Raw genomic sequence first — 42,198 nt, forward strand, 5'->3', positions numbered from 1 at the left:
GCACCGCGGGTCAGGCCGGCGGCCCGGACCAGCTCCTCGGCCGACAGGTCCGCGTATTCCCGCTCGGCGAACAGGCGCGCCGCGGTGTCGAGCAGCGCCTGACGGGTGTTCTCGACGTACTTGTCACGCAACGACTCCATGCGCTACGTTTACCACATACACTGTGTATCTCGGATACGCGATGCATGGAATTGGGAGCGAGATGGACAAGTCAGTGGATGTCGTCATCGTCGGCGCCGGGATCGCGGGGCTTGTCGCTGCCCGTGACCTGATGCGCCGCGGAACCGAGGTACTGGTTCTCGAGGCGCGCGATCGGGTCGGCGGGAGGCTGCTCAATGCCGAGTTGCCCGGCGGGGAGCCCATCGAGGTGGGCGGGCAATGGGTCGGCCCGGGCCAGCGCCAGGTGCTCGCACTGATCGAGGAACTAGGACTTGCCACCTATCCCACGCATACCTCTGGCCGTCACATCGCCGAGGTCGGCTCCTCGCGTTCGGAGTACACCGGCCGGATTCCCAAGGTGAACCCGCTGGCATTGGCCGATATCGCCCAGACGCAGTGGCGACTGGACCGGCTCGCCCGCCAGGTCGCCCAGACCGAGCCGTGGCTGGCCCCGCAGGCCGAGACACTCGATGCACAGACCTTCGCCACTTGGCTGCAGCGCACCGCGTTCACCGCAGAAGGCCGATCCTTCTTTCAGTTGATCACCGAAGCGGTGTTCTCGGCCGAACCGGCGGATATGTCCGCGCTGTGGGCGAGTTTCTACGTGGGCGCCGCGGGCGGGCTCGACGCCCTGATCAACGTCACCGGCGGCGCCCAGCAGGACCGCGTGGTCGGCGGCACGCAGACCATCGCACTGGCCATGGCGGAGGAACTCGGTGACCGAGTCGTCCGGAACAGCCCGGTCTCGGAAATCGACTGGGACGATGTGGGCGTGCGTGTCCACGCGAACGGCACGATGGTGCGGGCGCGCCGGGCGGTGATCGCGGTGCCCCCGCCGCTGGCCGCGCGGATCCGCTTCACCCCTGGCCTGCCCGGCGATCGGGACCAGCTCGTGCAGCGGATGCCGATGGGCAGGGTGATCAAGGTCAACGTCGTCTACGACGAACCGTTCTGGCGGACAGCGGGTTTGAGTGGTCAGGCGAACAGCGACCGGCGGCCTCTCGGCACCGTCTTCGACAACACCCCGCCCGGCGGTTCGCCCGGTGTTCTCGTCGGATTCCTCGAAGGCCGCCACGCCGACGTCGGCGCGCGTCTCGACCTCGCCGACCGCCGCGCCAAGGTCATCGAGGACCTCGCAGGCTACTTCGGGTCGCGGGCTCGCAATCCCATCGACTACATCGAACGCGACTGGGCCGAAGAGGAATACAGTCGCGGCTGCTACGGCGCGTTCACCGCGCCGGGCACCCTCACCCGCTTCGGACCTGCCCTGCGCCGCCCCGTCGGCCCGCTGTATTGGGCGGGCACCGAAACCGCCACCCGCTGGGCGGGTTACATCGACGGCGCCGCGGAATCCGGCCACCGCGTCGCCCGTGAGATCAGCGCTGCGCTAGTCCCTGTCGCGGCGAACGACTGACATCGATGACCGCCGTTCCGAACCGACCGGAGAGCACACGCGATACCGAGACCGGGACCAGCTCGCCGGTAGCGCGCTCTGTTCGACTGCGGGGATTGCCGCTGGCGAACAGCAGCATGGCGGTGAGTGCGGCCACGCCTGCCACGGTTCACGCGGCGATTGTGGCTCACGCCTGAGCCCCGGCCAGAGAGACCCTCATCGCTCGACCCACGGTTCCCCGGACTGCACCTCGTCGCTCGACCGACGCCGGCTCCATCCGAGCTGTAGTAGCGCACTACTCCAAATCCATCGCCGTCTGAACGGGTTGCACTGCATGCCAATAGGTGGTCGGCCCGTTGGTGCCTGTCCTGCGGCCGCGCTTCTCCGAAACGGTCGTTCTCGTGGGTGTCTCTCGTGCAATTGGCGTAGCCGACTACCCGTGTCAAACCCTGGATAGATCGTCATCCTTAGGAGTGCAAGACGAACTATCGGGCCTGAACGACAACGAGGTCGGTGCGGATGCCGGTGCAACGGCGCGGCGACATCCGCCTGAGTCCGAGAGCGAGCACACGAAAGAAGCGGTTGTCGCGCGAACGGATGAGGCAGGTGATCGACTCGCTCATCGACTTGACGGGTCCTCTGGTACCGGATCGGTGTCGCGGTCGGCAGCCGTGGGGTGCTTACCAGCGGTAGACCGAGACGAGCCCGCTCGACGAGTGTGCCGCAGCTGCGGCGGTCGGGCCCCGAGGCGCTGATGGTTTCCGATCGTCTCACCTAATGGGACGACTGCGTGTGTTCGCGGGGCTATCGGCTTCTCGCCGCCGACTCGGTCGAAGTTGACGGATGGTCACGGCCACGCTGCTCCCGAAACCAGTGCCGCTCGCCGTCGGAGCAGGTCAGCGACGGTTTCTGGTCGGATAGTCGATAGTTACCTCGAGTGCGGATTCGTCGCGCAACGAGCACAAATAGGTATACCCGCGGTCATTCGACCGTCGCGGTCCCGCCGGGATCAAGGGAGAGTGGTGGCATTGCTCCACCACGAATCCACCAAGGTGCCATGTACCGGTACGACACGAAGCACAGCATCGGGGCCGACCACCCGGTGTACGGGAACGCCACGTTGATGATTCCGCGTTGCGGGGACTGCGACAAGCTGCTCGCGCCGCCGAGCGACGCGTGCGGGTCCTGTCGATCCGTCGATCTCGAATGGATACCGTCGTCGGGCCGCGGCTCGATCGTGTCGTGGCGGGTGCTCGAGGGTACCGTGAAATCTTGCGCCGGTTCGGCGCCGTCGACGATCGCGATCGTCGAACTCGACGAGGGCCCGTGGATCTACACGACGATCGAGGGGCAAGTTCCGCCGTCCTCGCATCGACCGGTCCGTGTGCGATTCGAAGCGCCTCCGCGCGGCGATAGATTTCCGGTGTTCACGATCACCGGGTAGCCGGACGCCTCGACCGCCGTCGCTTCCTTTCACCTTTGTCGGCAATATGCCGAGCGTTGGCCGAAGGTAAGCGTATGTTTCCTGGTGTCCGGATACGTCCTGGTGGATCGCAGCCGGGCGATGACCGAGGACGATCTGCTGCGCACACGCCGTGAGGTTGCGATGGGGAGATGGCGCCCGCCGCTGACGGCGGTTGCCCAGGACGCCGGTGGCAATCTGCCACTCGAGCTCACCAGCTTCGTCGGACGGCGCACGGAGTTGTCCCAAGTGAAAAAGCTCCTGTCCGGTGCCAGGCTGGTGACGCTGACCGGGGTCGGGGGCGTCGGCAAGACGCGGCTGGCACTGCGGGCCGGGGCGCAAGCGCAGCGCGACTACGCCGACGGTGTGTGGTTGGTCGAACTGGCCGAGGTCTCCGATGCCGAGCTCCTGGTCGATGTCATGGCGGCCACCCTCGGCTTGCGGGAGGCGACGTCCGATCCGTTGCTCGAGATGCTGGTGAAATTCCTGCGCTCGCGCGAAACACTGCTCGTGCTGGACAACTGCGAGCACATGGTGGAAGCCGCGGCCAGGTTGGCCGAGGCATTGCTGCGGACCTGCCCTGAGCTGCGGATTCTCGCCACCAGCCGGGAACCGTTGAATATCGCGGGGGAGGCGGTGCTGCGGTTGTCGCCGCTGACGGTCCCGGATCGGCATCGGGAGCCGACGCTGGTCGGGCTACCCCACTTCGATGCGGTGACGTTGTTCGCCGACCGCGCCGCGGCAGCGGTGCCCGGCTTCCAACTCGACGAGGACAACAAGTCTTCCGTGGCCGGTATCTGTGCCCAGCTGGATGGATTGCCGCTGGCGATCGAACTGGCGGCGGCTCGGATGCGCACGATGTCACCGGAGCAGATTCTGCAGCGCCTCGATGATCGATACACGTTGCTCAACCGCGGTAGTCGTACCGCGCCGACCCGGCAGCAGGCGCTGCGCTGGTGTGTCGACTGGAGCTACGAGTTGTGCACCCCGGCCGAGCAGCGGCTGTGGGCCAGGCTGTCGGTGTTCGCCGGGAGTTGCGAACTCGACGCCGTCGAGCAGGTATGCGGTTCCGGCATGGCGCCGCACAGCCTGCTCGACGTGCTGCCCTCGCTGGTGGACAAGTCGATTCTGACCCGGGAGGCGTCGCGGTCCGCGGTGCGCTTCCGGATGCTCGAGACCATGCGGGAGTACGGTCGGCAAAAGCTGCGAGAGTCCGGTGAAGACGGGGAGCTACGCCGCCTGCACCGCGAGTGGTACCAACGGTTGGCGCAGGATGCCGAGGCCGGGTGGATCAGCCACCGGCAGCCCGATTGGATCGCCCGGCTCGAACGCGAGCTCCCCAACCTGCGCGAAGCGCTCGAGTACTGCCTCGCCGAGGACACCGACGAGGCGGCCGAGGCGGGGTTGCGCACCGTTGCCGCGCTGCACGAATTCTGGAGCTTTCGCGGCCTCTACAGGGAAGGCCGAACCTGGATCGACCGCGTTCTCGCCCACCCACGCGCGCAATCCATACCCGACCGCATCCGCGCGCTGCGCACCGCGTGCGAAGTCGCCGCGCCGCAGGGGGATTTCCGGGCCGCCGCAGCGTTTCTGGAGGAGGGACGAGCCCTCGCCGAACAGGCCCCGGATCCCATCAGTCAGGGACAGCTCGCCTACGCCGCCGGCATCCTCGCACTCGCCGGGGGTCGAACGACCGAGGGGTCCCGCTCCCTCGAACGAGCTGTCGAGCTGTTCAGCTCGGACCAGACTGGAGAGCTCTATGTCAGCGCTCTGACCATCCTCGCGTGGTCGTACGAGCTACGCGGCGACGTGACCCGAGCGACCGCGCTCTACCGCCGAGTACTGTCCATCACCGAAGCGCAAGGCGAACTGCTCTATCGCTCGGCTGCGTTGCGCGGCTTGGGCATTGCCGCGTGGCAGCGAGGCGACCGGCACCGTGCCCAACAGCTGCTCGAGGAGGCATTGCGAGTCAACCGGCTGAACAGTCCGGTGATCACCGCGTTCAGTCTGGAGGCGCTGGCCTGGACGGTCGCCGACCAGGGTGACGCCGAACGGGCGGCCGTCCTGCTCGGAGCGGCCCAGGGAAATTGGCTGGTGGGCAACAGCGTGCGGGCCGTCCTACGGACCATGTCGCGTTTTCACGAGGAATGTGAGCGGACGACGCGTCATATTCTCGGCGCTCGCAAATTCGACGCTGCCTTTCGGCGAGGCCGTGGGTTCGGTGTGGACGCCGCTGTCGCTTACGCGCTCGGCGGCGAATCCACCGATGAGGCGCCCGCGTCGGGCGCCTCATCGAAACTGACGAAGCGTGAGTGGCAGGTCGCCGACCTCATCGCCCGGGGGCTCAGCAACAAGCAGATCGCCGCGAAGTTGGTGATCTCACCGCGCACTGCCCAAGGTCACGTCGAGCACATCCTCACCAAGCTCGGATTCAACTCACGAGCTCAGATCGCCGCCTGGATCGTGGACGAAGTCAAACAAAACAGTTCCTGAGGCCCGGGGTGCCGAAAACGGCATATGCGGGCGTTCGTCGATCCTGTCGTGGTTCGGCGGCAGTTCGAGGGAGCTCGACGCGCGGGTCCGAGACGTAGTGGCCATCCGACAGCAATCTGGGTGACGATCCGCGTTGCCGGGGTTTACCTGTGGGTTCGGTGTCTGCCGTCGGCGGCCGCGGTCAGTCGGCGAGCCAGGGTGCGCACGGCGTCGTTGAGGATGTCGGGGTGTTCGATGACGAACGGGTGGTTCAGGCCGGCGAGGAGTGGGGGAATCCAGTCGAGTTGTTCGGCCCGGATTCGGACCCGGACCCATGGGTCGGTGTCAGAGGGTGGTGAGTCGATCTCCTGCACGGTCGCGATCGCGGCGGGCAGCAGCGGGCGGATCTCGGTGAGAGTTCCCTGAACTCGGACCGACACATCGTGCCGATAGGGCGCAGTGGCAAGTGCGGATAGCAGATGTGCGGCCGGCTCGAATCCGGCGGGCGGAGTGAATGTTCCGGGTCGTGTGGTCACCGCGGTGATGCGGTCGAGCCGGAACTGGCGTAGTTCGTCACTGCTGCTGTCCTTTCCCGTCAGGTACCACCGGCCGGAGTGCTCGACGAGCCCGTACGGGTGCACGGTGCGCTCGCTGGGCCGCCCGCTGCGGTCCGTGTAATCAATTGCGACCGGGCGGTGTTCGCGTGTGGCTTCGGCGACCAGGAGGAGGACGGAGCTCTCGACAGCGACGTCCGGGCGGGCGTCGGCGGTGAATTCGACGGTGTTGATCAGTGCGTCCAGCCGGGCCGTCAGACGTGCGGGCAGGACGCGGCGGAGTTTGGCCGTCGCGCTGTCGGCCGCGAAGGTGGCGGTTGTCGACCGGCTGGTGAGGAGCCCGAGTAGCACGGCCACCGCTTCGTCGTCGGTCAGCATCAGCGGTGGCATGCGGTATCCGGGGGCGAGCTGGTAGCCGCCGTAGCGGCCCCGCACCGATCGGACGGGGATATCCAGGTCGGTGAGATGGGTGACGTATCGCCTGACGGTGCGTTCATCGACGCCGAGCCGTCCGGCGAGTTCACCGACTGTTTGGGTACCGCCGGCCTGCAACAGCTCGAGCAGGGCCAGCACTCGGGCGGTGGGGCGCGTCATCGGGAAATTCTCGCATTTATACCGGGCGGAAGCTGTCCGGTATCGACTCTACTGTGGCGTTCGGCGGTGGAACCTCCGCCGCATCCGACAGCAGGAGTACGCGATGAAGCTCGTCTCGATCCGTCTGATCACCGATGACATCCAGCGGCTGGTCAGTTTCTATCAGCACGTGACCGGTGTCGAAGCAACCTGGGCTACACCGGATTTCGCCGAGATCGTCACACCGGCCGGCACCCTCGCGATCGGAAGCACCCGCACCGTGGCGCTGTTCGCTGCGGGCAGCGCGCGCCCAGCCGACAATCACACGGCGATCATCGAATTCCTGGTCCCCGACGTCGATGCCGATTACCGGCGGTTGCGGGAGGCGGTCGAGGATTTCGTCAACGAGCCCACGACGATGCCGTGGGGGAACCGCTCGTTGCTGTTTCGCGACCCCGACGGCAACCTGATCAATCTCTTCACCCCGGTCACCGCGCAGGCCGCCGCGAAGTTCGCCGGCTGACAGCCGCTCATCCGCTCGTCGACATTATGTTGCGTCAACTGCTGCGAGCTCGGATTCAGGTCAGCCACGCCTTAGCCGGGAATCCAGGCCGAACGAGAACGCAATGTTCGGATCCGTGACGGGTACGACGGAATCGAATATTGTTCGCGCATGTTCCCCACCTGGCGAATCGCCTCTGCCAAAGCGACCTTTCAGCGCTCGCCCCGGCATGCCAGCCTTGGGCTGGCGAAATCGATCGCACTCGCCGGGTTTCCCGCAGCACTCATCGGATATGCAGTGTGGCCCGGATTACCTTCCACCGCAACCGAACTCATCGTTGTAGTCTGGCTGCTGCTCATGGTGGCCACCGTCCTCGTCGCGGGCTGGCTCTGGGCGTGGCGCGTCAGCGAAGTCGCCAAGAAGGAAAGCAGTGCGCGCTACGACGTGCTGCGGGACATCGAAACCTCGCGGCTCACCCTGCGCCGACCGGCGCCGAAGGACGCAGTCTCGCTCGAAGCCACGATCGATGATGCGATGCTCGACGGCAACGGCTGGACAGTACGACATGGCCGGGCACTGATCAAGGCGATCGGCGGCGGCCACCCGACTCCAGGGCTTCTCGTGTTCGAGTCGCGGTCGGACGCAAGCGTGATCGGTGGCGCGACTGTGCACCCCACCGGCGACGAGACGTCGTCGCGTTCCATCGGTTGGTGGATCGGCCCCAGTTACCGTGGAGCCGGTTATGCGAGCGAAGCGGTGGCGGCACTCGTCGACGCGATCCACGACGCCGGATATACCAACGTCGAGATCGGCACGAAAGAGTCGAATCTCGCGGTACAGCGCATCTGCGACAAGATCGGCGCAACGGTAGTGGACCGGCGACCGCAGCCGTTGCCGAACGGATCGACCGTCCCTGGAATCTGGTATGAACATCAACGTGTGGTCACAGAACCAACGTGATCGGGTGCTCTCCCAGATGTTAATGGGCCCATGACAGCCCGCGGCAAAAGAGTACGTTGGCTACGAGCGGCTGGTGCCGTGTCAGGAAAGGTTGATGCTGTAACCGTCACCCGGGGTGGCGTGGAGCGGCGCAGACCGTCCGGTTCGTCGTCGTCGGGTCGTCGTCGGTGACGGACGCGAGGCTGCCGCCCCGGCCGTCGCGCCGCACGCATCAATGACAGTGACATCCGGCCGGGACATCGGCCCATATTCGACGCTCAACGAACCGGCAACCGGGAACGGCGATTCCGCCGATAGCAGGCCCTGGCCGCAACGGTCGGTGGAACGCGTCGCGGAGCGTGCCGTCCTGTCTCAGCTGGTGCCGTCCTGCACCGGATAGTCGATGACGACCACACCGCCGGTGGCGTAGTTGACGACATCGGCGGCCGCCCGCTGGCCGTACTGCGACGCCCGCGACGCGGCCAAGGCGGCGGCGTCAGCGAAGTCGGCTTCGAAGACCGCGAAATACGGCGCTTCTCCGTTGGTCGCCGCTACGTCGAAGCTGTATCGCCACGCAAGCAGGCCGGGCCAATTCATGACCAGCGGAAGGTGGTTGTTCACGTAGTAGTCGCGGAAGTGGTCAGGGTCGGCGGGCTTGGGATATAGGACGACCAATTTATGCATGACGACCTCCGTTCAGATCAGGGTCGGCGGTGTGTGTGAGTGCGGTGTCCAGTACCGCGGTCAGTTGAATCGTCATACGCGCAGGTTAGGGCTTGATGTGTGGTCGAGGGAAAGACCGGAACGAGATAGACTCAGAACGGATCGTTATCAATCGGCAGGGAGGGCACGTGGCACCGGATACGGTGAGCCTGCGGTACTTTCTGGTGCTGGCGCAGGAGTTGAACTTCACCCGCGCGGCCGCACGGATCGGTATCGCGCAGCCCGCACTCAGTGCCCGGATGCGCCGATTGGAGGCGGAACTCGGTACGAGCCTGCTGGTTCGCAACACGCGTAGCGTCGTATTGACCACGGCCGGTGCAGCTTTGGCGGAGTCCGCGCCGCCCGCGCTGGCGGCGCTGGACCGGGCATGGGACACCGCCCGGAATGCGGGGGCCGGTGAACTGGGCACGCTGCGCATCGGATACAGCCTCAGCACGGGGGCCGAGACGGCACCGGCCCTGGTGGACAGGCTCATTCGCAGCAGCCAGGGACTCGAGGTCGGCGCGGTCCCGATGGCGACACCAGAGATCTCTCCCGCGGTCGCCGACGGCCGCATCGATGCGGGGATCACCCGCGGCGAACAGCCGGGTCGTGGCGTGCGCCGGTTCCTGCTGCGGCGTGTGCGTGTCGGGGTCCAATTGGCACAGCATCATCCGCTGGCCGAACACCCGGAGATCGAGATCGCCGACGCGGCCAAGTATCCGCTGCGACTCCCCGACCGTACGGCCAACCCCGTGATCCACGATCAGCTGTCCGCACTGTTCCGCGACACCCAGCCGAGCCCCCGATTCCACACGCCCGCAGTCTCTTTCGACCTGTCTCAGAGCGACCTACGCGACGGGCTCACCCTCGCTCCGGCCGGTGAAGTCGCGGTCACGACACAACCGGCCGGTCTCACCTGGCGACCGCTGCAGGGCGCACCCGCCTTGACCATCCACCTGGTCCTCCCGCGCGTGCAGTCACCACTACACCGCCGAATCCGTACCGTCGCCAAAACCCTGGCGCACGAGCTGCACTGGCTGCCGGACTGACGCGCAGCAGGTCACCCGAGACGGACGTCGACGATGGCGAGGCCGACCCGCACCCCCAGGGCCAGGGCCTGCGCCGACAGCGCGGGCGTCGCCGCCTGGAACTGCTCAGCAGACCGAGCGTGACCGACCAGTTCGCGGTTCCGCCACTGCCTAACCGATCCATCAGGATTCGTGCTCTCGCCGCGCCGAATCACGGGGCTGATGTAGGGAGAGGTGACATCGTCGTCTCACTCCCGCAAGCGGGCATTCGAGGAGTGTGTAACGAACATCTCACCCCCGCCAGCATCGCGACCTCTTCTCTGCGCAGCCCCGGCGTGCGCCGCCCGGCCGCGGTGACAAGGCCGACGTCATCCGGGGTGAGCCGGGCGCGGCGGGTGCGCAGGAAGTTGTTCGCGGCGCAGAGTCGCCGCCGCAGGGGATTCGCCGGGCATATGCCACGGTAACAATCGGGCCCCGCGTGCTCACCCGACGGCGTGCTCCACGCCTACGGTGAGCAGTTCTTCGCACGCGGCAAGCAAGGTAGCGCGTAGCGTCGCGGCCCGCTCGGCGAGTTCGGCCTGTCGGCGGACGTATTCCGCTCGGCCGGAAGGGGTTTCGATGGGAATCGGGGTGTAGCCGTAGTCGCCGAGATCGTAGGGGCTGGCGCGCATATCGAGTTCGCGTGCGGCGCAGGCCAATTCGAAGCATTCCAGGACGAGCGTGGAAGAGACGAGCGGGACGAGCTTGAAACTCCACTTGTAGAGGTCCATATTGGCGTGCAGGCAACCGGGCTGTTCGGTGGCCACCTGGTCGGCGCGGGTGAGCGGTCTCGCGTTGCGGCCGACGGCGTCCGGGGTGAAGAAACGGAAAGCGTCGAAGTGGGTGCACCGCAACGACATCGCTTCGACCACGGCGTCGGTGTCCGCCGCTCCGAGCCGCAGCGGCACCTGGCGGTGGCGGACGTCGTCGGTGCGGTACACCATGGCCCACTCGTGCAGGCCGAAACAGGAGAGCTGCGCAGGGCGGGACGCCGTGGCACGCAAGAGGTTCGCGACGAACTCGAGGGTGTCGCGGCGGCGTGCAAGGTACGCGGGATCCGCCGCGAACACCGGTCCGTGATCGGTCGCGAGCGTGCCGGACCACTCGGGAGCGCCCGTCTGACCCGGCTGCACGCGCGTGTGGCCATTGCTGGGCGGCTCGAGCGTGTCCGTCTGGCCGAGCTGCGCGTGTGCGCCGACTCGGCTGGAGCGCTCGGGTGCAAATGCCTGACCGTGCGGCTCGTGTACGCCGACCTGGGTGAATCGCTCGGGTGTCTCCGCTTGACCGGGCCGCGCCTGTGCGCTGCCTCGGCTCGAGCGCTCGGGCGAGTTCGTCTGGCCGAGCCACGGGTGAGCGTCGACTTGGCTGGAGCGCTCGGGCGTGTCCGCCTGACCGAGCGGCTTGTGCGCGTCGCCTTGGTTGGCCTCCGGGACCCAGCCTGACAAGTCGGCCGAGAGCCGTCGATACCCCCGCGCACCCTCGTACTCGCGTGCACCGGCCAACCCGACGCCGAACCCGGGATGCCACCGGCGCAACTGAGCGGGTTTGTTGCCGTAGTAGGTGAACAGGAAGTCGATCACCGGATGCGTGGAACCGGCGGCCCGCCGCTCCAGGTACGGCCCGACGAGCTCGTCCAGCCGGGCCTGGTACGCGGCGGCGCGGGCACGCCAATCATCCTCCGCCAAAACGCTTTCGAGTATCATGCGGACTCCCGGGCGTCTGGCAATACCGCAGACTCTTCGGCCTGCACGTGCGCGAACCGGCCCGCGCCCCAGTGTCGCCCACACACGCCGAGCGGCCGCCGACCGCTGTCCGCTCGGTGGTCCGTGACGTGGGTATCTGCCGCGAACCCGGCCCGCGCCACCGCGCCGCACGGCGCGACACCGCGAGGGAATACGGTGGCGCGGAACATCATTCGGCGATCCGGTGGGTGGTGTCGCGGACCGTGCCGACGAACTCCTCGACCAGGTCCTCCAGCGCGACGATGCCCACGGTGTTGCCGCGGGTGTCGACGACGCGGCCCAGGTGGCTGCTGGTGCGGCGCAAGCGGGCCAGCGCCTCGAACAGCGTGGTGGCCGCGCCGACCGTCGGGAGCGGGCGGATATCGGTGCGCGGAATCGGCGTGCCCGGGCCCGCGGTGTCGTCGGCGACCTTGTCCAGCACGTCCTTGACGTGCAGGTAGCCGACGAGCGAACCGTCGCTCGCGCGCACCGGATAGCGGGAGAAGCCGGTCTCCGTGACCGCGGTCTCGACGTCGCCGAGCGTCGTCCCGTTGCCGCGCAACGGCACCGAGCGCGTGGTGGCCAGCGGCACCATCACGTCGGCGACGATCCGGTCGGAGGTGCCGAGCGCCTGCGTGAGGCGACGGTGCTCCTCCTCGTCGAGCAGACCCTCCGAACGGGATTCACCGATCATCTCGGCGAGTTCCACGCTGGAGACCGTGGCCTCCAGCTCGTCCTTGGGCTCGATGCGCAGCAGCCGCAGCGACAGGTTGGCCGCCAAGTTGTAGATCGCGATCAGCGGGCGGGCTATCCGCAACCACACCAGGTGCATCGGAACCAGCAGCAGCGCACTGCGTTCCGGCCCGGCGAGCGCGATGTTCTTCGGGATCATCTCGCCGAAGAGAATGTGCAGGATCACCACGATGGTCAGCGCGAGCGCGAAGGCAACCGGGTGCAGCAGCTGGTCGGGCAGGCCGAGCAGCTCGAACGGCCCCTCCAGCAGGTGCGCGACGGCGGGCTCGCCGACGCGACCGAGCAGGATCGAACAGATCGTGATACCCAGCTGCGCGGCGGCGAGCATCATCGACAGGTTCTCCCCGGCGCGGATGACCGTGGTGGCGTTGCGCTTCCCCTGGGCGGCCAGCGCCTCGAGGCGGTCGCGCCGCGCGGAGATCAGCGCGAACTCGGCGCCGACGAAGAAGGCATTGCCCGCCAGCAGCACCACCGTGAGCAGGACACCGAACAGATCACCCATGACTGTGCTCCTGCGACGTGTGGGCGATCAGCGCCTCCGGCGTGACGGGAATCAGCCGGACCCGGTCGATGCGGCGGCCATCCATGCGTTCGACCCTGGCGATCCAGCCGCCGTGATCGGTTTCGTACGCGCTTCGGTGGCCCGTGGTGGAATTGGGCAGCACTACTTCGTCGCCGACCACCGGAATGCGGCCGAGGCCGGTCAATACCAGACCCCCGAGAGTTTCGTATTCGCCCTCCGGCGCGTCGTAGCCGGTGGCGCGCGAGACCTCGTCGATGCGCAGCAGACCGGAGCAGTCCCAGCCGTCGGAGACCCGCCGCACCTCGCGCTCCTCCTCGTCGTGCTCGTCGCGCACGTCGCCGAGGATCTCCTCGATCAGGTCCTCCATGGTGACCAGGCCCGCGGTGCCGCCGTACTCGTCGACGACCAGCGCGACCTGCATGCCGTCGGCACGCACGCGTTCGAGCACCTCGTCGCCGTCCAGGCTGGCGGGCACTATCGGCACGGGGCGGGCCAGCAGTTGCAGTGGGATGGTGCGCCGCACGTTCGCGGGATGGGTGAACGCCTGCTTGACGTGCACCACGCCGAGGGTGTTGTCGAGGTCGCCGTCGATGACCGGGAACCTGGAGTAGCCGGTGCGGCTGGCGGCGGCGATCAGATCGGCGATGGTGTCGGACTTGTCCAGCGACTCGACCTTCACCCGCGGCGTCATGAGCTCTTCGGCGCTGCGCTCGCCGAACTGCAGCGACCGGTCCATCACCAGGGCGGTGCGCTGGTCGAGCGCGCCGCGCTGCGCGGAGGTGCGCACCAGCGAGCCGAGTTCCTGCGGCGAACGGGCCGAGCGCAGCTCCTCGGCGGGTTCGACGCCGAGGCGGCGAACCACCCAGTTCGCGGTGCCGTTCAGGAAGTGGATCATCCACTTGAACACCACCGAGAAGGCGATCATCGGGCCCGCGGTCATGCGCGCGGTCGCCATCGGCTTGGCGATGGCGATGTTCTTGGGCACCAGTTCGCCGTAGATCATCGACAGCGAGGTGGCCAGCACCAGGGCCAACGCCAGCGAGACGCCGCCGGCCGCGCTCGGGTTCATGCCGACCGCGGTGAACACCGGCGCCAGTAGTCGAGCGAGGACAGGCTCGGCGATGTAACCCGTGATCAGCGTGGTGATGGTGATGCCGAGCTGGGCGCCCGACAGCTGGAACGAGAGCGTGCGGTGCGCCTGACGCACCATCCGCGAGCGCACGTCACCGGTGCGGGCGTGCGCCTCGACGGTGCTGCGTTCCAGGGCGGTGAGCGAGAATTCGGCCGCGACGAACAGCGCGGTGCCTGCGGTGAGGGCGACGAACCCGACCAGGCTGAGAATCGTGAGGACGGTGGACACGATCAACACCGCCCGCGGAGCGCGGTACTACGGAACACGCGGGATGGAGCTGGTTCGGGCTGGCTTGCTGCGGGAAGGAGAGCGCCGGGTTTGTCACCCGGCTCGGTAGAGGAGCCCTCCTGTGCGGCGCCCTCGGACGCGGGTGACAACTTGTTCCTTTCGGCATACGGAAATCGTGGTGCCGGGCGACCCGGCAACCACCATGTTACCGGCCGACGCGGTGGATCGCGTCGGCCGGTCTTCGTCCTGTTCGCGTGTCGGTGTTCACCATCCGCTCGGCAGCGGACGCCCTTCCGCGAAGCCCGCCGCGGACTGCACGCCGAGCACGGCCTTGTCGTGGAACTCGGTGATCGTGCGCGCGCCCGCGTAGGTGCAGGCGCTGCGCACACCGGAGCAGATGTGGTCGATCAGGTCCTCGACGCCGGGGCGTTCCGGGTCGAGTCGCATGCGCGAGCTGGAGATCCCCTCCTCGAACAGCGCCTTGCGCGCCCGGTCGAAACCGCTGTCGGTGGCGGTGCGGGCGGCTACCGCGCGCTTGGAGGCCATGCCGAAGCTCTCCTTGTAGGCGTTGCCGTCGCGGTCCATCCGCAGGTCGCCGGGCGACTCGTAGGTGCCTGCGAACCAGGAGCCGATCATCACGTTGGACGCGCCCGCGGCCAGCGCGAGCGCCACGTCGCGGGGATGCCGGACGCCGCCGTCCGCCCAGATGTGCACACCGAGTTCCTTTGCGGCCGTGGAGCATTCGGCTACGGCGGAGAACTGCGGGCGACCGACGCCGGTCATCATCCTGGTGGTGCACATGGCGCCGGGGCCGACGCCGACCTTGATGATGTCGGCGCCCGCCGCGGCGAGGTCGCGGGTGCCAGCGGCGGAGACCACGTTGCCCGCCACCAGCGGCACACCGAGGCCGAGATCGGCTACGGCGCGCAGCGTTTCGAGCATCTTCTCCTGGTGGCCGTGCGCGGTGTCGATGACGAGCAGGTCGGCGCCCGAGTCGACCAGCGCCTTGGCCTTGGCGGCGACGTCGCCGTTGATGCCGACCGCCGCCGCCACGCGCAGCCGGCCGTTGCCGTCGACGTTCGGCTGGTAGATCCCGGCGCGGATCGCGCCGGTGCGGGTCATCACGCCGGCCAGCGAGCCGTCCTCGGCGGTGAGCACGGCCAGGTGCGCGTGCTCGGCCTCGAGCAGGTCGAACAGTTCACGAGGCGAGGTGCTGCCAGGAGCCTGGACGAAATCGGTGACCGCCACCTCGCGCAAGCGGGCGAAGCGGTCCACGTCGGTGCACGCGCCTTCGGTCACCACACCGACCGGCTTACCCGCGTCGACCACCACCAGTGCGCCGTGCGCGCGCTTGTGCATCAGCGCCACGGCCTCGGAGACCGACCGATCCGGGCCGAGCGTGACCGGGGTGTCCGCGGTGAGCGAGCGGCTCTTGACGAAGGCGATGGTGTCGGCGGCCGCGGTGATCGGCAGATCCTGCGGCAGGACCACGATGCCGCCGCGCCTGGCGACGGTCTCTGCCATGCGGCGGCCCGCGACGGCGGTCATGTTCGCCACGACGATGGGAATGGTGGTGCCGGAACCGTCGACGGTCGACAGGTCCACGTCGAATCGGGACGCGACGTCGGTCCGGTTCGGGACGAGGAAGATGTCGTCGTAGGTGAGGTCGTACGGCGGCTGGTGTCCAGGGAGAAACTGCACTTGACCCATACTAACCGGGAGTTACGAGTCGCGCGGCAATTCTCCGGCGCACCGGGGGCCGGTCTCATCGAGCGGGACCGGGCGTTTTGCGGCACGTAACAGTGCGTGCCCGAACACGATCGGCGTTGGGGGTTCGCTGGGAGCTGTTTCGTCGCGGGTGGCGGACCGCAATTCCGAAGGCGTGGTGGAAGTCGGCGCGGTGCCGGGGTGGTTTCAGCGTGGGGGATCGGACATCCGTTTGCGCCGCGTATCGATGGAACAGTATGTGCGTCAAGATATTCAGCCGCAGGGGTGCGGGTTCGTGGGGGGTGTGCTTCGTCGCGAGTCGATGGACGGCAATCTCGAAGGCGGCGGGTCTCCGGTGCGCGGTGCTCGTCGGGACCGAACGTCTGCGTGGGGCCTAATCGGGCGCGACGATTGCTCTCGCAGCTGTGTACCTGCCGGATTGCGCGGCCGGGCACGAGCCGAACCGAATGCCGCGTGCGGCGAACAGGAGGCGGTCGATCAAGCGGCGGCTTGTGCGCGCGACAGTTGAATCGCGGTAACGCACATGACGACCACGGCGAACGCGGTGATCACCACCCCGAAACCGTTGGTGCGCAACTGTTCGTCGAGAACCGTCAGACCGAGGAAGGCCGCCGCCAGCGGTTCGGCGATCGTGACGGCGGGTAGCGAGGCGGTGAGCGAACCGGCTTGGAAGGCGCGCTGCTGGAAGTAGACGCCGATCAAGCCGGCCGCGACCAGCGCCCACGTCTGCCAGCTGCCGACGACGTGGCCGAGCCCGTGCTCGAACAGATCCGTGACGTACGAGGTCAGCGCGGCGGCCAGCCCGAACAGCGCGCCGCCCGCGGCGCCGAACAGCAGGGCGCGGAGTCCGCCGTCGGCCGTGCCGAGCGCCAGCGCGACCGCGCCGCCGACCGCGCCGAGCAGAATCGCCAGCGGGACGATCCAATCGCCGAGCGGCGCGTTCGAATCGCCTTCGGAAGGATTGCCGACCACGAGAAAGCAGGCCAGCGCCGCGACGAGCGCCAGCGCCGCAGCCCAGTTGCGCGCCCCGACCCGTCGACCGGTGAGCCGCGCCGAAAGCGGCAGCGCGAACACCAGCGCACTCACCAGAATCGGCTGCACCAGCAGCACCGCCCCCAACGCGAGCGCCACGACCTGCATCGCGTACCCGCCCGCGTCACCGCCGACCCCCGCCCACCATCGCGGACTGCGCAGCAGCGTCCCCACCAGCGAGTGCTCCTCCGGCACCGCCGCCGCGGCCCGATGCTGCGCCACCGCGGCCACCGCGAACAGCAGCGCGGCCACGAGCGCGCAAACCACGGCCCAGAACGGATGATGCACCACCCCAGTTTGCCCCGCATCAGCCAACCTGCGGATCCGCCGACCCCACCCGGCGCGTCGCCGCTGCACCCCGGGCGTGTCGCGCCACGTCTCCTGCCTTGCCCCGTCCACCCTTCGCAGACTTCGGACCCGTAGAGGCGTGCGGCAATCCGCGAGCAGTCGGCGCTGTGGTGGACGCCGTTGCTGGCGAGTCCCCGATGCGACATGCCTCTCGTACGCCTCACAGTGTCGGTGTCCATGTAGGCGCATCCCCGTCGCCACGCACCTTTGCACGCCTCGCAGATCTACGAGCATGCGCGAGGCGTGCGAGGGCCGTTCTCGGCGGGTGGAACCAGCTGGTGGGGTGGATCAGTTGGCGCGGCGGCGGCGTCCGCCGGTGGTGCGGTGGCCCGTGGTGTCTCGGGCTTCGGTGGTGCGGCGTCCGGTGCGGGTGTGGGGGACGGGAGCGGAGCCGTCGGCGCGGGGTGCGATGCGGTCAGGCGCGTCGCTGCGGCGGCGGTTCGGGGTGGTATGGGCGGTCGATGCGCCGTCTGTGGTCGATCGGCGCGCGGGTTCGGTTGTGACGCGGCGGTTTTCGATCGAGCGCGGCCCGGCCGCGCGATTCGTGTGACTGGCCGCGGGAGTGGCCGAGCGGTTGCCGCGTGACCGCCGTCCGGTGCCGAAGGAAGTCGGAGTTTCGCCAGAAGACGTCGTCTCGACGGCGGCACGACGCCCGCTCGACTTCGGCTCGGTCGCGCCGCGGCCCGCCGTCGACCGCGTTTCGGAGCCCGCACGGCGCCCGGTGGACCTCGCCGCGGTCCGAGGCTCGTCGCTCACCGACTGCTTCACCGCAGCCCCGGGCGGAGTGACCGGCACTCCCGACGGCCGCCTCGCGCCGGTGATCGCAGCGAGGCGCTTGTCGCCCGGCCTGACCTCGATGCCTTCGATGTCGACCCCGGCCTTGCGGGTCATCTTCTCCACGTCGGTGCGCTCGGTCTCGGTGACCAAAGTGACGACGACGCCGTCCTCGCCCGCGCGCGCTGTCCGGCCCGCGCGGTGGAGGTAGGCCTTGGGTTCGGCGGGTGGGTCGACGTGCACCACGAGGGAGATGCCGTCCACGTGGATGCCTCGGGCGGCGACATCGGTGGTGACCAGCACGGGCACGCTGCCGTCGGCGAACGCCGCCAGCGTCCTCGTCCGGTTGTTCTGCGCCTTGCCGCCGTGTAGCGCGCCCGACGCGACGCCGGAAGCGCGTAGTTGTTTGGCGAGCCGGTCCGCGCCGTGCTTGGTGCGCACGAACAGGATGGTGAGCCCGTCGCGGGCGGCGATCTCGGCGATCACCGCGCGCTTGTCGGCCTTGCGCACGTACAGCAGGTGGTGCGACATGGTGGCGACCGCGGCCGACGGCGGCGCGGTGGAATGCGTGACGGGAGAGCGCAGGTAGCGCTTGACCAGCTTGTCGACCTCGCCGTCCAAGGTGGCCGAGAACAGCAGGCGCTGGCCGTCTCTCGGTGTCCGGTCGAGCAGCTTGGTGACCTGCGGGAGGAAGCCCATGTCGGCCATGTGGTCGGCTTCGTCCAACGCGGTGATCAGTACGTCGGACAGGTCGGCCGAGCCTTGCAGGATCAGGTCCTGCAACCGGCCGGGGGTGGCGATGAGCAGGTCGACTCCGCGCGCCAGGCGGTCGGCCTGCCGCTTGATCGGCGAGCCGCCCACCACCGAGGCGATGCGCAGGCCGAGGGCCAGCGCGGGCTCGTCGAGCGCGCGTTCGATCTGGGCGGCCAGCTCCCTGGTCGGCACCAGCACCAATCCGCGCGGTCTGCCCGGCTTCGCGGCGCCGCCGGCGAGGCGCGCCAGCATGGGCAGTCCGAATGCCAGCGTCTTGCCTGAGCCGGTCGGGCCGCGGCCGAGTACGTCCTTGCCCGCGAGGGTGTCGGGAACCGTCGCGGCCTGGATCGGGAAGGGCGCCTCGATGCCGTCGCGGCGCAGGGCCTGGACGAGCGGAACGGGCAGTCCCAGGTCAGCGAAGGTGAAGCTGGGCGCCGCGGCGGCGGGCGAGGGAGTCAAAGGGTTGACGGCCTTTCGTGTTGCGACGTGCGCGCGCGTGATCGGCGCTCGAACGGGCGTGGCGGTGGACGGCGACGTCCGGAAAGCGAGGTGCGGCGAAGGCGACCGGCGCGACGCCGGATCGGCGCTATCAGTGGTTGAACAACCGGCTGAGTTCGACCAGCCAGGGTACCGCGACGGCCAATGTGGGAACCACGAGGATGGCGACCGAGCCAAGATAGGCGGCCGACGCCACTCGGAAATCACCGATCCGTCCGCTCAGCCGCTGGATGCGGATCAGCGTGGTCGGTCCCCCCGCGGCCAGCGCGCCCTGCGGAGCGGTGGACTTCGCGCACGCCACCAGGGCCCGCGCGAGTGGCTTCGGTCCGGTGACCTTGACCGCGGAATCGTCGGCGAGCAACTCGATGAGCAGCTTCACCGAGCCGAGCGCGGCCTTGCTGCGCACCACGCGGGGAAACGCCTCGTGCACCGCCGTGAACGCTTCGAGCACCAAGTCGTGCCTGGCCCTCAAGTGCGAGCGCTCGTGGCTGACGATGGCGGTGACCTCGGAATGGTCCAGATTGGTGAGCGTGCCCGCGCTGAGCACCACCCGCTGACGCAGACCGGGCAGGCAGTAGGCGATCGGCTCGGTGGCGCCGAGCACGCGGATGTCGTGCGCGCGCCGGTGCGGGCCGCTCTGGTCGAGCAGGTCGACCAGCATGCGGTGCTTCGCCCGGCGCCTGCGGGTGTGCACGCCGACTCGAATCACCGAGAAGATCAGTCGCGCGCCGATTAACAGGGTCAACGCGAAGACGGTGACGTAGGCCAGCCACAAGGGCAGCCCGAGGGCGTCGATCTCCCGAGTGGGGGAGGTGGTCGGACGTCCATCGGGTCCGGGCACCAGCAGCTCGGCGGCGATGGCGAGCCCGGAACCGAAGGCGCTGAGTACGGCGGCGAGCGCGATGGCCTGCCACAGCACGAGCGCGGCGCGCGGTGTCCGGTACGGCCACGTGGCACGGCTGAGCAGCGCAGGGGCGGGCCCCGCGAGAAGCAAGGCGAGACCGGCGAAGACCGGCGCGGTTGCGTTCATCGACTCAGCTCACTGCGTTGTGGGGACCGGTGCGCTCACGGCATTGTGAGGCCCGGGGGCCGAGAGGCCATCCCCGATACTACTTGGGCGGTTGTTGATTGCCTTCGGATGCTTCGAGCTTAGCGAGTGCCTCGCGCAGCGCATCCGCTTCGTCGCGTCCGACCTGTTCCACGAAATGCACCAGGGCGGCGGCGCGGCTGCCCGCCGCGTCGGCCTGTTGTAGTGCGTCGACCATCAGCGAGGCGACCAACTCGTCCCGGGTGTGCACGGGCGCGTACCGATGCGCGCGATCGTCGCGCCGCTGGACCACCAGATTCTTCTTGGCGAGTCGCTGCAACACGGTCATCACCGTGGTGTACGCGAGTTCGCGGCGTGCGGCGAGTGCTTCGTGCACTTGCCGGACGGTCTGCGGTTCGTCGCTCGACCACAACTGGTCCATGACCGCTTTCTCGAGTTCACCGAGTCCTGCCATCCCCCAAGTTTACGGACCCAACGACAAAGATGCGTACTACACCCCGTCGTAACTCTCCGGTTGCTGTGTGGTATTGGTCATACCTCGCGAACCGGATGAATCATTTCGCGGACGCGCCGGGCAGCACGTGCCGTGTACCGATCGGCACGATCATCGGCCTGCCGGATACCGGGTCGTCGAGCACCGACGCATCCAGCCCGAAGACTTCTTTCAGCAGCGCGGCGGTGACGATGTCGGCCGGGCTGCCTTGGGCGACGATCCGTCCGGCGTGCATGACGATGAGCTGATCGCTGTAGCGAATCGCCAGGTTGAGATCGTGCAGCACCATCACCACGGTGCGTCCGAGCTCGTCGTGCAGCCGGTCGACCAGATCGAGGACCTCGAGCGAATGCGCGAGGTCCAGGTAGGTCGTCGGCTCGTCGAGCAGCAGGATGTCGGTGCCTTGCGCCAGCGCCATGGAGATCCAGGCGCGCTGACGCTGACCGCCCGAGAGTTCGTCGAGCGCGCGGTCGGCGAGATCGGCGATGCCGGTTTGCTCCAGCGCGGTCATCACCTCGGTCTCGTCGGCCGCTGACCACTGCCGGATCCAGGACTGGTGCGGATGACGGCCGCGCGCGACCAGGTCGGCGACGGTCAGTCCCTCCGGCGCGACCGGCGTCTGTGGCAGCATGCCGACCACGCGCGCGACGTCCTTGGTCTTCATCGACGAGATGGCCTTGCCGTCCAACAGGATGCGACCCGTCCGCGGCCGGAGCAGCCGCCCGAGCGAGCGCAGCAGGGTGGACTTGCCGCAGCCGTTGGGACCGATGACCGTGGTGATCACGCCGGGCGTGATATCCAGGGTGAGCCCGTCGACGATGACGCGGTCGCCGTAGCCGAGGCTGATGCCGTCGGCGGCCAGCTGGTGCGCGGCGGCGGTGGTGGTGACGGTCATGACAGGGTCGCCTTCCGATTCATACGCACGAGCAGGTACAGCAGGAACGGTCCGCCGAATCCGGCGGTCACGATGCCGACGGGCAGGTCCACCGGGAACAGCGTCCGCGCGGCCGCGTCAGCTCCGACCACCAGGATGGCACCGATCAAGGCCGAGCCGATCAGTGGTTCCCCTGGCGTGCGCAGCAGTCGCCGCGCGATCTGCGGCCCGGCCAGCGCGACGAACGCGACCGGACCGGCGGCGGCGGTCGCCACGGACGCGGCCACCACCGAGGCGCCGATCAAGATGGCCTGCTGGGTCTGGATTCGCACGCCGAGCACCCGGGTGGTCTCGGTGCCCAACCGCAGCGCGGCCAGGGTCCGCGCCGAACCGATCGCGACGATCGCGACGGTCGCCAGCGCCAGCGCCGCCGGCACGAGCTGGTTGCGCTGCGCGCCGTTGAGCGATCCGGTCAGCCACAGCTGCGCGCGGGCGGCGTCCTGCCAGGTCCCGCGGGTGAGCACCCAGTTGATGCCCGCCATGAGCAACGCGTTGACGCCGATGCCGATGAGCACGAGCCGCAGGCCGGTCGCGCCGAATTCGCCGGTGGCGGTACGGCCGAGCGCGAGGACGTAGATCGCCGCGGCGGTGAGCAGTCCGCCGAGCAGCGCGGCCAGCGGCGCGCCGAAGGTGGCCGCGAAGCCCGTGGTCGCGCCGCCGCTGGCGACGAGCACCGACACCGCGCCGAGGCTCGCACCGGTGGTGATGCCGAGCATGTCCGGGCTGGCCAGCGGGTTGTGCAGGATCGACTGGGTGATCGCGCCCGCCAGTCCGAGCGCGGCGCCGACGACGAGCGCGGTGAGCGCGCGCGGCAGCCGCGAGTCCAGCACGATGTAGCGCTGCGAGCGGGTTCCGCCGCCGGAAAGCACGTCGAGCACCCGCCCGATCGGAATGTGCGTGTCGCCGACGGCGATGTCCACGCAGAACAGCGCGAACGCGAGCGCGGCGAGCGCGAGCACGATCGCGACCATGGCCGGTCGCAACACCAGTGACACCGGGCCGAGTCGCAGGGCGGGCCGCACCCGGCGCAGTTCCGCCGAATCAGGTTGCCGGACAGCGGCTTTCACGTCGACGTTCACCGCGTCCTCCCGGCGGGCACGGAGGTGGAGCAGCCGAGTCTCACAGGTTCACCAGCTTTCGACGGCGCACGAGCGCGATGAAGAAGGGAGCGCCGACGGCGGCCAGCATCACGCCGGCCTGGAGTTCGCCCGGCCGCGCGACGAGCCTGCCCGCGGTGTCGGTGACGAGCAACAGCAGCGCGCCGATCATCCCCGAATACGGCACGAGCCAACGGAAGTCGGGCCCGGTGATCATCCGTGCCAGATGCGGGACGATGAGCCCGAGGAAGGCGATCGGTCCCACGGCGGCGGTCGCGGCGCCGCACAGCAGCACCACCGCGGTGAGTCCGAGGGCGCGGCTGCGGCCGATGTGCACGCCGAGCCCGCGCGCCACCTCGTCGCCGAGGGTGAGCAGGTTGAGCCCGGGTGCGGCCGCGATGGCGAGCGCGAGGCCGGCCGCCAGGAACGGCAGCACCTGCCAGAACACCTGGGCGTCCCGACCGGCGACCGCGCCGACGACCCAGAACCGGTAGGTGTCCAGCGCCGCCGGGTCGAGCAACACGATGGCATTCGTCATCGCCTGGAGCAACGCGGTGAGCGCCGCGCCCGCGAGCACCAGGCTGAGCGGACTGGCCTTGCCGCCGCCGATCGAGGAGAACCCGAAGACGGCGACTCCGGTCAGCAGAGCTCCGGCGAAGGCGAACCAGACGTACTGCTCGGGGAGGGTGAAGCCGAACAGGTACATGCTCAGCGCGGCGAGAAACGCGGCGCCGGAATTGAGTCCGAGCAGACCCGCGTCGGCGAGCGGGTTGCGGGTGTAGCCCTGGATGAGCGCTCCGGTGATGCCGAGCGCCATCCCGGTGACCACCGCGAGCGCCGTGCGGGGGAGTCGCAGCGACCGCACGATTTGCTCCTCGACGGTCTGCGCCGGGCAGCTGAACGGGCCGCCCTGGCAGATCAGCGCGTCGTGCACGGCGTCGTAGACGGTGCCGGGCGCGAGCGAGCGGGAACCGAGCGCGACGCTGGCCACCGCGGCCAGCGCCAGCAGCGCGAACAGGAGGACGAGACCGGTCAGGCGACGCCGCCTCACGGTGCCAAGGGGTGTCACGGCGACGAACTGCTCCTGACTCGATGTGCTGCCGACTTCACGTAGCCCTGGGCTTGCCAGGTTGGGTAAGCCTAACCTATCTTCCGAACTCGACTTCTATGAGGAGCCGACCCCGAGGAGGTTCGATGCTCGAGCCAATGACAACCCGCCAGGCCCGCGACGCCGAGGCGGCGTTCGGTCGCGCCTGCGCCCGGCTGCGGGCATTGCAGCCGGAGCATCCGCGAGTGTATGCCGTTGCCGCCATGGCAGATCAGGGCAAACGCCGGTGGTGGAAGCTGTCGGAAGGCTTGCGCGAGGGCCGGATCGAGCTGATGTACCGCCGCCACGCCGCCGAGATGATCAGCGCCGACACCGCCGCCGAGGTGGTCGCGACCGCGCTCATCCACGCGGTGATCGGCCGGGTGGCCGCCCTGCTCGTCGCCGAGGGCAGGGCGTGGGATCCCGGCCTGGAGAACCTGTGGGTGCACCACGACAACGACGGCGGCATCGACTGGGCCGGGTTGGAGGACACCACGATTCGAGTGATCGACGGCGAAAGCCGCGACGGCCGTTCCGGTGTCGTGACGCTGCCCTGTGAGCGCGCCATGTACGTCTGGCTGGCCCACCGCTGCGAGCCGTCGCTGACGTTGATCCAGCAGGGCCTCGCCAGGTGCTCCGGGCTGAGTGCGCGGCGATTCTGGTCGCTGGTGGGCGAATCCCTCGTGGGGGCGGCGACCTACGTGCCCGCCCTGGCCCGCACCGACGCCGAGGACGGCGCCCGCCGTGGCCAGGGACTGCTGCTCGCGCTGGAGGAGCGCGGCCTGCCGGTCCGGCGCACCGCCTGCCTGGTCCGCTGAGTCCATCGTTCGCCGCGCGTCCGTTTCGTCGTCACCTACGCCGGGTATGTTGCGCCCTGGTGAACCGCGGCCGATGCTGACGCCGCGGCGCGGCGGTGTCCGGGAAAGGCCTCGATCGTCAGCGCGAGGAGTGGCGATGAGTACGCAGCTGATGATCGTGGAGGACGACGACCGGGTGCGGACCGCCTTGCGGCTGGCGATGGAGGACGAGGGTTACGACGTCGCCGAGGCGGAAGCCGCGGAATCCGCGCTGGATCACCTGCGCGACAACGGCGCACCGGACGTGATGATCATCGACCTGATGCTCGACGGCATGGACGGCTTCACCTGCATCAGGGAGATCCGGCGCGACCACCAGGTGCCCATCATCGTGGTGAGCGCCCGCGACGACACCCACGACGTGGTGGCCGCCCTCGAGGCGGGAGCGGACGATTTCGTGACCAAGCCGTTCGAGGTCAAGGAGATCGCCGCCCGGATGCGGGCGCTGCGGCGGCGCGCGGGCCTGACCGCCGAACGCGATGCGCCGCAAGACATTCTGCTGGACGCCGCCCGCCGGATAGTGCTTTCACCGCAGCGCGGCGTCGCCCGCTGCGGCGGGGACGAGCCGCACCTCACGCTGACCGAGTTCCGGCTGCTCTGCGAGCTGGCCGAGAACCCGGGTTTCGTGCTGAGCCGCGCCGTGCTGCTCGACCGGGTCTGGGATCGCGGCTTCTTCGGCGACGAGCGGATCGTCGACGTGCACATGCGGCGGCTGCGCACCAAGACGGATTTCGATGCCGACCCGGCGGTGGTGCTGCTGCAGGGGCACGGCAGGCGCGGCCCCGGCCCCACCGAACGCGTCACGCTGGACGGGCGCTCGTACCTGCGCACCGGGGTCGCACTCGGCGAAAAGGATGGTGTGCTCTACGAATTCGCGCCGCTGGCCGAACTCGAGGCCACCCTGCGCATGCTGCGCAGGCTTCTTCTGGTCTGCGGGCTCGGCGCGGTCGCACTCGGCGCGGCGCTGGGCGTGTGGGCCAGCAGGCACGCGCTGAAGCCGCTGCGCCAGGTCGCAGGGACCGCGGCGCGCATCGCAGCGGGCGAGCACGAGATCCGGCTGCCGCGCTCGCGCGACCGCGACCTGTCGACCACGGTGGACGCGTTCAACGCCATGGTCGACGCACTCCAGCAGCGCATCGAACGGGAACGCAGGCTGGTCTCGGATATCGGCCACGAACTACGCACACCGCTGACCACGCTGACCACCGGTGTCGCCGTGTTGACCAGGAACACCGACGAGCTGCCCGAGCGGTCGCGCCAGGCCTTGGGCCTGGTGAACGCCGAACTCGACCACCTGCGGCGGCTGCTGGAGGACCTGCTCGCGCTGGCCAGGGCGGAGGCCGGTATCCACCGCTCGGACCTGGAGCCGCTCTCGCTCGCGGACTTGCTGACCAACACCCTGGCGGCGCGCGCTTACGACACCGCGCTGCTGCACGTCGAGGACGACGTCGTCGTGCAGGGCCGCAAGATCGAGCTGGAGCGCGCGGTGGCGAATCTGCTGGAGAACGCGGACCGGCACGGCGAGGGCGTCGTCGCGGTGCGCGTCGGCAAGGAAGGCATGCGCGCGGTGCTCACCGTGGACGACGCGGGACCCGGTGTGCCGCAAGCGGATCGCGCGCGCATCTTCGAGCGCTTCGCGACCGTCCGCACCGGCCGCCGGCCCGGCGTCGACAACGCCGGGCCCCGGCGATGCCAGTCGCGGAATCAGCCGATGCTGAAAGGCCGGCCCCACAGCGTGACCACCGACATGACGTTGGTGGTCTCGACCTTCACCTTAACGAACGAGCGCGCCTGCGCGTACCCGCCGCAGCCAGTCAGGCCGATGGTCTCGTCCGCCCAGGTGACGCTGCCGCCGGCGCCCTTGAACTTGTTGCGCCGCTCGTGCGACTCGTTGCCGAAGTCGTCGGCCTCCTCGATGTCGAGGACGTAGAACGACCTGGCCTGACCGGGGCCGAGCGAGAGCTCGCCGCCGCTTTCGGCGCCGACGTTTCCTTCGACCTGGTCGCCGCTCCAGTCGAGCTCGCCGGTGACGCCGCCCTCGACGCCGCCGCCGTCGATGTTGACCTGGCAGCCGACGACGTAGCCCGGATAGATCTTGCCGCCGCCCTTGGCATTCGAGCCGGACAGCTCGACCTGCGCGCTGGCCGACACCCACGCGTTGCGGTGCACCGGGGTCGAGCCGAGGGACGGGCTGATGGTGGCGGATTCGCCGACCAGGCGCACCGTGACGACGGTGCCGTCGGACAGTGTCTTGGTGATCGTGCCGCCCGGCAGCGGCACGAAGGTGTCCGCGTCGGCGGCGCCGGTGGAGAACAGGCCCATGGCAACGGCCGCGGCGGCGCCGGCGCAGGCGATCCGGCCCCCGCCGCGCAAACCGCTGGAGCGATTCATGCTCATACTTCCCCTCATCAGATCTCGAACGGTGCGCCTCGGCGTTCATGGCGTCACCGCCTCCGCGAGGTGCACTCGAGCTTGTCGAGTCGCGTTGACCGGCCGATGAACCGGCGTCGCCCGCACCGATGAACGCTCCCCGACGGTCGCATGTCCGGTTCTTTGCGATCGTGTGTCGAAGGCCGACATGAAGTCGACATGTGCTGCGGCAGAAGGAAAATCGAGTGGACAGCGGCGGCGCGGGGAAAGTAAAGAGCGACGGGCTCCACGGTTGGGACGTGGAGCCCGTCGCGGCAGTGGATCGGGGTCACCGCAGCCCTCGGGACTCGCTCGATCCTGACGCCGGAATGATTATAGGTCAGGCTTACCTAACTTGGCAACACGGGCTCTCGTGCCGCCGTGCGTCATGTGACATTTTTCGCCCTCGACTGCCCTGGCGTGTCGAATTGGCGCGGTCCTACGCTGTCGCTCCGACACGAGTCGCGAGATCCCCTGACCCGAAGGGATATTCGTCGCAAACCGTACAGACCGGCGCGTCGACCACCGCCGAGTACCGATCCGTCCGGACGCGTGTCGGGATCTGTGTGCCGATGTCCGAGGAGCTGTACCCGCCTTGTCCGTTCACCGTTCGTTCCGGTCACGCTCGCTGGCCGCGTTGTTCACCGCGACCGCCTTGCTGGCCGCGCTCTCCTGTAGCACCGAACAGCCCGGATTGCGCAGTCATGTCGAGAATCCGTCCCCGCACGTGCCCGCGCACTGGGACTACGACGCGGAGGGGCCCGATCACTGGGCCGACCTGGATCACGACTTCCTGACCTGCCGGAGCGGCCACGAGCAGTCGCCGGTCGATCTGTCCGGTTCCGCCCGGATCGATCCCGCCGACCACATCGACGTCGACTACCGGCCGATCTCCGGTGTCCGGCTGATCAACAACGGTCATACCGTCCAGGCCGAGCTGCCTGCGGACAGCGGCAACCGCATCCTCGTCGCGGGCGAGCCCTACAACCTGGTCCAGTTCCACTTCCATCTACCCAGCGAGCACACCGTCGACGGCCACGGCGCGGCGATGGAGCTGCACCTGGTGCACAAGAACGCCGCGGGCCGGATCGCCGTGCTCGGCGTGCTGATGGAGACGGGTGCGGGCGCCTCGGTGTTCGGGCCGATCCTGGCCGCCGCCCCCAAGACTTCGGACGCCGCCGTCGACTTCGGTGGCCCGCTGGATCCGTCGGCGTTCCTGCCCGCCGTTCGGGATCAATTCCGCTACAACGGTTCCCTCACCACGCCGCCGTGCAGTGAGGGCGTCTCCTGGACGGTGCTGAGCACGCCGATGACGGTCGCGCCTGCCGAGGTCGAGCTCTATCACGGGCTGTTCGCGCACAGCAACCGGCCGACCCAGCCGCTGAACGGCCGCACCATCACCATGGCCGGGAACTGAACCCGCTGAGCCGGGCGGTTTCGTCGGGTGTAAAGCTGGGGTCATGACGCAACAGGAGACCGGGGCCGTGCGTTCGCTGGCCGATGTCACGCCGGAGATGATGAACGACCTCAGCGAGGGCACCTTCGCGGACCTGATCGGCCTGCGCTACACCGAGCTCAGCGGGGAGCGGGTGCGCGGCGAGTGGGTCGTCAAGCCGCACCTCTACCAGCCTGCCGGCATCCAGAACGGCGGCGTGTACTGCACCGTCATCGAGACGCTCGCCAGCCTCGGCGGCGGCTACTGGTACGGCGAGCGCGGCACCGTCGTCGGCGTGAACAACAACACCGACTTCCTGCGCGCGGTGCGCGAGGGCATCCTCTACGGCGAGGCGACCCCGGTCCACCAGGGACGCACCCAGCAGTTGTGGCAGGTCGTGATCACCGACGAGCAGCAGCGGGTGGTGGCCCGCGGCCAGGTGCGTCTGCAGAACCTGCCCAAGCGCGACTGAGCCCGCGCCGTCGAGCGGCGACGCCGGATCCGGCGTGCCAGAATGGCCCTCACCCGTCCACCGACCGGTGAGGAGCCCCGATGCGACTGTCGCCGCACGAGCAGGAGCGCCTGTTGCTGAGCTACGCCGCCGAGCTGGCCAGGCGAAGGCAGGCCCGCGGGCTCAAACTCAACCATCCCGAGGCGGTCGCCCTCATCACCGATCATGTGCTGGAAGGTGCGCGCGACGGCAGGACCGTCGCCGAGCTGATGTCGTCCGGACGCACGGTGCTGCGCCGTGACGACGTGATGGCCGGCGTGCCGGAGATGATCCACGACGTGCAGGTGGAGGCGACCTTCCCGGACGGCACCAAGCTCGTCACCGTCCACCACCCGATCGCCTAGGCGGCCGACGTGATTCCTGGCGAATACTTCTGCGCCGAGGGCGAGATCGAACTGAACGCGGGCCGCGACCGCGTCGAGCTCGACGTGGTGAACACCGGCGACCGGCCCGTTCAGGTCGGCAGTCACGTGCACTTCCCGCAGGCCAACGCCGCGCTCGACTTCGACCGCGCCGCCGCGCACGGGCGGCGGCTCGACATCCCCGCCGGCACCGCGGTGCGCTTCGAACCGGGTCTCGGCCAACGGGTTTCGCTGGTGCCGCTGGGCGGGACCCGCGAGGTGCACGGCATCGGCCTGACGCCGCCCGGATTGCTGGACGAGCCGTCGACCATCGAGGGGGAGCGGTGACCGCACTCAGCAGAGCCCGCTACGCCGAACTGTTCGGGCCGACCGTGGGCGACCGAATCCGCTTGGCGGACACCGACCTCATCGTCGAGATCACCGAAGACCGCTGCGGCGGACCGGGTCTGGCGGGCGACGAGGCCGTCTTCGGCGGTGGCAAGGTGTTGCGTGAATCCATGGGCCAGTCCCGCGCGACCCGCGCCCAGGGCGCGCCGGACACCGTCGTCACCGGCGCGGTGATCATCGATTACTGGGGAATCATCAAAGCGGACATAGGCATTCGCGACGGACGCATCTGCGGCATCGGCAAGGCGGGCAACCCCGACACCATGCCGGGCGTGCACCCCGATCTGGTGGTCGGCCCCTCCACCGAGATCATCGCGGGCAACGGCCGGATCGTCACTGCGGGCGCCATCGACTGCCACGTGCACTTCATCTGCCCGCAGCTGATGGACGAGGCGCTCGGCGGCGGCATCACCACCCTCGTCGGCGGCGGCACCGGGCCCGCCGAGGGTTCCAAGGCCACCACCGTCACCCCCGGCGCCTGGCATCTGGCCCGCATGCTGGAGGCCACCGATCACTGGCCGCTGAACATCGCGCTGCTCGGCAAGGGCAACACCGTCAGCGAAGAAGCGATGTGGGAGCAATTGCGCGCGGGCGCATCGGGTTTCAAGCTGCATGAGGACTGGGGTTCGACACCGGCGGCGATCGACGCCTGCCTGCGGGTCGCGGACGCTTCCGGCGTGCAGGTGGCGTTGCATTCGGACACCCTGAACGAAGCCGGATTCGTCGAGGACACCCTCGCCGCCATCGCGGGACGCGGTATCCACGCCTATCACACCGAGGGCGCCGGCGGCGGGCACGCACCGGACATCATCACCGTCGCCTCGCATCCCAACGTTCTGCCTAGTTCGACCAACCCGACCCGTCCGCACACCGTCAATACCCTCGACGAGCACCTGGACATGCTCATGGTGTGTCACCACCTGAGCCCGTCCATTCCGGAGGATCTGGCGTTCGCGGAGAGCCGGATTCGGCCGTCCACCATCGCCGCCGAGGACCTGCTGCACGATCTCGGAGCCATCTCCATGATCGGCAGCGATTCGCAGGCGATGGGACGGATCGGCGAGGTGGTGCTGCGCACCTGGCAGACCGCGCACGTCATGAAGCGCCGTCGCGGATCGCTGCCCGGCGACGGCGCCGCCGACAACGCAAGGGTGCGCCGCTACGTCGCCAAGTACACGATCTGTCCCGCGATCGCGCACGGGATGGACCACGAGATCGGCTCGGTCGGAGTCGGCAAACTCGCCGACCTGGTGCTGTGGGATCCGGCGTTCTTCGGGGTGCGCCCGCACGCCGTGCTGAAGGGCGGCGCGATCGCCTGGGCGGCGATGGGCGACGCCAACGCCTCCATCCCCACACCGCAACCGGTGTTGCCGCGCCCGATGTTCGGTGCGGCCGCACCGGTCGCCGCCGCCACCTCGGTGCACTTCGTGTCCGAGCAGGCCGTCGAATCCGGTCTGGCGGATCGCCTTGCGGTGCGCCGAAATCTGGTGGCGGTCAAAAACGTTCGGCGGCTCACCAAGTCGGACATGCCGCTCAACGACGCGATGCCGCGCATCGAGGTGGACCCGGACACCTTCACCGTCCGGGTCGACGGCGAGGTGTGGGCCGAGCGGCCCGAGACGGAACTGCCCATGGCCCAGCGGTATTTCCTCTTCTGACCAGAAACTGACGGACGCTCGTCGACGGCCCGTGCGCAGATGTGCGCCTGACCGTTCTCAGGCGCCGAACGACATGATCGCGAAAGCCGCCCCGGCCGGATCGGCGAGCGCGGCGACGCGCGAGGGACCCGGCATGTCCTGCGGCTCGGCGAGCAGCTTGCCGCCCAGTTCCGCGGCGCGAGCGACCACGGCGTCCACGTCGGCGACGCGGATGGTCATCGACCAGAAGGGCGCCGGCTCGCCGGGCTGAGCGTGATGCGCTCCGCCGAACTCGTGGCCGCCCGAGCCGGGAGATACTGCCTGGTAAGGGTTTTCGGCCGCCGTCTCCCACGCGGCGTTGGTGTACTTCCAGCCGAGGACCTCGGCGTAATGCGCCATCGCGTCGGCGGGCGCGCACTCGGCGGAGTACTCGACCCAGCAGGGACCGTTGATCGCGCCCCAGTTCTGGGTGCCGGGATGCGTGATAAGCCGCGCGATCGCATAGGTCGCGCCCGCCGGATCCGAGAGCACCGAGAAGGTCAACTGACCGAAGACGTCCATCGGTTCGCAGAAGACGGCCGCTCCCGCGTCCCGTGCGGCGGCGACCGTGGCGTTTGCGTCGGACACCGCGAAATAGGGCGTCCAAGCCGACGGAACGGTGCTGCCGTCCGGCGTCGTCGCGGGTGCGATGCCCGCCACCTGCGCGTCACCCTGGCGCAGCAGCGTGTAGTTGGCCGCCTCGGGGCCCAGATCCTCGGCGGTCCAGTCGAACAGGGCGGTGTAGAACTCGGCCGCGGCCGCGATGTCAGGGGTCGTGACATCGAACCAGCAGGGGGCGCCCGTGGCGAATGCAGCGTGCATCGTGGTCTCCTCGACGTGTCGTTGTCGTACACCGATACCGACGGAGTTCGGCCGGGAAAATCATCGCGCCCCCTGCCGGCCGCGTCGTGCCGGCTGGGTAAGGTGCTGCGAACGAACTCCCGGGCGATCTCGCCGATGCCCGGGCGACCGAGTTGTCACTGCGTAGAAGGGGACGCGAGTGCTGGGCAACGACCCGAACCAGGCCGCCGACGAATTGGCCCGGTGGGCCGAGAATCTGGAACGTACGGCGCAGAAGTATCAAGACCTGCACGGCAGGATGGAGGCATTGTCGGTCACCGAGAGCTCGGCCGACAACCGGATCAGCGTGACCGTCGACGCCAACGGCGTCACCACCGGCATCACCCTCGCCGGGTCCACCCGCGGCATGGACCCCGCCGCCGTCGCCGCCGAGCTCATGGCCTGCACCCGCCGCGCCCAGGCCCGCCTGCGCAACCAGGTCACCGATCTCGTGCACGACATGGTGGGCGACGACGGCGCTGGGCAGGCCATCGTCGGCCAGTACGCCGCGCGCTTCCCCGATCCCGAACCCGTCGCGCCGCCCGCCCCCGCGCAGCCGGTGTACACGCCGCCCGCCGCCTACACCCCGCCGCCGCCCGCCCAACCGTCGCAGCCATCCCATGGCACCCGAAAGCCCGACCGCGATCAGACCTTCACGCCGGACGAACCGGACGAGGACGACCTGTATTACCGCCGCAAGTCCTGGCTGGAGTGAGCCCGCCGGAATTCCGGTTGGAACCGAATGCGCCATGACCGCGTCATAGTCAGTGGGCCGCCGCCTGCGGCAGGCGCGGAAACGGCAAGTGGAGGGACGTAGATGGGCAATCCCGGTGATATCGCGATCGATCCCGGCGGGATGCGTGACCACGCGGCGAAGGTGGACGCGGTGCTCGAAGGGCTTTCGATGGCGCGGGAGGCGGCCGAGTATCTCGCGCACGCCGACGACGGGTACGGCACGCTGGTCGGCCCCTACGCGCGGTCGATCCTGAATCCGTTGCACGACCGGATCACCGAGCGCCTGCGCGTCGTGACCGAGGACGCCGAAGAACTGCCGCCGAAGTTGCGGTTCGCCGCCGACTCGTTCCAGAACCTGGACGAGGGCCGCAAGAACGAGACGGACCGGCAGCGCGAGCAGATCGAACAGAAGGTGTAGGGGATGGGTTTCGACGACAGCAAGGCGCCGGAAGGAAACGAGCTGCTCGCCGAGGGGGTCGACCACCGCAACGAGTACTACCAGGAGGATGTTCCGTTCCTGCGCAACGTCGGCCTGCCCACCGGGCAGGGGGAGGGCAAGGATCCGAACGCGGGCGTCTTCGCGGGCACGCCGGTCGGTGATCTCTTCGAGGGCGGTCACAAGGTCTTCGCCGGTTCCAGCGGCGAGAACGGCAACGCCTTCGCCGGCGTCATGCAGGTCTGGGCGGGCGCGAGCGCGGTGGCGGACGCGACGAAGATCGGGCAGGACATCGCCAAGGGCATCACCCTGGCGAAGTTCGATCCGTTCGACTACGTCGGCTCGATGTTGATGGGCTGGATGCTCGAACACGTCGAACCGGCGCGTAAGACGCTGGATTCGCTGGCGGGCAATCCGGGGATGGTCACCGCCTACTCCGAATCCTGGTCCGCCACATCGAAGAAACTCGCCTCGGTCGCCACCGAGTGGAAGCAGCAGGTCACTGCGGACACGGCCGGATGGGTCGGCGCCGTCGCAGACGCCTACCGGACCAAGGCCGACGCGGTGATCGCCCAGATCGCCGTGCAGGCCGCACTCGCCGACCTGCTGAGCCGGGTGAACGACAAGATGTCGAAGGTGGTGGAGGGCGTGCGCGGCATCATCACCGAGATCCTCAACTCCCTCGCGGGCATGCTGGTCGAGATCGCCGCCATCCTGATCGCTTCCGCGGGCACGGCATCACCGGCGCTGATCGCCCGCGCCGTGTTCGGCATCTCCACCGCCACCATGACGGTCTCCCAGATGGTGTCGAAGATGGCCCAATCCCTCATCAGTCTCGGCGCGCTGCTGCGCAACCTGGCGCAGATGGTCGTGGGCGTCGTCGGGATCGAGAACGAGCTGGCCGAGGCGGGGGTGTAGCGACTCTACTGTGGCGTGGACCTCGGGCGACCGGTTTTCGGCGACTTCCAGTGGCAGACTTCAGGCATGACGACTTCTGGCTGGGCCGACGTGGACACCTACCTCGTGGACAATCTGGTGCGGGATCCGGACACCGAAGCGGCGTTGGCGGCGAACGCCGAGGCGGGGTTGCCCGCGATCGATGTGTCGGCGGCGCAAGGGAAATTCCTGTCGCTGCTCGCCCGCTCGACGGGAGCCCGCCGGGTGCTCGAGATCGGCACGCTGGGCGGGTTCAGCACGATCTGGCTGGCTCGGGCGGTGGGTAAGGCGGGCAGCGTGATCACCCTCGAATACGAGCCGAGGCACGCGGAGGTCGCGCGCGCGAACCTCGACGCGGCGGGCGTGGGCGACCGGGTGGACGTCCGGGTGGGCGCCGCGCTGGACAGCCTGCCGGTACTCGAGGCCGAGAACCCCGAGCCGTTCGACCTGGTGTTCATCGACGCCGACAAGGTGAACAACTCGAACTACGTGCGCTGGGCGCTGCGGTTGACCCGGCCCGGCTCGGTGATCATCGTCGACAACGTGGTGCGCGGGGGTGCGCTGGCGGACGGCGCGTCGGACGATCCAGCGGTGCGGGCGAGCCGCGAGCTGGTCGAATTGCTCTCGGCCGAACCGCGATTGGATGCGACGGTGCTGCAAACGGTCGGCGCGAAGGGATGGGACGGTTTCGCCTACGCGGTCGTGAACGACTAGCCGCTCAGTAGTCCGTGGACGTGAGGCGCCATGCCCCACGTCCGACGATGTCGAGCACCAGCGCGGCGATGTTCCACGCGTCGTCCTCGCCGCGATGGTGCCTGCCCTCCAGCGGCAGGCCGGCGATCCGCAACGCTCCCGCCATGCCCTGGCGCCGCACGAGCTCGTAGGCCTCCGAGAACACCAGCTTGGCGTTGGTATGCCGTTGCCCGAAGGGGTACGCGACACCGGTCATGGCGCACTGGCTGGCGAACTGCTTGCGGTCGTAATCGCCCCAGCTCGCCCAGGCCCGCGATCCGGCATGGTGCTCGGCGGCGAGTCTTCGACACGCCTCGGCGAACGAGACGCCGGTGTCGACCTCGGCCTGGGTGAGTCCGGTGAGTTCGGTGCAGAACTCGCTGACCGACGAGCGCTCGGGACGAACCAGGATGCGGTGCTTGCCGATTCGCTCGCCGGCCGCCAGATCGACGACGGTCGAACCGATCTCGATGATCTCGCTCACCGCACCCGCGGGAGGGCGACCCGACCAGCACGTCGCCTCGACGTCGACGACGTTCAGCAATCCCGCCTTTTCGCTCATTCCGCGACAGTAGGCCGCTCAGGGGGAGTGACTCCACCGAATTACGGGCGTTTCCGCAGTCGGTGCGGACGCGCATCCATGGGAATTCTGGTGTCGCAAAATGAATTTCGAGTTCACCCGGACTAGGCGACGAACCGTTCCAGTCCGTCGAGCAGGCGGTGCAACCCGAATTCGAACGCGCGGTCGGGATCGTAGGCGGCGTCGTACTCGGCGCCCGCCGTGCCGCCGACGCGGACCGCGGTGGGGAATCGGGCGGGATCGATGACCTCGGCGAGCGCGGGCCCGTACGCGTCCCACCACTGCCGGTCGGTGCGGCCCGTCTCGGACTCGGCCCGCGCGGCGTCGACGGCGGTGCGGGCCGCGCCGCGCACGTAGTCGTTGACCATGGTGACGACCAGATCCATCTCGATGTCGGACAGGCCGAGGTCATCGATGGAACGGAGTTCGTAGTCGTATTTCGCGGTGAGGTGCGGCCCGAGGATCGGCCTGCTCGCCGCGATCTGCAACAGCCAGGGGTGGGTCAGGTACATCGTCCGATTCGCGCGGGCGATGGTCTCGAGCCGCGGCCGCCAGCCGGAGGGCGCGTCATCGGGCATCGGGTAGTCGCGGTAGACGCGATCGGCGATGAGGTCGAGCAGTTCTGCCTTGCCCGGGACGTACCCGTACAGCGACATCGCGGTGACACCGAGGTCGTCGGCGACCCGACGCAGCGTGACCGCGGCGAGCCCCTCCAGATCGGCGAGCCGGATCGCCGCCTCCGCGATGTCGTCGACGGTCAGCTTGGGTTTCGGGCCACGTTTCGGGCGCGGCGTGTGCCCCCAGAGCAACTCGATCATGCGCTGCGGATCGCCGCTTCCGCTGTAATCCATGCCGCCATCATCTCCGATCGGCCCCGGCGATCACGCCTTCGGCCCTGGAGAATTCTCTACAACGTATCTCGATTTCGATGACCGTCGTCTGGCCGCCGGTGTCGATCGCGGTCGTGCCGCCCCTGTCCGTCCACCGTTGTCGGCGCCGGCGCAGGTGAGCGCCCCGATCAGGGAATCAGTACGACTTTGCCCATGGTGGCGCGGGTTTCGATGGCGCGGTGCGCGCCGGCGGCGTCGGCCAGGTCGAAGCGGTGCACCGCGGGGCGCAGCCGTCCGGCGGCTGCCTCCGTCATCGCGCGGTCCTCGAGGACGCGGACATCGCCGCCGACCAGCCGGAGCATCGGCGGCCCGAGCACGACCTGCGACGTGATGCCCCGTTCGGCGAGTTCGTCGTCGGTGAGGGTCGGCGTCGCAGCGTCGTTCGGCCCCGTCCCGGCGAAACCGTAGATCAGGTGGCTGCCGCCCTTGGCGAGCAGATCGACCGCGGCCCTGGCGGTTTCACCGCCGACGGCGTCGAAGACCAGGGTCGCGCCGCGATCGCCGAGACGGGCGCGCACCCGGTCGGGCCAGTCCGGCAGCAGGTAGTCGACGGCGATGTCGGCGCCGTTCTCCGCCACCCGCGCCACCTTCCGCGGTCCGCCCGCGAGTCCGATCACCGTGGCGTCGTTGGCTTTCAGGTACTGCACCAGCAGGGTGCCGATGCCGCCCGCGGCGGCGGTCACCACCGCGACGCTCTCCGGCCCGACCTCGGCGAACTGCAGGATGCCCATCGTGGTGCGCCCGGTGCCGATCATCGCGACCGCCTCGGCCGGATCAAGATTCTCCGGAATCTCGTGCAGCCGAGCGACATCCGCGACGACGAGTTCGGCATAGCCGCCGGGCGCCGCGCCGAAATGGGCGACCACCCGCTTCCCGGCCCAACCCGGGTCGACATCCGCGCCGACGAGATCGACCACGCCCGCGACCTCCCTGCCGGGCACGGTCGGCAACTCCGGCAGTGGGTACGGTCCCGGCATGCCACGGCGCAGCGCGGTGTCGACGACGTGCACCCCGGCCGCCGCGACCGCGATGCGGACCTGTCCCGGACCCGGCTCGGGATCGGAAACGGTGTCGTAGCTGAGGTTTTCGGCGGGCCCGAAGGCGCGCAGTCGAATCGCGTGCATGGTGACCACCCTGCAACCTCGAGCAGGGTTGGGGTCAAGTCGCGCGGCGGCGAACCCGGGCGGCGAACCCATCGCACAACGCCTCGAGGCCGAGGAACAGCAGGTCCTCGGATGTCAGATCGCTCACGCCCGCGCCCTGCAATTCGGCGAGCCCGTCGGGCACCGGCCCGCTCGGGGCGCCCTCCAGTAGTGCGCGTAATCCGTTGTCGCCGTGGGTGTCTATGCCCTTGCGCGTCATCAGCGCCGAGCTGATCTGCGGCAGCGTCGCGCCCGAGATGTAGTTCCACACCGAGAACGCCATCTGCAGCGCCTCGCGCGCGGAGACGTCCAGTTCGCGGAAGCCCTCGACCAGCCAGCCCAGGCACGCCATGCTGTGCGGGCCGAAGCTGTAGCGGGGCATGGCGAAGGTGAGGATGACCCACGGGTGCCGCTGATAGAGATCCCAGTCGATCTCGGCGGCGATGCGGACCCGGTCGCGCCAGGTCCAGCCCTGCCCCTCCGGGTTCGGATAGGGATGCCGGCGGGTCACCTCGTCGGTCATCGCCGCGAGGAGCTCGTCCTTGTTCGCGATGTGGCGGTACAGCGACATCGCGCCGACGCCCATCCGGTCGGCGATGCGGCGCATGGACAGCGCGTCCAGGCCCTCCTCGTCGGCGAGCGTGATCGCGGTGTCGACGATGGCGGCGCGGTGCAACTTCGGCTCGGTCATCCCATGACTCACTTTCGGTTCCGGGCCCGGGTGCGTACACTGTACCCGGACTCATGCGTACGGCGTACGCGACACGGGAGAGGAAATCGGGATGACAGACGTGGAGACAGTGCGGCCTGCTGAAGGCGCGGGGTCCGTCGCTGTCGGCTCACGGCGCGCCTGGCTCGGGCTCGGGGTGCTGTTGCTGCCGGTGCTTCTGGTGTCGATGGATATCTCGGTGCTGTTCCTGGCCATGCCGACGCTCACCGTCGACCTCGACCCGTCCGCGGCCCAGCAGCTCTGGATTCTCGACATCTACGGCTTCCTCATCGCGGGCCTGCTGATCACCATGGGCAACCTCGGCGACCGGATCGGCCGGCGCAACATCCTGCTGGCAGGCGCCACCGTATTCGGCATCGCCTCCGTGCTGGCCGCCTTCGCGCCCACCGCGGGCGTGCTGATCGCGGCGCGGGCGCTGATGGGCATCGGCGGCGCGACGCTGCTGCCGTCCAGCCTCGCGCTGATCTCCAGTCTCTTCCCCGACGCACGCGAGCGGGCCGCCGCGATCGGCGTGTGGACGGCGTTCTTCGCGGGCGGGTCGGCGGTCGGGCCGATCATCGGCGGGCTGCTGCTGCACCACTTCTGGTGGGGCTCGGTCTTCCTCATCAACCTGCCGGTGCTGCTGATCCTGTTGGCGTTCGGGCCGTTCCTGCTGCCCGAGCACCGCGCCGGGGTGCTCGGCCCGCTGGATCTCCCGAGCGTGGCGCTGTCGATCGGCGGCATCCTGCCGGTGGTCTACGCCATCAAGCACGCCGCCTCGGAGGGGATCGACGCGGCTTCCGTCGTGATCGGACTGATCGGCGTCGCGGTGCTGTTCGTCTTCGTGCGCAGGCAGCGCGGGCTGGCCGAGCCACTGCTCGACCTGCGGCTGTTCGGCCGCGCGCAGTTCTCCGTCGCCATCGGCTCGAGCCTGGTCGGCATGATGTCGCTGGCCGCGTTGAGCTATCTGACCAGCATCTACCTGCAATCGGTCACCGGTCGCGATCCGCTCGCGGCGGCGCTGCTCGGCATCCCGATGGCCGTCGCGGTGTTCATCTGCTCGATGAGCGGCGCGCGCGTCGGGCGGTGGATCGGCGTACGCGCCACTTTCGTGCTGGCCCTGCTCGCCTCCGCGGTGGGCAACGTGATGCTGCTCGGGGTCGGCGTCGACGGCGGGATCGGCTGGTACCTGGCGGGCTCCACCATCGCGGGCATCGGCTACGGCCTGGCGTTCACTCTGGTGTCGGATGTCGCGGTGTCGTCGGTGCCGCCGGAGCGCGCGGGCTCGGCGGTCGGGATCTCGGAGACCAGCTTCGAACTCGGCAACGCCCTCGGGCTGGCGTTGCTCGGCTCGCTCGCCGCGCTGGTGTTCCGTTCCGGCGGCGACTACGCCTCGACGCTGGGCGAGACCATCCAGGGCGCCGACGACGCCCGCACGCACAGCGCCCGGGCGTCGTTCGTGGACGGCATGCACGTCGCGACGACCGTCGGCGCCGGCCTGCTCGTGCTGATGGCGATCGTGGCCTGGGTGGCGACCCGGCGGCCCGCCCGCGCCGGATAGGTCAGCGGCCGAACACGCCGGTCAGTACCTCCGCGGCGAACCGGTTGACCGGCGTGACGACGTTGTCGTGCATCCAGCGCAGCGGGCGCACGACAATCGCGGCCCACACGGCGGCTGCCACGTGCAGCATCGGGCGAAGCAGGGTGCGATAGACGAAGCGGCACGGCATGACGACCAGTACCGCGACGAGCACGGTAGCCACCCGCCAGGCGTAGATCAGCACCGCGCGCAGCAGTCGCCACAGCGGATGCAGCACCCAGCGCCACAGTTGCACCAGCGGCCAGACCACGAACCACTTGCCGAACCAGTAGACGGCAGCGAGCAGCAGGCCGAGCAGCGGTTCCAGCACCGCGCGCCACAACCAGGCCAGCGCGGGCCGCAGCACGGTGCGCCAGAGCCAGCGCTCGACGGCCTGGCGCAGCGGTCGCAGGACGTAGTCGAGCAGCAGCGCGACGAACGGCGTCAGCACCAAGCCCCACAGCACGTGCTGGAGCACCCAGCCCCACAGAAAGTCCTTGACGAACAACCAGATCGGGCGAATCACCCAAAACCAGACGAACCGGGCGACGGGCGCGAGCAGCCGGGTGACGAAGTACCAGAGTGCGGCGGCGAGCACGCGTCCGAGCAGACGCACGCCCTCCCAGATCAGGCGAACGGGGACGAGCACCACGATGGCGATGACCCGGGCGATCCAGGCCCCGAGACCCACCGGTTGGGAAGGTTGCGACGACATCGTCGAATCCTCCCGCACCGGCGGCCCGCCGCGCCGCCGTGTTTCTACGCCGGGCACCGGGTAGAAACCCCCAGCGCGCCATACATTGGTGGGGTGTCCGAGACTCAGCCCACAACCGGGCGTCCGCTCGTCGAGCGAGTCGCCGCCAAGCTCCTGTACCCGACCTCGCGTCCCTCCGCGAAAGACCTGCACGCCGCGGTATCCGGACGGAACGTGCTGGTGACCGGCGCGTCGCACGGGATAGGCAAGGCCAGCGCGCGCAAACTCGCCGCGGCGGGCGCGACCGTGTTGCTGGTCGCCCGGTCGGCGGGCGAGCTCGAGCGGCTGACCGCCGCGATCACCGCCGCGGGCGGCGTCGCCCACGCCTATCCGGCCGATATGACCGACATGGAGGCGGTGGACCGCCTCGCGAGCGAGCTGCTCGCCGCACACGGCCACATCGATATGCTGATCAACAACGCGGGCAAGTCGATTCGCCGCCCGATCGACGAATCCTACGACCGCTTCCACGATTTCACCCGCACCATCGACGTGAACTATCTCGGTCCGGTTCGCCTGCTGCTGACCTTGCTGCCTGCCATGCGATCTCGCGGCAGCGGTCATATCGTCAACGTGTCCACCTGGGGCGTGCTCATGCCGCCCGCCCCGAGGTGGGCCGCCTACGGCGCGTCGAAGGCGGCCTTCGACGTATGGCTGCGCAGCGTCGCCACCGAGATCGCCGCCGACGGCGTGACCGCCACGTCGATCTACATGCCGCTCGTGCACACCAGGATGAGCGCGCCCACCGACTTCAGCCGGGTGCCCGGCCTCACCGTCGACGAGGCCTCCGACCTGGTCTGTCACGCCGTCACCGCCAAACCGGTCGAGATCGCCCCTTGGTGGGCGACGCCCATCCAGGTATGGACCGGCCTCACCAGGAGCCGTGCCCAGCACTTCCTGGCCCGCGCCTTCCAGCGCGGCGCGGCCTGACGCGAGGCCGGCCGTAGCCGGCCGGTCGGAAATCCCGCGCACAGCGGGAGGGAAAGCGACCGTGCGCCTAGGATCGAGCGATGCGGGAAACGGGTGCGACGAGTCCGGCGACGCTGTTCGCGCTGGCGGACTCGCGGCTGCCGATCGGCGGGCACGTGCACTCCGGCGGTGTCGAGGAGGCCGTCGCCTCGGGGCTGGTGCGCGATATCGCCTCTGTCGAGGCCTACCTGCGCCGCCGCGTGCGTACCTCGGGTCTGGTAGCGGCCTCGCTCGCCGCGGCCGTGTGCGCCGGGGAACTCGGCCCGCACCGCGCCGACGCCGAG

General features: G+C 69.1%; 37 protein-coding genes and 6 pseudogenes (1 of these 43 running past the window's edge). 21 read left to right on the top strand and 22 right to left on the bottom strand.

What is annotated here, in order from left to right; genetic code table 11:
* Positions 1 to 140, bottom strand: partial view of a TetR/AcrR family transcriptional regulator gene (locus tag NX1_RS06140; RefSeq protein ID WP_068055091.1) — the beginning only. It extends 493 nt beyond the left edge of the window; 140 of the gene's 633 nt are visible here — the first part of the coding sequence; its start codon is at positions 138 to 140; its stop codon lies beyond the left edge, outside the window.
* Between the two features lie 62 nt (positions 141 to 202).
* Here NX1_RS06140 and NX1_RS06145 point away from each other — a divergent pair, with 62 nt between their 5' ends.
* The 3 genes from NX1_RS06145 (at position 203) to NX1_RS06155 (ending at position 5,507) form a co-directional block, all read left to right on the top strand.
* On the top strand, positions 203 to 1,573 hold the full coding sequence (locus tag NX1_RS06145; RefSeq protein WP_068055094.1) for a flavin monoamine oxidase family protein: 1,371 nt from the start codon (positions 203 to 205) through the stop codon (positions 1,571 to 1,573).
* Positions 1,574 to 2,675: 1,102 nt separating this feature from the next.
* Entirely contained in the window at positions 2,676 to 2,996 is a 321-nt protein-coding gene (locus tag NX1_RS06150; protein WP_068055283.1) for a Zn-ribbon domain-containing OB-fold protein, read from the top strand.
* Positions 2,997 to 3,080: 84 nt separating this feature from the next.
* Complete coding sequence (locus NX1_RS06155) at positions 3,081 to 5,507, top strand: ATP-binding protein (RefSeq protein ID WP_068055097.1); 2,427 nt, start codon at positions 3,081 to 3,083, stop codon at positions 5,505 to 5,507.
* 143 nt (positions 5,508 to 5,650) lie between these two features.
* On the opposite strand, the gene NX1_RS06160 is transcribed toward NX1_RS06155, so the two are convergent.
* The gene (locus tag NX1_RS06160) at positions 5,651 to 6,634 is read right to left on the bottom strand and encodes a helix-turn-helix transcriptional regulator (RefSeq protein ID WP_157119564.1); all 984 of its coding nucleotides are present in this window, start codon (positions 6,632 to 6,634) and stop codon (positions 5,651 to 5,653) included.
* A gap of 103 nt (positions 6,635 to 6,737) precedes the next feature.
* Between NX1_RS06160 and NX1_RS06165 the strand changes: the two genes are divergently transcribed.
* Both NX1_RS06165 and NX1_RS06170 read left to right on the top strand, forming a co-directional pair.
* Complete coding sequence (locus NX1_RS06165; protein WP_068055101.1) at positions 6,738 to 7,136, top strand: VOC family protein; 399 nt, start codon at positions 6,738 to 6,740, stop codon at positions 7,134 to 7,136.
* A gap of 150 nt (positions 7,137 to 7,286) precedes the next feature.
* Positions 7,287 to 8,075 carry a GNAT family N-acetyltransferase gene (locus NX1_RS06170; protein ID WP_068055104.1) on the top strand — a complete coding sequence of 263 codons (789 nt, stop codon included), beginning with the start codon at positions 7,287 to 7,289 and terminating at the stop codon, positions 8,073 to 8,075.
* A gap of 351 nt (positions 8,076 to 8,426) precedes the next feature.
* On the opposite strand, the gene NX1_RS06175 is transcribed toward NX1_RS06170, so the two are convergent.
* Positions 8,427 to 8,738 (bottom strand): EthD family reductase, encoded by a 312-nt coding sequence (locus tag NX1_RS06175; protein ID WP_068055107.1) that lies wholly within the window; start codon positions 8,736 to 8,738, stop codon positions 8,427 to 8,429.
* A 167-nt stretch (positions 8,739 to 8,905) separates the two neighbouring features.
* Between NX1_RS06175 and NX1_RS06180 the strand changes: the two genes are divergently transcribed.
* Positions 8,906 to 9,808 (top strand): LysR family transcriptional regulator, encoded by a 903-nt coding sequence (locus NX1_RS06180; protein WP_068055110.1) that lies wholly within the window; start codon positions 8,906 to 8,908, stop codon positions 9,806 to 9,808.
* Between the two features lie 270 nt (positions 9,809 to 10,078).
* On the opposite strand, the pseudogene NX1_RS37745 reads toward NX1_RS06180, so the two are convergent.
* From NX1_RS37745 to NX1_RS06240, 12 genes and pseudogenes are all read right to left on the bottom strand, one after another.
* Positions 10,079 to 10,223: pseudogene (locus NX1_RS37745) on the bottom strand (helix-turn-helix transcriptional regulator); the annotation flags it as partial.
* Positions 10,224 to 10,269: 46 nt separating this feature from the next.
* Positions 10,270 to 10,932 (bottom strand): annotated as a pseudogene (locus tag NX1_RS06190) (3-methyladenine DNA glycosylase); the annotation flags it as partial.
* An 805-nt stretch (positions 10,933 to 11,737) separates the two neighbouring features.
* Complete coding sequence (locus tag NX1_RS06195; RefSeq protein ID WP_068055116.1) at positions 11,738 to 12,802, bottom strand: hemolysin family protein; 1,065 nt, start codon at positions 12,800 to 12,802, stop codon at positions 11,738 to 11,740.
* The gene (locus tag NX1_RS06200; RefSeq protein ID WP_068055288.1) at positions 12,795 to 14,183 is read right to left on the bottom strand and encodes a hemolysin family protein; all 1,389 of its coding nucleotides are present in this window, start codon (positions 14,181 to 14,183) and stop codon (positions 12,795 to 12,797) included. Before NX1_RS06200 ends, NX1_RS06195 begins: the two co-directional genes overlap by 8 nt.
* Positions 14,184 to 14,447: 264 nt before the next feature.
* Positions 14,448 to 15,884, bottom strand: a complete 1,437-nt coding sequence (locus NX1_RS06205; RefSeq protein ID WP_068055291.1) for a GuaB1 family IMP dehydrogenase-related protein — start codon at positions 15,882 to 15,884, stop codon at positions 14,448 to 14,450.
* Positions 15,885 to 16,388: 504 nt separating this feature from the next.
* Positions 16,389 to 17,231: a DMT family transporter gene (locus NX1_RS06210; protein WP_084501106.1), complete on the bottom strand. Its 843-nt coding sequence runs from the start codon at positions 17,229 to 17,231 to the stop codon at positions 16,389 to 16,391.
* An 851-nt stretch (positions 17,232 to 18,082) separates the two neighbouring features.
* Positions 18,083 to 19,277: pseudogene (locus NX1_RS06215) on the bottom strand (DEAD/DEAH box helicase); the annotation flags it as partial.
* A gap of 130 nt (positions 19,278 to 19,407) precedes the next feature.
* Positions 19,408 to 20,346, bottom strand: coding sequence for a M56 family metallopeptidase (locus tag NX1_RS06220; RefSeq protein WP_068055129.1), 939 nt, complete (start codon positions 20,344 to 20,346; stop codon positions 19,408 to 19,410).
* 79 nt (positions 20,347 to 20,425) lie between these two features.
* Positions 20,426 to 20,818, bottom strand: coding sequence for a BlaI/MecI/CopY family transcriptional regulator (locus NX1_RS06225; protein ID WP_068055132.1), 393 nt, complete (start codon positions 20,816 to 20,818; stop codon positions 20,426 to 20,428).
* Positions 20,819 to 20,918: 100 nt separating this feature from the next.
* Complete coding sequence (locus NX1_RS06230) at positions 20,919 to 21,752, bottom strand: ABC transporter ATP-binding protein (RefSeq protein ID WP_068055134.1); 834 nt, start codon at positions 21,750 to 21,752, stop codon at positions 20,919 to 20,921.
* Positions 21,749 to 22,870, bottom strand: a complete 1,122-nt coding sequence (locus tag NX1_RS06235; RefSeq protein ID WP_373864865.1) for a FecCD family ABC transporter permease — start codon at positions 22,868 to 22,870, stop codon at positions 21,749 to 21,751. The genes NX1_RS06230 and NX1_RS06235 overlap by 4 nt, the downstream gene beginning before the upstream one ends.
* A 40-nt stretch (positions 22,871 to 22,910) precedes the next feature.
* A complete protein-coding gene (locus NX1_RS06240; protein WP_068055137.1) occupies positions 22,911 to 23,957 on the bottom strand; it encodes a FecCD family ABC transporter permease in 1,047 nt (348 codons plus the stop codon).
* A 125-nt stretch (positions 23,958 to 24,082) separates the two neighbouring features.
* Between NX1_RS06240 and NX1_RS06245 the strand changes: the two genes are divergently transcribed.
* The 3 genes and pseudogenes from NX1_RS06245 to NX1_RS37750 all read left to right on the top strand — a co-directional run.
* Entirely contained in the window at positions 24,083 to 24,793 is a 711-nt protein-coding gene (locus NX1_RS06245) for a hypothetical protein (protein WP_068055140.1), read from the top strand.
* 136 nt (positions 24,794 to 24,929) lie between these two features.
* A pseudogene (locus tag NX1_RS36810) lies at positions 24,930 to 25,610 on the top strand (response regulator transcription factor); the annotation flags it as partial.
* 129 nt (positions 25,611 to 25,739) lie between these two features.
* Positions 25,740 to 26,471: pseudogene (locus tag NX1_RS37750) on the top strand (histidine kinase dimerization/phospho-acceptor domain-containing protein); the annotation flags it as partial.
* A gap of 65 nt (positions 26,472 to 26,536) precedes the next feature.
* Here the strand turns inward: NX1_RS37750 and NX1_RS06255 are convergent.
* Positions 26,537 to 27,229, bottom strand: a complete 693-nt coding sequence (locus NX1_RS06255; protein ID WP_245668349.1) for an MspA family porin — start codon at positions 27,227 to 27,229, stop codon at positions 26,537 to 26,539.
* Positions 27,230 to 27,836: 607 nt separating this feature from the next.
* Here NX1_RS06255 and NX1_RS06260 point away from each other — a divergent pair.
* The 5 genes from NX1_RS06260 (at position 27,837) to NX1_RS06280 (ending at position 31,594) form a co-directional block, all read left to right on the top strand.
* A complete protein-coding gene (locus NX1_RS06260; RefSeq protein ID WP_245668350.1) occupies positions 27,837 to 28,658 on the top strand; it encodes a carbonic anhydrase in 822 nt (273 codons plus the stop codon).
* Positions 28,659 to 28,701: 43 nt separating this feature from the next.
* The gene (locus tag NX1_RS06265) at positions 28,702 to 29,148 is read left to right on the top strand and encodes a PaaI family thioesterase (RefSeq protein ID WP_068055143.1); all 447 of its coding nucleotides are present in this window, start codon (positions 28,702 to 28,704) and stop codon (positions 29,146 to 29,148) included.
* A gap of 80 nt (positions 29,149 to 29,228) precedes the next feature.
* On the top strand, positions 29,229 to 29,531 hold the full coding sequence (locus NX1_RS06270) for an urease subunit gamma (RefSeq protein ID WP_068055145.1): 303 nt from the start codon (positions 29,229 to 29,231) through the stop codon (positions 29,529 to 29,531).
* Between the two features lie 9 nt (positions 29,532 to 29,540).
* Entirely contained in the window at positions 29,541 to 29,876 is a 336-nt protein-coding gene (locus NX1_RS06275; RefSeq protein ID WP_068055147.1) for an urease subunit beta, read from the top strand.
* Complete coding sequence (locus tag NX1_RS06280) at positions 29,873 to 31,594, top strand: urease subunit alpha (RefSeq protein WP_068055149.1); 1,722 nt, start codon at positions 29,873 to 29,875, stop codon at positions 31,592 to 31,594. Before NX1_RS06275 ends, NX1_RS06280 begins: the two co-directional genes overlap by 4 nt.
* A gap of 57 nt (positions 31,595 to 31,651) precedes the next feature.
* On the opposite strand, the gene NX1_RS06285 is transcribed toward NX1_RS06280, so the two are convergent.
* Positions 31,652 to 32,434: a VOC family protein gene (locus tag NX1_RS06285; protein ID WP_068055151.1), complete on the bottom strand. Its 783-nt coding sequence runs from the start codon at positions 32,432 to 32,434 to the stop codon at positions 31,652 to 31,654.
* Positions 32,435 to 32,612: 178 nt separating this feature from the next.
* Between NX1_RS06285 and NX1_RS06290 the strand changes: the two genes are divergently transcribed.
* The 4 genes from NX1_RS06290 to NX1_RS06305 all read left to right on the top strand — a co-directional run bounded on the left by NX1_RS06290 (position 32,613) and on the right by NX1_RS06305 (position 35,273).
* Entirely contained in the window at positions 32,613 to 33,167 is a 555-nt protein-coding gene (locus tag NX1_RS06290; RefSeq protein WP_068055154.1) for a YbaB/EbfC family nucleoid-associated protein, read from the top strand.
* A 102-nt stretch (positions 33,168 to 33,269) separates the two neighbouring features.
* The gene (locus tag NX1_RS06295; protein ID WP_068055157.1) at positions 33,270 to 33,605 is read left to right on the top strand and encodes a type VII secretion target; all 336 of its coding nucleotides are present in this window, start codon (positions 33,270 to 33,272) and stop codon (positions 33,603 to 33,605) included.
* Between the two features lie 3 nt (positions 33,606 to 33,608).
* The gene (locus NX1_RS06300) at positions 33,609 to 34,541 is read left to right on the top strand and encodes a hypothetical protein (RefSeq protein ID WP_068055159.1); all 933 of its coding nucleotides are present in this window, start codon (positions 33,609 to 33,611) and stop codon (positions 34,539 to 34,541) included.
* Between the two features lie 66 nt (positions 34,542 to 34,607).
* Entirely contained in the window at positions 34,608 to 35,273 is a 666-nt protein-coding gene (locus tag NX1_RS06305) for an O-methyltransferase (protein WP_068055160.1), read from the top strand.
* Between the two features lie 4 nt (positions 35,274 to 35,277).
* Here NX1_RS06305 and NX1_RS06310 read toward each other — a convergent pair whose 3' ends face one another.
* The 4 genes from NX1_RS06310 to NX1_RS06325 form a co-directional block, all read right to left on the bottom strand.
* Positions 35,278 to 35,853, bottom strand: coding sequence for a 3'-5' exonuclease (locus NX1_RS06310; RefSeq protein ID WP_068055163.1), 576 nt, complete (start codon positions 35,851 to 35,853; stop codon positions 35,278 to 35,280).
* Between the two features lie 122 nt (positions 35,854 to 35,975).
* Positions 35,976 to 36,722, bottom strand: a complete 747-nt coding sequence (locus NX1_RS06315) for a TetR/AcrR family transcriptional regulator (RefSeq protein ID WP_068055166.1) — start codon at positions 36,720 to 36,722, stop codon at positions 35,976 to 35,978.
* Positions 36,723 to 36,889: 167 nt separating this feature from the next.
* Positions 36,890 to 37,885 (bottom strand): zinc-binding dehydrogenase, encoded by a 996-nt coding sequence (locus NX1_RS06320; protein WP_068055304.1) that lies wholly within the window; start codon positions 37,883 to 37,885, stop codon positions 36,890 to 36,892.
* A 34-nt stretch (positions 37,886 to 37,919) separates the two neighbouring features.
* Positions 37,920 to 38,594, bottom strand: a complete 675-nt coding sequence (locus tag NX1_RS06325; RefSeq protein ID WP_068055170.1) for a TetR/AcrR family transcriptional regulator — start codon at positions 38,592 to 38,594, stop codon at positions 37,920 to 37,922.
* A 91-nt stretch (positions 38,595 to 38,685) separates the two neighbouring features.
* Here NX1_RS06325 and NX1_RS06330 point away from each other — a divergent pair, with 91 nt between their 5' ends.
* Positions 38,686 to 40,173, top strand: coding sequence for an MFS transporter (locus tag NX1_RS06330; protein ID WP_068055173.1), 1,488 nt, complete (start codon positions 38,686 to 38,688; stop codon positions 40,171 to 40,173).
* Position 40,174: 1 nt separating this feature from the next.
* Here the strand turns inward: NX1_RS06330 and NX1_RS37755 are convergent, their stop codons facing one another.
* Positions 40,175 to 40,906, bottom strand: a complete 732-nt coding sequence (locus NX1_RS37755; RefSeq protein ID WP_245668351.1) for a hypothetical protein — start codon at positions 40,904 to 40,906, stop codon at positions 40,175 to 40,177.
* Between the two features lie 93 nt (positions 40,907 to 40,999).
* Between NX1_RS37755 and NX1_RS37760 the strand changes: the two genes are divergently transcribed.
* Positions 41,000 to 41,875 carry an SDR family NAD(P)-dependent oxidoreductase gene (locus tag NX1_RS37760; RefSeq protein ID WP_068055179.1) on the top strand — a complete coding sequence of 292 codons (876 nt, stop codon included), beginning with the start codon at positions 41,000 to 41,002 and terminating at the stop codon, positions 41,873 to 41,875.
* A gap of 80 nt (positions 41,876 to 41,955) precedes the next feature.
* Positions 41,956 to 42,198 (top strand): annotated as a pseudogene (locus tag NX1_RS06345) (urease accessory protein UreF); the annotation flags it as partial.

The sequence above is a fragment of the Nocardia xishanensis NBRC 101358 genome, from assembly GCF_001613365.1.
Lineage (GTDB): Bacteria > Actinomycetota > Actinomycetes > Mycobacteriales > Mycobacteriaceae > Nocardia > Nocardia xishanensis.

Bases quoted from the DNA above. Each gene is read 5' to 3' on its own strand.
- NX1_RS06150 (WP_068055283.1), top strand. From the start codon at position 2,676: ATGATTCCGCGTTGCGGGGACTGCGACAAGCTGCTCGCGCCGCCGAGC.
- NX1_RS06310 (WP_068055163.1), bottom strand. From the start codon at position 35,853: ATGAGCGAAAAGGCGGGATTGCTGAACGTCGTCGACGTCGAGGCGACG.
- NX1_RS06145 (WP_068055094.1), top strand. From the start codon at position 203: ATGGACAAGTCAGTGGATGTCGTCATCGTCGGCGCCGGGATCGCGGGG.
- NX1_RS06225 (WP_068055132.1), bottom strand. From the start codon at position 20,818: ATGGCAGGACTCGGTGAACTCGAGAAAGCGGTCATGGACCAGTTGTGG.
- NX1_RS06315 (WP_068055166.1), bottom strand. From the start codon at position 36,722: ATGGATTACAGCGGAAGCGGCGATCCGCAGCGCATGATCGAGTTGCTC.
- NX1_RS06305 (WP_068055160.1), top strand. From the start codon at position 34,608: ATGACGACTTCTGGCTGGGCCGACGTGGACACCTACCTCGTGGACAAT.
- NX1_RS06265 (WP_068055143.1), top strand. From the start codon at position 28,702: ATGACGCAACAGGAGACCGGGGCCGTGCGTTCGCTGGCCGATGTCACG.
- NX1_RS06220 (WP_068055129.1), bottom strand. From the start codon at position 20,346: ATGAACGCAACCGCGCCGGTCTTCGCCGGTCTCGCCTTGCTTCTCGCG.
- NX1_RS06175 (WP_068055107.1), bottom strand. From the start codon at position 8,738: ATGCATAAATTGGTCGTCCTATATCCCAAGCCCGCCGACCCTGACCAC.
- NX1_RS06330 (WP_068055173.1), top strand. From the start codon at position 38,686: ATGACAGACGTGGAGACAGTGCGGCCTGCTGAAGGCGCGGGGTCCGTC.
- NX1_RS06285 (WP_068055151.1), bottom strand. From the start codon at position 32,434: ATGCACGCTGCATTCGCCACGGGCGCCCCCTGCTGGTTCGATGTCACG.
- NX1_RS37755 (WP_245668351.1), bottom strand. From the start codon at position 40,906: ATGTCGTCGCAACCTTCCCAACCGGTGGGTCTCGGGGCCTGGATCGCC.
- NX1_RS06165 (WP_068055101.1), top strand. From the start codon at position 6,738: ATGAAGCTCGTCTCGATCCGTCTGATCACCGATGACATCCAGCGGCTG.
- NX1_RS06325 (WP_068055170.1), bottom strand. From the start codon at position 38,594: ATGACCGAGCCGAAGTTGCACCGCGCCGCCATCGTCGACACCGCGATC.
- NX1_RS06320 (WP_068055304.1), bottom strand. From the start codon at position 37,885: ATGCACGCGATTCGACTGCGCGCCTTCGGGCCCGCCGAAAACCTCAGC.
- NX1_RS06245 (WP_068055140.1), top strand. From the start codon at position 24,083: ATGCTCGAGCCAATGACAACCCGCCAGGCCCGCGACGCCGAGGCGGCG.
- NX1_RS06230 (WP_068055134.1), bottom strand. From the start codon at position 21,752: ATGACCGTCACCACCACCGCCGCCGCGCACCAGCTGGCCGCCGACGGC.
- NX1_RS06160 (WP_157119564.1), bottom strand. From the start codon at position 6,634: ATGACGCGCCCCACCGCCCGAGTGCTGGCCCTGCTCGAGCTGTTGCAG.
- NX1_RS06300 (WP_068055159.1), top strand. From the start codon at position 33,609: ATGGGTTTCGACGACAGCAAGGCGCCGGAAGGAAACGAGCTGCTCGCC.
- NX1_RS06170 (WP_068055104.1), top strand. From the start codon at position 7,287: ATGTTCCCCACCTGGCGAATCGCCTCTGCCAAAGCGACCTTTCAGCGC.
- NX1_RS06295 (WP_068055157.1), top strand. From the start codon at position 33,270: ATGGGCAATCCCGGTGATATCGCGATCGATCCCGGCGGGATGCGTGAC.
- NX1_RS06270 (WP_068055145.1), top strand. From the start codon at position 29,229: ATGCGACTGTCGCCGCACGAGCAGGAGCGCCTGTTGCTGAGCTACGCC.
- NX1_RS06255 (WP_245668349.1), bottom strand. From the start codon at position 27,229: ATGAGCATGAATCGCTCCAGCGGTTTGCGCGGCGGGGGCCGGATCGCC.
- NX1_RS06195 (WP_068055116.1), bottom strand. From the start codon at position 12,802: ATGGGTGATCTGTTCGGTGTCCTGCTCACGGTGGTGCTGCTGGCGGGC.